35 protein-coding genes, 2 tRNA genes, 1 rRNA gene and 1 riboswitch (1 of these 39 running past the window's edge) are annotated in these 42,448 nt (G+C 72.1%); of the genes, 20 read left to right on the top strand and 18 right to left on the bottom strand.

Annotated elements, in window-relative coordinates:
• Together ABTX60_RS15675 and ABTX60_RS15670 are read right to left on the bottom strand one after the other, a co-directional pair.
• A 16S ribosomal RNA gene (locus ABTX60_RS15675) occupies positions 1-92 on the bottom strand; the annotation flags it as partial.
• Positions 93-756: 664 nt separating this feature from the next.
• Positions 757-1,305, bottom strand: coding sequence for a MarR family winged helix-turn-helix transcriptional regulator (locus tag ABTX60_RS15670; protein WP_104778914.1), 549 nt, complete (start codon positions 1,303-1,305; stop codon positions 757-759).
• 122 nt (positions 1,306-1,427) lie between these two features.
• On the opposite strand from ABTX60_RS15670, the gene ABTX60_RS15665 reads away from it, so the two are divergent.
• Positions 1,428-2,693: an MFS transporter gene (locus tag ABTX60_RS15665; protein WP_352097591.1), complete on the top strand. Its 1,266-nt coding sequence runs from the start codon at positions 1,428-1,430 to the stop codon at positions 2,691-2,693.
• 13 nt (positions 2,694-2,706) lie between these two features.
• Here the strand turns inward: ABTX60_RS15665 and ABTX60_RS15660 are convergent, their stop codons facing one another.
• Complete coding sequence (locus ABTX60_RS15660) at positions 2,707-4,374, bottom strand: ATP-binding SpoIIE family protein phosphatase (protein ID WP_352097571.1); 1,668 nt, start codon at positions 4,372-4,374, stop codon at positions 2,707-2,709.
• Positions 4,375-4,548: 174 nt separating this feature from the next.
• The gene (locus tag ABTX60_RS15655) at positions 4,549-5,928 is read right to left on the bottom strand and encodes an NAD(P)/FAD-dependent oxidoreductase (RefSeq protein ID WP_352097570.1); all 1,380 of its coding nucleotides are present in this window, start codon (positions 5,926-5,928) and stop codon (positions 4,549-4,551) included.
• A gap of 373 nt (positions 5,929-6,301) precedes the next feature.
• Here ABTX60_RS15655 and ABTX60_RS15650 point away from each other — a divergent pair, with 373 nt between their 5' ends.
• Together ABTX60_RS15650 and ABTX60_RS15645 are read left to right on the top strand one after the other, a co-directional pair.
• Complete coding sequence (locus ABTX60_RS15650) at positions 6,302-7,066, top strand: TetR/AcrR family transcriptional regulator (protein WP_352097569.1); 765 nt, start codon at positions 6,302-6,304, stop codon at positions 7,064-7,066.
• A 261-nt stretch (positions 7,067-7,327) separates the two neighbouring features.
• Positions 7,328-9,307 carry a sigma-70 family RNA polymerase sigma factor gene (locus tag ABTX60_RS15645; protein ID WP_352097568.1) on the top strand — a complete coding sequence of 660 codons (1,980 nt, stop codon included), beginning with the start codon at positions 7,328-7,330 and terminating at the stop codon, positions 9,305-9,307.
• Positions 9,308-9,340: 33 nt separating this feature from the next.
• On the opposite strand, the gene ABTX60_RS15640 is transcribed toward ABTX60_RS15645, so the two are convergent.
• Both ABTX60_RS15640 and ABTX60_RS15635 read right to left on the bottom strand, forming a co-directional pair.
• Complete coding sequence (locus ABTX60_RS15640) at positions 9,341-12,631, bottom strand: AfsR/SARP family transcriptional regulator (RefSeq protein ID WP_352097567.1); 3,291 nt, start codon at positions 12,629-12,631, stop codon at positions 9,341-9,343.
• Between the two features lie 130 nt (positions 12,632-12,761).
• Positions 12,762-14,879, bottom strand: a complete 2,118-nt coding sequence (locus ABTX60_RS15635) for an asparagine synthase-related protein (protein WP_352097566.1) — start codon at positions 14,877-14,879, stop codon at positions 12,762-12,764.
• 846 nt (positions 14,880-15,725) lie between these two features.
• Here ABTX60_RS15635 and ABTX60_RS15630 point away from each other — a divergent pair.
• From ABTX60_RS15630 to ABTX60_RS15615, 4 genes are all read left to right on the top strand, one after another.
• On the top strand, positions 15,726-17,150 hold the full coding sequence (locus ABTX60_RS15630) for an NsdA family TPR-like regulatory protein (protein WP_352097565.1): 1,425 nt from the start codon (positions 15,726-15,728) through the stop codon (positions 17,148-17,150).
• Between the two features lie 148 nt (positions 17,151-17,298).
• Positions 17,299-18,495, top strand: a complete 1,197-nt coding sequence (gene lhgD / locus ABTX60_RS15625; protein ID WP_352097564.1) for an L-2-hydroxyglutarate dehydrogenase — start codon at positions 17,299-17,301, stop codon at positions 18,493-18,495.
• A 314-nt stretch (positions 18,496-18,809) separates the two neighbouring features.
• Positions 18,810-19,649, top strand: a complete 840-nt coding sequence (trmB, locus tag ABTX60_RS15620; RefSeq protein ID WP_352097563.1) for a tRNA (guanosine(46)-N7)-methyltransferase TrmB — start codon at positions 18,810-18,812, stop codon at positions 19,647-19,649.
• 61 nt (positions 19,650-19,710) lie between these two features.
• Positions 19,711-21,057, top strand: a complete 1,347-nt coding sequence (locus ABTX60_RS15615) for a PrsW family intramembrane metalloprotease (RefSeq protein WP_352097562.1) — start codon at positions 19,711-19,713, stop codon at positions 21,055-21,057.
• 57 nt (positions 21,058-21,114) lie between these two features.
• Here the strand turns inward: ABTX60_RS15615 and ABTX60_RS15610 are convergent, their stop codons facing one another.
• The 4 genes from ABTX60_RS15610 to ABTX60_RS15595 form a co-directional block, all read right to left on the bottom strand.
• Complete coding sequence (locus ABTX60_RS15610) at positions 21,115-22,059, bottom strand: aldo/keto reductase (RefSeq protein ID WP_352097561.1); 945 nt, start codon at positions 22,057-22,059, stop codon at positions 21,115-21,117.
• 141 nt (positions 22,060-22,200) lie between these two features.
• Positions 22,201-23,241 carry a M23 family metallopeptidase gene (locus tag ABTX60_RS15605; protein ID WP_352097560.1) on the bottom strand — a complete coding sequence of 347 codons (1,041 nt, stop codon included), beginning with the start codon at positions 23,239-23,241 and terminating at the stop codon, positions 22,201-22,203.
• A gap of 11 nt (positions 23,242-23,252) precedes the next feature.
• Positions 23,253-23,409, bottom strand: a riboswitch (cyclic di-AMP (ydaO/yuaA leader).
• 288 nt (positions 23,410-23,697) lie between these two features.
• A tRNA-Met gene (locus ABTX60_RS15600) sits at positions 23,698-23,771 on the bottom strand.
• Positions 23,772-23,837: 66 nt separating this feature from the next.
• Complete coding sequence (locus tag ABTX60_RS15595) at positions 23,838-24,968, bottom strand: dihydrofolate reductase family protein (protein ID WP_352097559.1); 1,131 nt, start codon at positions 24,966-24,968, stop codon at positions 23,838-23,840.
• Positions 24,969-25,045: 77 nt separating this feature from the next.
• Here ABTX60_RS15595 and ABTX60_RS15590 point away from each other — a divergent pair, with 77 nt between their 5' ends.
• From ABTX60_RS15590 to ABTX60_RS15580, 3 genes are all read left to right on the top strand, one after another.
• Positions 25,046-25,561 carry a MarR family winged helix-turn-helix transcriptional regulator gene (locus ABTX60_RS15590; RefSeq protein ID WP_352097558.1) on the top strand — a complete coding sequence of 172 codons (516 nt, stop codon included), beginning with the start codon at positions 25,046-25,048 and terminating at the stop codon, positions 25,559-25,561.
• A 132-nt stretch (positions 25,562-25,693) separates the two neighbouring features.
• Positions 25,694-26,335 carry a GTP cyclohydrolase II gene (locus tag ABTX60_RS15585; RefSeq protein ID WP_352097557.1) on the top strand — a complete coding sequence of 214 codons (642 nt, stop codon included), beginning with the start codon at positions 25,694-25,696 and terminating at the stop codon, positions 26,333-26,335.
• Between the two features lie 117 nt (positions 26,336-26,452).
• Entirely contained in the window at positions 26,453-26,956 is a 504-nt protein-coding gene (locus ABTX60_RS15580; protein ID WP_352097556.1) for a MarR family winged helix-turn-helix transcriptional regulator, read from the top strand.
• A 181-nt stretch (positions 26,957-27,137) separates the two neighbouring features.
• Here ABTX60_RS15580 and ABTX60_RS15575 read toward each other — a convergent pair whose 3' ends face one another.
• The 5 genes from ABTX60_RS15575 to ABTX60_RS15555 form a co-directional block, all read right to left on the bottom strand.
• Complete coding sequence (locus ABTX60_RS15575) at positions 27,138-28,211, bottom strand: SpoIIE family protein phosphatase (RefSeq protein ID WP_352097555.1); 1,074 nt, start codon at positions 28,209-28,211, stop codon at positions 27,138-27,140.
• Positions 28,211-28,654: an anti-sigma regulatory factor gene (locus tag ABTX60_RS15570; RefSeq protein ID WP_352097590.1), complete on the bottom strand. Its 444-nt coding sequence runs from the start codon at positions 28,652-28,654 to the stop codon at positions 28,211-28,213. The genes ABTX60_RS15575 and ABTX60_RS15570 overlap by 1 nt, the downstream gene beginning before the upstream one ends.
• A complete protein-coding gene (locus ABTX60_RS15565) occupies positions 28,654-29,067 on the bottom strand; it encodes an STAS domain-containing protein (RefSeq protein ID WP_352097554.1) in 414 nt (137 codons plus the stop codon). Before ABTX60_RS15565 ends, ABTX60_RS15570 begins: the two co-directional genes overlap by 1 nt.
• Positions 29,064-29,975, bottom strand: a complete 912-nt coding sequence (locus tag ABTX60_RS15560; protein WP_502992322.1) for an STAS domain-containing protein — start codon at positions 29,973-29,975, stop codon at positions 29,064-29,066. Before ABTX60_RS15560 ends, ABTX60_RS15565 begins: the two co-directional genes overlap by 4 nt.
• Before the next feature lie 145 nt (positions 29,976-30,120).
• Positions 30,121-31,308, bottom strand: coding sequence for a PP2C family protein-serine/threonine phosphatase (locus ABTX60_RS15555; RefSeq protein ID WP_502992321.1), 1,188 nt, complete (start codon positions 31,306-31,308; stop codon positions 30,121-30,123).
• Between the two features lie 178 nt (positions 31,309-31,486).
• On the opposite strand from ABTX60_RS15555, the gene ABTX60_RS15550 reads away from it, so the two are divergent.
• From ABTX60_RS15550 to ABTX60_RS15505, 10 genes are all read left to right on the top strand, one after another.
• Complete coding sequence (locus ABTX60_RS15550) at positions 31,487-31,981, top strand: MarR family transcriptional regulator (RefSeq protein WP_352097551.1); 495 nt, start codon at positions 31,487-31,489, stop codon at positions 31,979-31,981.
• 343 nt (positions 31,982-32,324) lie between these two features.
• Positions 32,325-33,173 carry an RNA polymerase sigma factor SigF gene (locus ABTX60_RS15545; protein WP_352097589.1) on the top strand — a complete coding sequence of 283 codons (849 nt, stop codon included), beginning with the start codon at positions 32,325-32,327 and terminating at the stop codon, positions 33,171-33,173.
• Positions 33,174-33,427: 254 nt separating this feature from the next.
• Complete coding sequence (locus tag ABTX60_RS15540) at positions 33,428-33,688, top strand: hypothetical protein (protein ID WP_352097550.1); 261 nt, start codon at positions 33,428-33,430, stop codon at positions 33,686-33,688.
• 37 nt (positions 33,689-33,725) lie between these two features.
• On the top strand, positions 33,726-34,046 hold the full coding sequence (locus ABTX60_RS15535) for a hypothetical protein (protein ID WP_352097549.1): 321 nt from the start codon (positions 33,726-33,728) through the stop codon (positions 34,044-34,046).
• Positions 34,043-34,708, top strand: a complete 666-nt coding sequence (locus ABTX60_RS15530; protein ID WP_352097548.1) for a DUF5819 family protein — start codon at positions 34,043-34,045, stop codon at positions 34,706-34,708. The genes ABTX60_RS15535 and ABTX60_RS15530 overlap by 4 nt, the downstream gene beginning before the upstream one ends.
• Positions 34,705-35,748: an HTTM domain-containing protein gene (locus ABTX60_RS15525; RefSeq protein ID WP_352097547.1), complete on the top strand. Its 1,044-nt coding sequence runs from the start codon at positions 34,705-34,707 to the stop codon at positions 35,746-35,748. The genes ABTX60_RS15530 and ABTX60_RS15525 overlap by 4 nt, the downstream gene beginning before the upstream one ends.
• Before the next feature lie 72 nt (positions 35,749-35,820).
• On the top strand, positions 35,821-36,315 hold the full coding sequence (locus tag ABTX60_RS15520) for a hypothetical protein (protein WP_352097546.1): 495 nt from the start codon (positions 35,821-35,823) through the stop codon (positions 36,313-36,315).
• A complete protein-coding gene (locus tag ABTX60_RS15515; RefSeq protein WP_352097545.1) occupies positions 36,312-37,205 on the top strand; it encodes a serine hydrolase domain-containing protein in 894 nt (297 codons plus the stop codon). The genes ABTX60_RS15520 and ABTX60_RS15515 overlap by 4 nt, the downstream gene beginning before the upstream one ends.
• The gene (locus tag ABTX60_RS15510) at positions 37,202-38,653 is read left to right on the top strand and encodes a phytoene desaturase family protein (protein ID WP_352097544.1); all 1,452 of its coding nucleotides are present in this window, start codon (positions 37,202-37,204) and stop codon (positions 38,651-38,653) included. The genes ABTX60_RS15515 and ABTX60_RS15510 overlap by 4 nt, the downstream gene beginning before the upstream one ends.
• Positions 38,650-38,910 (top strand): hypothetical protein, encoded by a 261-nt coding sequence (locus ABTX60_RS15505; RefSeq protein ID WP_352097543.1) that lies wholly within the window; start codon positions 38,650-38,652, stop codon positions 38,908-38,910. The genes ABTX60_RS15510 and ABTX60_RS15505 overlap by 4 nt, the downstream gene beginning before the upstream one ends.
• A gap of 76 nt (positions 38,911-38,986) precedes the next feature.
• On the opposite strand, the gene ABTX60_RS15500 is transcribed toward ABTX60_RS15505, so the two are convergent.
• The 3 genes from ABTX60_RS15500 to ABTX60_RS15490 all read right to left on the bottom strand — a co-directional run.
• Positions 38,987-39,961: a helix-turn-helix transcriptional regulator gene (locus tag ABTX60_RS15500; RefSeq protein ID WP_502992326.1), complete on the bottom strand. Its 975-nt coding sequence runs from the start codon at positions 39,959-39,961 to the stop codon at positions 38,987-38,989.
• Between the two features lie 518 nt (positions 39,962-40,479).
• Positions 40,480-40,552: transfer RNA gene (locus ABTX60_RS15495), tRNA-Lys, on the bottom strand.
• A gap of 219 nt (positions 40,553-40,771) precedes the next feature.
• A protein-coding gene (locus ABTX60_RS15490; protein WP_352097541.1) for a DEAD/DEAH box helicase crosses the window boundary here: on the bottom strand, positions 40,772-42,448 show its 3' portion. The gene runs 456 nt beyond the window's last position; the window shows 1,677 of its 2,133 coding nt (coding positions 457-2,133); its start codon lies off the right edge, out of view — the gene reads right to left on this strand; it ends in the stop codon at positions 40,772-40,774.

Here is a 42,448-nt window from a genome sequence, read left to right as displayed (position 1 = left end):
CTAATCCCCACCGAAGTGGTTCATCGTTCGACTTGCATGTGTTAAGCACGCCGCCAGCGTTCGTCCTGAGCCAGGATCAAACTCTCCGTGAATGTTTACCCGTAATCGGGTGCACACATCACGAGAGCGGAACAACCACCGGAATAAGGCGGTCGTTCACAGCGTCCTCGCTGTGTTTTTTTCAAAGGAACCTCGCCACCGGACAAGTCCGATGGACGGGGTATCAACATATCTGGCGTTGATTTTTGGCACGCTGTTGAGTTCTCAAGGAACGGTCGCTTCCTTTGTACTCACCCTCTTGGGCTTTCCTCCGGGCGCTTCCCTTCGGTCTTGCGTTTCCGACTCTATCAGATCTTTCCGATCCGATTTCCTCGGTGCTTTCCAGGTTCCCGCTTCCGCGTTTCCCTTTCCGGCGGTTCCGACTCTATCAGATCCTTTCGGGCCTGATCCCCGGTCAGCGGGGTTTGTCTTCGCGGCTGTTGGGCCGTTCCGACGTTCCTAACCTTAGCGCGCCCTCTCGGCGATTCCCAAATCGAAGCCGTTCGGAGTCGATCAGGTCGTCGAGTCCCAATTCGAATTGAATTCGGGCGTGCCGAAATCAACCCCGTCGGGAGGTCGAGCTAGTGGTTGGGATGCCGCTGCTGCGGCGGAAGTGCTGCCGAAGAACCGTTCCGGCTCCGTGGCAACCCGAAGAACTCTACGGATCCGCCAGGGTGGTGTCAAGCGGCCCCTGTCAAGATCTTTTCGGCCCCGGCGTCAGTCCAGGTCGGTGAGGCGTCCGCCGGCGTCCGGCTGTGCGTGCTCGACCCGGCGCAGCAGGCGCGTGAGCACTTCGCCCAGCGCCGTGCGCTCGTCCGGTGACAGGTCCTGGAGCAGGTCCTCCTCGAAGACCGTCGCCAGGCGCATTGCCTCCAGCCACTTCTCTCGCCCCTCGGATGTCAGCTCCACGATGACTCGTACGCGGTTCGACTCGTCTCGCTCACGGGTCACCAGAGATTCGGCAACCATGCGGTCGATCCTGTGGGTCATCGCGGCCGGGGTGAGACCGAGGCGCTTGGCGAGGTCGCTGGGGCCCAGGCGGTAGGGAGCGCCGGAGAGAACGAGGGCCTTGAGGACCTCCCACTCCGTGTTGCTGATGCCGAGGGTCGAGGTCTGGCGGCCGTAGGCGACGTTCATGCGGCGGTTCAGGCGGGACAAGGCCGAGACGATCTGCTCGACCTGGGGGTCGAGGTCCTGGAACTCGCGCTGGTACGCGGCGATCTGCTCTTCGAGGGTCGGCTCGCTGGGGCCGGGGGTGTCGCCCATGAGCGCAGTATCGCACGATCGTTCTTTGCGTTGAAGTCCTTGGGTATGTACTCTTTAGCTTCGAACTTTAGCTTCAAAGTCTTCACTCCTAACTTGTGAGAGAGGTGAACGTGACCAGGGCGATGGGCGCGGCGATGCGCCGGATTCACGTGGGTAACGCACTCAGCGCGTTCGGGCTCGGCTTCACGGTCCCGTACCTGTACGTCTATGTGGCGCAGGTGCGAGGCCTTGGAGCCATGACGGCGGGTCTCGTACTCGCCGTCTTCGCTGTGGCCGCGCTGGTCGTGCTGCCGTTCGCAGGGCGGGCCATCGTCCGGCGCGGCCCGCTGCCGGTCCTGCTCGTCGCCCTGGTCACCGCCGCCCTGGGCGCCCTCAGTCTGGGGATCGCGAGCAGCGCGGCGGCCGTGCTGGTGTCCGCCTCCCTGCTGGGAGCCGGGCAGGCCGTGATGCAGCCGGCGCTCGCCACGATGATCGTCGACTGCTCCTCGGCGGAGACGCGGTCGCGAGCCTTCGCCATGCAGTTCTTCCTGCAGAACCTCGGGCTCGGTGTCGGCGGCCTCATCGGCGGGCACCTCGTCGACACCACGAGCGCGGCCTCCTTCACGCTGCTCTTCGCGATCGAGGCGGCGATGTTCCTGCTGCTGGTCGTGGTGATGACGACGGTGCGGATGCCGCACGCGCCGCGGATCGGGGACGCGCCCACGGCCGCGGGACGGAGCAGCTGGAAGCAGTTGATGGGCAACCGGGCCATGGTGCAGCTGTGTGTGCTGGGCTTCGTGCTGTTCTTCGCCTGCTACGGGCAGTTCGAGTCGGGGCTGAGCGCATACGGGGTCGAGGCGGCCGGGATATCGACGTCCGCGCTCGGGACCGCGCTCGCCGCCAACACGCTGATGATCGTCGTCGCGCAGTTCGCCGTGCTGCGGTTCGTGGAGCGGCGCCGGCGGTCGCGGGTGATCGCCGCTGTCGGGCTGATCTGGGCCGTTGCGTGGGTCGTCGCCGGGTACGCGGGGCTCGGGCACGGGAGCCAGGAGATGGCGACGGCGGCGTTCGTCTCGACGTACGCGCTGTTCGGGCTGGGTGAGGCGATGTTGTCGCCGACCGTGGCCCCGCTGGTCGCGGATCTCGCGCCGGAGGGGATGGCCGGGCAGTACAACTCGGCGTTCGCCCTGGTCAAGCAGTTGGCGCTGGCCGTCGGGCCGGCGGTCGGCGGGCCGCTCGGGGCCTCGCTGCACGCGCCGTACATCGTGGCGTTCCTGGTGTTCTCGCTCGGGATCACCGTCCTGGCCGTGCGGTTGGGGCGGCAGCTGACCGATGTGCAGGATCAGCCGTGGCTCGGGAAGAGCCGGGTCGTGGCGCGGGGCGGGGCGCCCGTCTCCGCGGACGTCTGATCCCCGTTCCCCTCTATGTGACCGGTGTGCGCGGCAGGGCGAATTCGCACCAGACCGCCTTGCCGCCGCCGGGGGTGCGGCGGCAGCCCCAGTTCGACGCGATCGTGGCCACGATGGCGATGCCGCGGCCCGATTCGTCGCCGGGTTCCGCGCGGCGGCGTCTGGGGAGGTGGTCGTCGCCGTCGGTGACCTCGATGATCAGGCGTCTGTCCGTGCGGCGCAGGCGCAGCCGCATCGGCGGGGTGCCGTGCTGGAGGGAGTTGGCGACCAGTTCGCTGGTGGCCAGAACCCCCAGGTCGTGCAGGTCCGCGGGGAAGCGCCAGCTGGTCAGGACGCCGGAGGCGAAGGCACGCGCGCGGGGGGCCGCTTCCACGCCGCCCAGGAGTTCCAGGGCTGCGTTGCGGAAGAGCTCGCCGTCCGCTCCCGTGCGGGCGGGGTGCTGGAGGACCAGGACTGCCACGTCGTCGTCGTGGTCGGGTGTCACTCCCGCGGAGCGGACCAGGCGGTCGCAGACGACCTGGGGCGTGCCCGTGGCGCCGGCCAGGGCGCGTTCCAGCGCGGCGATGCCCTCGTCCAGGTCCGCGTCGCGCCGCTCGACCAGGCCGTCCGTGTAGAGGACGGCCGTGGAGCCGGGGGCGAGGGGGATCGAGCCCGAGGCGTGCATCCAGCCGCCGGTGCCGAGCGGGGGGCCGGTGGGTTCCTCGGCGCGCAGGACCGTGCCGTTCTCGTCGCGGACGAGGATCGGGAGGTGGCCCGCCGAGGAGTAGATCAGCTTGCCCTCGTTCGGGTCGTGGATGGCGTACGCGCACGTGGCGATCTGGTTGGCGTCGATCTCGGCCGCCAGGCCGTCCAGGAGCTGGAGGATCTCGTGCGGGGGGAGGTCGAGGCGGGCGTAGGCGCGGACCGCCGTGCGGAGCTGGCCCATGACGGCGGCCGCCCGGACGCCTCTGCCCATCACGTCGCCGATGACCAGGGCCGTGCGGCCGCCGCCCAGGGTGATGACGTCGTACCAGTCGCCGCCGACCGCGGCTTCCGTGCCGCCGGGGTGGTAGGTGGCGGCGATGCGCAGGTCGTCCGGCTGTTCGAGTTCCTGCGGGAGCAGTGAGCGCTGGAGAGTGACCGCCGTTTCGCGCTGGCGGCGTTCGCTGGCGCGCAGGCGCTCCGCGGCTTCGGCGTGGTCGGTGACGTCGGTGGCGAAGACGAGGACTCCGCGGCCCTCGCTGCCGCCCTTGCCGTCGCCCTGGGCGACCGGGGTGCACGTGAAGCTGTAGGAGCGGCCGTCGGGGGCCTTGCGGGACTTGACCGTGCGCGGTTTTCCGCTGCGCTGGACCTGGTCCAGGAGGGGGAACAAGCCGAGGGCGTCCAGCTCGGGGAGGGCCTCTCGGGCGCGTTCGCCCAGGGGGCGGATGCCGAAGGCGGTGGTGTAGGCGTCGTTGACGTAGGCGATGCGGTGCTCGGGGCCGTGGACCAGGGCGACGAGGGACGGGACGCGGTCGAGGACCTCACGCACCCGCAGTTCGTCGACGGCGGGAACGGACGGTGTCTCGTCGGTCGGTTGTTCGGCGCGGGCGGCGGGTACGGAGCCTTCCCCCCGCCGGTCCGGGGAGGCCGTCTGCTCGGTCCGCGCTGCGGCGCGGCGCTGCGTTCCGGGGAGCCGGGCGCTCCAGCGCGTGAAGTTCACGAATCCTTGCCTCGTGTAGTGGTCGGCGGCCGGCACCGGAACCGGCCGGGGCCCCGGAGGGCCCGCACCGGGGCGAGTGAGGGCGTGCCCGCGGTGGTGGACCAGTCTGGCAGGGCGCGGACCGGACCAACATCCGTCAGACGCCGGGCCGGCCGCAGGAGTTCCTGGGTCCGGTCAGGACGACCCCTTCGGGTTGTGCGGGGGGTCTTGAGAAGGCTTTCCACCGGCCGCAAGTTCGAACTCCGCCCGGGGGTGTTCGAGTGAACCCAGGGAGACGATCTCCCGTTTGAACAGGCCGGCCAGGGTCCATTCGGCCAGCACGCGTGCCTTGCGGTTGAAGGTGGGCACACGGCTGAGGTGGTAGGCGCGGTGCATGAACCAGGCGGGATAGCCCTTGAGCTTGCGTCCGTAGACGTGGGCGACGCCCTTGTGCAGTCCCAGTGAGGCGACCGAACCGGCGTAGGCGTGCTCGTACGTCTGCAGTGGTTCGCCGCGCAGGGAGTGCACGATGTTGTCGGCGAGGACCTTGGCCTGGCGGACCGCGTGCTGGGCGTTGGGTGCGCACTCGCGGCCCGGTTCTCCGGCGGTGACGTCGGGGACGGCGGCGGCGTCTCCCGCGGCCCACGCGTGCGTGGAGCCGTCGACCGAGAGTTCCGGCGTGCACTTCAGGCGTCCGCGGCCGTTGCGGGGCAGGTCGGAGGCGGCGAGCACCGGGTGGGGCTTCACGCCGGCCGTCCAGACGACGGTACGGGTGGGGAAGCGGGCACCGTCGCTGAGGACGGCCACCCGGTCGGCGCAGGACTCGAGGCGGGTGTGGAGGCGGACGTCGATGTTGCGGCGGCGCAGCTCGGTGACGGCGTAGCGGCCCATCTCCTCGCCGACCTCGGGCAGGATGCGGTCCGAGGCCTCGACGAGGATCCACTTCATGTCCTCGGGCTGGACGTTGTGGTAGTAGCGGGCGGCGTAGCGGGCCATGTCCTCCAGTTCGCCGAGCGCCTCCACGCCCGCGAAGCCGCCGCCGACGAAGACGAAGGTGAGGGCCGCGTCGCGGATCGCGGGGTCGCGGGTGGAGGAGGCGATGTCCATCTGCTCGATGACGTGGTTGCGCAGGCCGATGGCCTCCTCGACCGTCTTGAAGCCGATGCCGTGGTCGGCGAGGCCGGGGATCGGCAGGGTGCGCGAGACGGAGCCGGGGGCGAGGACGAGCTCGTCGTAGGACAGTCGTTGTCCGCCCGTGCCCTCCTCCTCGGTGGCGAGGGTGGTGACGGTGGCGGTGCGTTTCGCGTGGTCGACGGCGGTGGCCTCGCCGATCAGGACCCGGCACCGGTCGAGGACGCGGCGCAGCGGTACGACCACGTGGCGGGGGGAGATGGCGCCCGCCGCCGCCTCGGGGAGGAACGGCTGGTAGGTCATGTACGGGTCGGGCGTGACGACCGTGATCTCCACCTCGCCCCGGTCCAGCTCCCGTTTCAGTCTGCGCTGCAGGCGCAGGGCCGTGTACATCCCGACGTAGCCGCCACCGACAACGAGAATGCGCGCACGTTCCTTCACCATCCCATGACGCACCCGTCGCTTGCGTTTGTCCACAGCCTCGACGAATTGTGTGACCGGAGCGGGAGAGCGCGCGGAGTTGGCCGGATTAGCGACCTGCGGCGCATTAACGCAGGTCAGGAGGGGTGGTGCGGGGGGCGCGCGGGGGCACATTCGGGACGTATGCGGCCCGTACTCCGATCGGTGGGCGCTCTGTGCGGAACGTGCCCCTTCTGAATTGACTCCCTCTCAACTATGTTCGTGTGTCGACGGGGTGTAGGGGGATGCGCTCACCGGGGTCCGCGACGGGCGGGCCGCGGAACGGGCCGGTTCCCGCGTCCCGGCATCGTATTGCGGGGAGTCTCCGGGGGGAGACGTCATTACCGGGGGAATACTTATGCATGTTCAGGACTCTCATTGGTCGCCCGCGTCCGCAGTGACGGCGGGCGGTATGACGATGAGCGCGCCGGGCAGCGGACGCGACGCGTCGCGGACGACGCCGCTGCGTGTGGACGCACAGCGCAATCTGGAGCACGTACTGCGGGCGGCGCGCGAGGTCTTCGGCGAGCTGGGCTACGGCGCGCCGATGGAGGACGTGGCGCGACGCGCGCGGGTCGGCGTGGGCACGGTGTACCGGCGGTTCCCGAGCAAGGACGTCCTGGTGCGCCGGATAGCCGAGGAGGAGACCTCCCGGCTGACCGACCAGGCGCGTGCGGCGCTCGGGCAGGAGGACGAGCCGTGGTCGGCGCTGTCGCGCTTCCTGCGGACGTCGGTGGCCTCCGGCGCCGGGCGGCTGCTGCCGCCGCAGGTGCTGCGGGTCTCCGTCGAGGACGGTGCCGGTGGCCCGCGGGTGCCGCAGCAGCGGACCCAGCCGGGCACGACGGAGCTGCGACTGGTGCCGGACCAGCCCGTCGCGGTCGCGTCGGTACCGGCGGTGGCGGCCGAGGACGACGCCGGGACGGCGGCGCTGCTCGAGGTCGTGGGCCGGCTCGTGGACCGGGCGCGTGCGGCCGGTGAGCTGCGTGCGGACGTGTCGGTGTCGGACGTGCTGCTGGTGATCGCCACGGCCGCGCCCTCACTGCCGGACGCCGCTCAGCAGGCGGCCGCCTCGGCCCGGCTGCTGGACATCCTGCTGGAGGGCCTGCGCTCGCGACCGGCGTGAGCCACCGGGGCCCGGGCCGAACAGGCCCGGGCCGGGTGGGGCTTCCGGGCTCGGGCGGCACGTCCGGGCCCGGAGCGAACCGGAGAGAAGACCGGAGAGAAGAGGAAGAGCCTTCCCCGAACGAGTGACGGCCAGCACTGCCGTGCGATAAATCCCCACGGATGAGTGATGGTCCGAACTTCGGGCTTCTGACCATAAGCCCATATGGCACGCTGACCCGGTGGTATGGACGGATTGGGCGGCTGCCGGGGGCTTTCCGCGATGAGCGTTGACGGGCGGGACGAGTCGAGCGGCAGCGGGCACGGCGACGCGACGGCCGGTGGTCCGGTCCCGCCGAAGGTGCCGAGTCAGGGTGGACGCGCGAGCGTGCCGCCCGCCGGGCACCCGGCCGACGGTTCGGTCCCGGCCCAGCGCGACAGGCGCGAGGACGGCGCCCTGCCGCCGCGCGAGATGCCGCCGTCCGACTCCGGCCTCATCGACCGGATGCGCGCGGGCGACGACACGGCGTACGAGGAGCTGTACCGGCGCCATGCGCAAGCCGTGCGCCGGTACGCCCGCACCTGCTGCCGCGACGGTCACACCGCGGAGGACCTGACCGCCGAGGTCTTCGCCCGCATGCTCCAGGCGGTACGCGGCGGCGCGGGCCCCACCCACGCCGTACGGGCCTACCTGCTCACCTCCGTCCGGCGAGTCGCCGCCTCCTGGACGAGGTCGGCGCGGCGCGAGCAGCTCGTCGACGACTTCGCGGTGTTCGCCGCCCAGTCCGCGCACGGGCCCGACGTGTCCGGCGACGACACGCTCGAACTGGGTGCGGACGTCCGGGCGATGCACGAGGCCGAGCAGTCCATGGCCATGCGGGCTTTCCGGTCGCTGCCGGAGCGCTGGCAGGCCGTGCTGTGGCACACCGAGATCGAGGACGAGTCCCCCAGTGAGGTCGCCACGCTGTTCGGGCTGGACGCCAACGGCACCCGAGTACTCGCCAGCCGGGCCCGCGAGGGTCTCAAGCAGGCCTACCTCCAGGCTCACGTGAGCGCCACGCTCACCGGCGACGAGGAGTGCGCACGCTACGCCGACCAGCTCGGCACCTACGCCCGCGGGCGGTTGCGCATCCGCGCCGAGCGGGGACTGCGCAAGCACCTGGACGCATGCGCGAAGTGCCGGCTGGCCGCGCTGCAGATCGAGGAAGTGGCCGGCGGTATCCCGGCGGTCGTGCCGGTCGCCGTCATCGGCTGGTTCGGGGCCGCCGGGTACGCGAAGGCCGCCGGGCTCATCGCCGGGGGCGCGGGAGCGGCCGGTGCGGCGGGGGCCGCCGCGGCGGCGGGTGGCTCGGCCGGTGGGGCAGCCGCGGCGGGGGGCGGTTCGGCCGGTGGTGGGGGTGGTGCGGCGGTCTCCGAGGGGGTCGGCGCGCCGGTGAAGGCCGGTATCGCGGCCGGTGTGGTCGCCGTGGGTGTGGTGGCGGCGGTGGTGATGGCGCTGGCCGGAAACGAGCAACCGAAGGAAGAGGCCAAGGCCGACCCCTCGCCCCCTCCGCCGTCGTCGGTGGTGCGCCCGGGTGAGCCCACGCCCTCGCCCCCGCCCTCCTCCTCACAGCCCGGACCGGAGCCGCGGCCACCGGGGATCATGCCCGCGCGTGCCGAGACGCCCGCACCGGCACCGAGCCTCAGGACCAGCACGCGTCCCGTCCCGGAAGTTGCTCCCACGCCGACCCGGACGCCCGCTCCACCGCCCGCGCCCCCGAAGCCGACTCCGCCCCCTGCCCCCACACCGACCCCCACTCCCCCGCAGCCCCCGCCGCCCCCGCCCGCCCCGGTCGTCTACCGGTGGAGCGAACTGTCGTACGACATCAGCGGCGACGGCGCGAAGCCCGAGATGCGGATCGGTTCGAGCAGCTGGGTCTGGCAGCGGTCCGGCCTGTCGGTCGGCGGCCGGAGTCATGCCCACGGCGTCACCGTGCACGGCCGCTCGTCCGTCACCATCGACCTCAACCTCGCCTGCTCGTCGTACGACGCGCTCGTGGGAGTGGACGACATGACGTTGCGGCTCGGCAAGGTGCGCTTCTCCGTCTACGCCGACGGGGTCCGGCTGTGGCGGTCCCCGCTGATCGAGGGCGGTGATCCGGCCGTGCCCGTGCATGTGAACCTCACCGGCCGCAGCACGGTCCGGCTGGTGGTGGAACCGCGCAGCGCTCTCGACCATCTGATGCCGGTGGACTGGGCGGAGTCCAGGTTCACCTGCGACTGACACGGTTGCCGCTGCGGCCGACGTCAGGACGGCTCACGGCACCCGGTCGGGGGCATGCGTGCGGCACGCCTCCCCCAGCTCGCGCAGGACGTCGTCCGCGGTGAGGGCCGTGCCCCGGGCGCACTCCGCCTCCCACCGGGCACTGCCCAGAGCCGCACGCGCGGCGGCCTCGGCGCGTTCCGCCGGGGCTCGCTCCGGGACGGAGCGCGGGCGGCCCGACCGCCAGTGGTCGCCGGCACCGAGCAACCGGGCCGCGCGCGGGAAGTCGCCGAGATCGGCCAGCAGTTTCGCCGCGCCGTCCACGACCGTGGCCCGAACCACCTCCGAGCACCGCTTGTCCACGGCTTCGCGCAAGGCGGCGGTGGCCTTGGACAGGGCAGACCGCGGGCCGGACTCCTGCGCGGTGATCACGGCGTCGAGCAGGAACAGCATCACCATGAACTGGGGTGGCGGGGTGCCGGGGGCGGTGTTGGCGCGGGCCTCCTCGCACCACGCGCGCGCCCGGTCGGTGTGCCCGTCCTCGAGGGCCATCTGGGTGCGCATCAGCAGGACGTACGCCTTGGAATCCCTCACTCCGTACCGTTCGGCGGCGGCGGTGGCCTCGTCCAGCAAGGACCGTGCGGACCCCCGGTCGCCCGCACGGTAGGCGATCTCGGCGAGCCGGGCGATGAGGAACGGCGACTCGGCGTAGGCACCCACCTCGTAGGCGAGCCGCAGCGCCTCCTCGTACTCCCCCTCGGCCTCCTCGAAACGGCTGCGCACCATGGCGGCCTCGCCCGCCGCGCTGCACACCTGGGCGCGCAGCCAGCGGTCGCCCGAGCGGCGGCTGAGGACCCGCAGTTCCGCGAGGTCGTCGTCGAGGCCCTCCAGGCCGCCGGGCCCGTCGACGACCGTGTGCGCGCGGAACATCAGGGCGACGGAGATCTCCCAGTCACCTCCGTACGCACGGCAGTTGGCGACGGCGGCGTCCAGGACGGGCCGGACCTCGCTCGGGTCGCCCAGGAAGGAGGAGAGGATCGGGCAGATCAGCCCCGGGATACGGGCCGCGTGCGGGCCGCCTCCCCGGTAGTGGGCCCACACCCACTCCATGTAGGGCAGCCGCTCGGCGGCGAACGTATCCACGGGCGCGACTTCGGTCATGAAGAACAGATGCAGCAGGCGCACGTCCATCCGCAGGGCGTGCAGCGGGTGCCCCGCCTCCCCGTCCGACGCAGTGAGGACGTGGTCGAGATGGCCGGGCTCCGGCTCGCCGCCGGGCGGCACACGGCCCGCCGCGTCGGCGGTCGCACCGAGGCGCAGCGTCCGCTCGAGCCACTCCATGCCCTCGTGCCGGTAGTTGCGCAGCCACCAGAACCAGCCCATGGCCAGGGCGAGGCCGGCGGCCTCCGCTTCTTCCCCTTCGGCGAGGGCCCGGTCGAGGGCCACGCGGATGTTGTCCAGCTCGGTCTCCAGGCGGGAGATCCACGGCAGTTGCCCGGCGGAGCGCAGCTGCGGATCGGCCCGCTCGGCGAGCGCACGCGCCCAGGCGCGGTGCCGGAGCTCGGCGGTGGTGCGCAACCCGGGGATCTCGGCGGCGCGCTCGACGGCGTACTCGTGGATGGTCTCCAGCATCCGGTACCGCATGCCGGAGGAGCCGTCGTCCGCGGCTGGCGCCGCCACGACGAGGGACTTGTCGACGAGGGCCCCCACCAGCTCGGCGGCGGGCCCGGAGCACACGGCCTCGACCGCCGCGAGGTCCCAGCCGCCCGCGAACACGGACACCTCGCGCAGCATCGTCCGCTCGGTGTCGTCGAGCAGGTCCCACGACCAGTCGACGACGGCACGCAGGGTCTGCTGGCGGGGCAGGACCGTACGGCTCCCGGAGGTGAGGAGGCGGAAGCGGTCGTCGAGGCGGTCGGCGATCTGCCGGGGCGTGAGCAGCCGGAGCCGGGCCGCCGCCAGTTCGATGGCGAGCGGCAGCCCGTCCAGCCGCCGGCAGATCTCCGCCACCGCCTGCTGGTCACGGAGCACGGCCTCCGCGTCGGGACGGACGGCGGTGGCTCGCTCCGCGAACAGCCGGCGGGCGTGGTCGGGGCGCAGGGGCTCGACGGGACGGACCAACTCACCCGGGACGCCCAGGGGTTCCCGGCTGGTGGCCAGGATCGTGAGCCCCGGGCAGCGGGTCAGGAGGGTCTCCGCGAGGTGGGCGGCCGCGCCGATGACGTGTTCGCAGTTGTCGAGGATCAGCAGGAGGCTGCGCGGCGCGCAGAACTCCACGAGCAGCCCGACCGGGTCGTCCTGCACGGCGGTGAGCTCGCTGGTCAGCAGCATGGTCTCGCGCAGACCGAGCGCGCTGACCACCGCTCCCGGCACCGCCTCCGGCCGGTCGAGCGGGGCGAGCTCGGCCAGCCATGCCTGTGGGAGCCCGGCGGCGGCTTCCTCGGCGAGACGGGTCTTGCCGGAGCCGCCCGGTCCGGTGAGGGTGACGAGTCGGGCCCTGTGCATGTCGGAACGGATGGCGTCGATCTCGGGTTCCCGGCCGACGAAAGAGGTCAGGCGGGGGCGGATGGTTCCCGGTCGGGCGCGCTCTCGCTCCGGCGGCGCGGGCGGGCGTATCTCGTCTTTCGGGGCGGACTCGAGCAGGCCTGCGTGGAGGGCGCGCAGCCGCGGGCCGGGGTCGGTGCCGAGGCCTTCGGCCAGGGCGCGGCGGGCGGTCTCGTACGCGGCGAGGGCGTCGGCGGCCCGTCCCGTGTCGCGCAGGGCGCGGATGAGGAGGGCGTGCAGCGGCTCGTCGTAGGGGTGCAGGGCGGTCAGTTCGCGCAGTTCGGGTACGACGTCCAGCCCGCGGCCCAGCCGTATCCGGGCCTCCGCCCTGGCCCGGGTCGCCTCCAGGCGCCTGGCCTCCGGGCGGGTGGAGGCGGTGCGGTCGGGGAGGTCGGCGAGGGCGGGGCCGTGCCAGAGGGCGAGGGCGGCGTCGAGGTGCCGTTCCGCGAGGGCGGGGTCGTCGCCGTGGAGGGCGTCGGTGCCCTGCTGGACGAGCCGTTCGAAGACGAAGAGATCGATGTCGTCCTTGCCGGCCGCGAGTCGGTAGCCGCCCGGCTCGGAGGTGACGGCGTCCTTGCCGAGGGCCCGGCGGAGACGGCCGATGAGGGCCTGGAGGGCGGCGGGAGCGTCCTGGGGCGGGTCCTCCACCCAGACCTCGTCGATCAGCGCCTGCGGAGTGACGACGCGGGAGGGGCGCAGGGCGAGGGCGGTGAGCAGGGCGCGGAGGCGGGGGCCGCCGATGGGTACGACCGAGCCGTGCTCGTCCTCTGCCGTGGTGACGCCCAGGATTCTGTACCGCACGGGGTCATTGTCGCCGGGGTGGGGATGAGGGGCGGGGGGTTTTCGCCGCGGGTGTTTTCACTGCGGAGTGTTTTCGCTGCGGGGTGTTGCTCGGGGGGCGGTGTGCGGGTGCTCGGCATCCGCACCGGCACTACACCCGCCGTCCCCCACCGGCCCCCGCCCCCAACGCCCCCCGCTGCGGTGCGATTCCCGCCGGTACGGCCCGCTGCCGCGCCGGTGTGCCCGTCCAGCAGGTGCCGCGGCGGGAGAGGAGGCGGCGGAGCCAGAGCTCCAAGGAGACCAGGTCGGCGAGGCCGTCCAGCGGGAGGGGCTCGCCCGCCGCCGCGCCGCGCAGCGCCTTGCGGACCACGCGGGCCTCGACCAGACCCGCCTCCGCCAGCAGTGGGGTGTCGAACAGGGCGACCAGGGTGTCCGCCGCCACGCGCAGTCCCGTGCGCTCCGCGGCCGCCGCCGTCGCCTGGGTCGGGGCGCCCCAGCCGGGCGGCAGTTCGCGGACTCCGGCCCCTTCCAGCACCGTGCGAAGGATCGCCGCCCGCGCCCCCGGCCGCACCCGCAGCGCCTCGGGAAGGGCCCTGGCCGAGCGGACGACCTGGTTGTCGAGGAACGGCGCGTGCAGCCGCTGGAAGCGGACCTCCGCCGCCTGCTCCAGCACCCGCAGGTCCGCCGCATGCCGTGCCAGCGCCGCACGCGCGCGGAAGTCTCCCGGCCGCTGTCCCGGCCCGACCAGCTCCGACCGGTGGGTGGACGCCTGAAGACGAACCGATACTTCAGCGAGCGCCTCACCGGTCAGCCAGCGCGCCGCCGGCCCGGGTCTGCCCCAGGTCAACGCGGCGAGCGAGGCGTCCAGCGCACCGCCGGGCGCGTCGAGGCCGTCGTCGGAACGAGGGTCCAGCAGGCGCTCGGCGAGGGCCTCGAGACCCGACCGGTACGGCATGCGGGACAACCGCCGCGCCGCCGCGTACACACGCGCGGGCACCAGCACCGACCCGTCGGCCTTGGCCAGCGCTGCGACCGGCCGCACGAGATGCCGCCGCCTGCGGTCCATCAACAGGTCGGCCAGACGGGCGGGATGGGCGTCCAGGACCTGACGTGCGCCGTAGCCCGTGAAGTGGTCGGCGCTGCCGGCCGCCAGCCGGGCCCGATGGCGCGCCGCCGACACCAGGCACGGCCCGGGTTCGTCCGTGAGGGGCCCGTCCAGGTCGGCGTAGGGGAGGGTCCCCTCGTCGCCCGCCACGACGACGTGGTGCAGCCGCGGATTGGCGGCCAGCGCGCCCGCCCGCTCCAGTTCGGCCTCCCGGCCTCCGACGGCGAGGTCGTTGAACGTGACGGCCAGCAGCCGCTCCCCCGCACCCGTGCCGTGCCCCAGTACCGTGCCCGGCATCCCGGGCAGGCCCGCGGCGAGCAGCGCCAGCGCTCCGGAGGCCGGCCCGCCGGACAGGTCCGCGCCTATTCCCGGCACCGGCATCCCGCGCGCGGCACGCCGCTCCGCGGGCCCCATGCCGGGCACGGGGCCGGGGTCGATGTCGGCGCCGGGGACGTGCCGCGGCGCGGACAGCCGCGTCCGCACGGCCTCCACGAGCGCGTCGCGCACCGCGTCGACCGCGCTGTCGGGATCGGCCGGTGGCGCCGCCACGGCCAGCGAGGCGACCGGCTCGTACCCGGCGATCTCGCGCGCCCCGGCGCGCAGGATGAGGGCGTGCCCGGGCGGAATGCGCTTCACGCCGTCGTACGGCGTGGAGTCGTGCAGCGCGGCGGGTACGTCAGGAGCCGCCAGCAAGGCGGCGAGGTGCCCGAAGTCGAGGTTGGCCTCGATGAGGTCGGCCAGCGGCAGCGCGGCGGTCGCGTACGCCGTACCGCCGGCCCAGGGCGTGTGGAACACCGGCCGCGCGCCCGCGAGATCACCGCAGACGGTGATCCGCCTGCCGACCTGGACGATCGCGGTGTAGCTGCCCGGCCAGGCGGTCAGGTGCCGAAGTGCGCCGCCGCGCGCGGCGAACAGCGCGACGCGCAGCTGCTCGTCGGTGGCGCCGCAGATGCCGAGGACGGCGATCCTGGTCCGGTCGTCGGCCTTCACGACCCGCACCTCGTCGGGGCGCCAGTCACCGACCGCCCACAGCGGATCGGGGTCTCCCCACAGGAGTTGGGATCCCACCGGGTGCAGTGTCTCCCCCTCGGAGCCGGTGGCCCCCGCCGAACCGGCAGCGACGGCTCCCGCGGCGGTGCTGCTCCATCCCACCAACCACCGCATCGCCGCCTCCACAGGCTGTGGACAACCAGTGCACCGTACGAACCGGTTCACCATGCTGCCATGAAGGAAGCGTTCCAGAGGGTGCCGACGCCGCTTGCGCTCCGCCGAATGCGCCCCGGCGGAGCCACCCGCACGGTCGCCGACACCCCGAACACCCGCACCCCACAAGAAGATCCGGGCGGAATGCCCGTCGGAGAACACGGCCGACGAGCCACCGGAAGAAGACGAACGCGGCACCCGCACAAGACGAACGCGGCACCGGAAGAAGCGAAGCAGAACGAAGGGGCGGCGAAGAATCAAGGCACGCCAGCGACATGTCTGCGGTAGTACTGCGACGCGAATGCGCCCCCGAAACGCGCCCTAATCACGCCCGACGCGCCCTCAAGTGCCATGGTCGGAGCCCTGATAGCCCACGACCGGCGGGGGCGATTTTCGGCCAAATCGCTGCCACGCCGACAGTCTCGAACACTCTCCGTACAGGCGCGGCACCCTGCCACCCGGTCGCGCAGTCCGGGAGACGGAGCACGCCTCCCGGACCGTTCCGCCGCCCGCGGGGATGTAGGCGGCGGTGTCCCCCAGCCCACTGGATCCAGTACAGCGGGCCGACCCACGCAATGACCATGGAACCGCCCCCGTGATGGCCGGAGAAGAGCGCACGGGCGGGCGCACGGCCACACAGTGGGAGCACGTCGCAACAGCCCGTATCTGAACCGTACTTCAGTACGGACCACAATCCCGCCAACCGGAACAATGCCCCTTAACGCTTGGGATGCGGCGAACTACGCTGGGTTTACGAATGCCGCGTGGTTATGCCAGTGCGGCAGCCGTCTGTGTCGAGGGGTGGCCATGTCCAGGGAGCAACGCGGGCCGAACGAAAAACTCGGCACCGTTCTCGCCCTCGCGGGAATCTCCAACGCGGGCCTCGCGCGGCGCGTCAACGATCTTGGCGCCCAGCGCGGCCTGACGCTTCGCTATGACAAGACGTCGGTGGCGCGCTGGGTGTCGAAGGGCATGGTGCCGCAGGGTGCCGCCCCGCACCTCATCGCCGCCGCCATCGGCCAGAAACTCGGCCGCCCCGTGCCCCTGCACGAGATCGGCCTGGCGGACGCGGACCCCGCACCCGAGGTCGGCCTCGCCTTCCCGCGGGACGTCGGACAGGCGGTGCGCTCCGCGACCGACCTGTACCGCCTCGACCTCGCCGGCCGCCGGGCCGGCTCCGGCGGCATCTGGCAGTCGCTGGCGGGATCGTTCGCGGTGAGCGCATACGCAACGCCCGCCTCACGATGGCTGATAACCCCGGCCGACAGTTCGGTCGCGCGTGACGTGAGCCCCGGCGAGGGTTCCGGCGCACCGCTCAAAGTCGGCCACAGCGATGTGCAGAAGCTGCGCGAGGCCGCCGAGGACGCCCGGCGCTGGGACTCCAAGTACGGCGGTGGTGACTGGCGTTCGTCGATGGTCCCCGAGTGCTTAAGGGTGGAGGCGGCCCCCCTGCTGCTCGGCTCGTACTCCGACGAGGTCGGCCGAGCCCTCTTCGGCGCCTCCGCCGAACTCACCCGCCTGGCGGGCTGGATGGCCTTCGACACGGGCCAGCAGGAAGCGGCCCAGCGCTACTACATCCAGGCCCTGCGCCTGGCCCGGGCGGCGGCGGACGTCCCCCTCGGGGGCTACGTGCTGGCCACCATGTCCCTCCAGGCCACCTACCGCGGCTTCGGCGACGAGGGCGTGGACCTCGCCCAGGCCGCCCTGGAGCGCAACCGCGGGCTGGCGACGGCCCGCACCATGAGCTTCTTCCGCCTCGTCGAGGCACGCGCGCACGCCCGCGCGAACGACGCCCAGGCGGCCGGCGGCGCCCTGAAGGCGGCCGAGAGCTGGCTGGAGCGCGCCCGCCCCGGCGACAACGACCCCAGCTGGCTCGGCTTCTACTCCTACGACCGTTTCGCCGCCGACGCGGCCGAGTGCTACCGCGACCTCAAGGCCCCCCGCCAGGTCCGCCGCTTCACCGAGCAGGCCCTGTCGAAGCCCACGGAGGAGTTCGTCCGCTCGCACGGCCTGCGCCTGGTCGTCTCCGCGGTCGCCGAACTGGAGTCGGGGAACCTCGACGCGGCGTGCGAGCAGGGCGTGCGGGCGGTGGAGGTCGCCGGGCGGATCTCCTCGGCCCGCACCACCGAGTACGTGAAGGACCTCCTGCACCGGCTGGAGCCGTACGGCGACGAGCCGCGGGTGGTGGAGCTCCGTGAGCGTGCCCGACCGCTGCTGGTGGCTCCCGCCTGACCGGGTGCCGGGGTGCTGTGATCTTGTGCCTGCGGGTCGGCCTTGGCTGATCGCGCAGTTCCCCGCGCCCCTGGAGGCGATGGCGCTCGGGGCGTTTGAAGCCGCTGTCAGTGGCGCAGTGCACTATCGGTAGCGGGAGGTGGTGCAGATGCGGACGGCGTACGACTGTGACGTGCTGGTGATCGGCGGCGGCATCGTCGGTCTGTCGACGGCGTACGCGATCACCCGCGCCGCACCGGGCACACGTGTCACCGTCCTGGAGAAGGAACCGGGCCCCGCCCGCCACCAGACCGGCCGCAACAGCGGCGTCATCCACAGCGGCGTCTACTACCGCCCCGGCTCCCTCAAGGCCCGCTACGCGGTGCGGGGCGCGGCGGAGATGGTGAAGTTCTGCGCCGAGTACGGCATCCCGCACGCGGTCACCGGCAAGCTGATCGTCGCCACCGACCGCTCGGAGCTCCCCCGCCTGCACGCGCTCGTGCAGCGCGGCCGGAACAACGGGATCCCGGTGCGGGAGCTGGGCGCGGCCCAGATCGAGGAGTACGAGCCCGAGGTGCGCGGGCTCGCAGCGATACACGTCGGCACGACCGGCATCTGCGACTTCGTCGCGGTCGCCCGCCAGCTGGCCCACGGCTCGGGCGCGGAGATCCGCTACGGCACCCGGGTCGTACGCGTCGACCGGCGCCCCGAGCGGGGAGTCGCCGTGCTCACGGCCGCGGGGGACGTCGTACGCGGGCGGGTCCTGGTGAACTGCGCGGGGCTGCGGTGCGACGAGATCGCCCGGCTCACCGGGGACGACCCGGAGATGCGGATCGTGCCGTTCCGGGGCGAGTACTACGAGCTGGCCCGGCCCGAGCTGGTGCGCGGCCTGGTCTACCCCGTGCCCGATCCGGCGTTCCCGTTCCTCGGGGTGCATCTCACCCGGGGCATCGACGGAGGAGTGCACGTCGGGCCTAACGCGGTCCCGGCCCTGGCCCGCGAGGGATACGGCTGGGGCACCGTGAGCCTGCGCGAACTGGGCTCGACCCTGAGCTGGCCCGGCTCCTGGCAGATCGCCCGCCGGCACTGGCGTTACGGGGCGGGTGAACTGCGGCGGTCCCTGTCCAAGAGGGCGTTCACACAGGCGGTGGGCAGGCTGCTGCCCGGGGTGACCGAGGACGACCTGGTGCCGACGGCGGCGGGCGTGCGCGCACAGGCGGTCCTCCGCGACGGAACCTTGGTGGACGACTTCCTGATCCGCGAGGGCCCTCGCACGGTGCACGTCCTGAACGCACCGTCTCCCGCAGCCACCGCGTCCTTGCCGATCGGCCGGGAGGTGGCCCGGAGGGCATTGAGCGCACTGTGAGCTTCACGGGTGCTCGGGGTTGTGGCTGAGGCCGGGTGGGTGCGCACCTCGGCGCCACGAGGTGCCGCCTGCGCCCACCCGTGCCGCCCCAGCGGCACGACTGCCCGCAGGCTGAGCGGAGACGCGCCCGCACCCGCGTACAGCGAGAAGGGGCCGTGTCGGCGGTGTCGCCCGCAGCGGTTGTCGCGTCAACGAAGAGTCAGTCGGCGTCCGAGCCCATCGCGACGTTCCGAGGACGGACACCCCCCGTTCGCGGCCCCGACCCACCACCCAGCGACAGGCGAAGCCCCCGCAGCCGTAAAATCAGAGGCACTGTGTCTGACTCCGCGAACACCCCCGAAGCCCCGAACCCGCACCCGCACACCCCCGGCGTCTCCGTCCGCCGCACCCGGGCCAAGGGAGAGCCGCGCTTCCCCGACGGACCGAAGGCCGACCCCGCCGGTTCGCACTTCGAGCGGCGCATCCGGAGTTTCCAGCCCCGCCGCAGCCGTGTCACCGCCGGTCAGGCGGACGCGCTGCAGCGCCTGTGGCCCAAGTGGGGCCTCGACATCGACGGCAGCCGGACCCTCGACCTGCCCGAGCTGTTCGGCAACGACAATCCCGTCGTCCTGGAGATCGGCTTCGGCATGGGCGAGGCCACCGCCCGGATGGCCGCCGCCGACCCCGCCACGAACATCCTCGCCGTCGACGTCCACACCCCCGGCCAGGGCAACCTGCTCAGCCTCTCCGACCGCAGCGGCCTGTCCAACATCCGGGTCGGCAACGGCGACGCGATCATCCTCCTGCGCGAGATGCTCGCCCCCGACTCCCTCGGCGGTCTCCGCGTCTACTTCCCCGACCCCTGGCCCAAGAAGCGGCACCACAAGCGCAGGATCATCCAGCCCGACTTCCTCACCCTCGCCGCCACCCGGCTCCGCCCCGGCGCACTCGTCCACTGCGCCACCGACTGGGAGCCGTACGCCGAGCAGATGCTCGACGTCCTCACGGCGCACCCCGCCTTCGAGAACACTCAGGCGGGCGGTGGTTTCGCGCCGCGTCCCGACTTCCGTCCGCTGACCCGTTTCGAGGGCCAGGGACTGGACAAGGGACATGTCGTGAACGACCTCCTGTTCCGCCGCGTACAGCACGTGGAGCAGCCCCCCGCCGGCGCCTGACCACCCCTGGCATCTTTCCCGCGCCTGCGGACAGCGCCCATCCGTCGTTAGGGTCAATTCCGTGGCCACCAGCCCCCCTCATCCGTCGTACCCGAGCGGTCCCACCGACGGCGTCCCCTTCACCGGCCCAGGCATGGCCGGCTCCCTGCGGCACGCCCACTGGTGGCAGCGCGCCTGGGTGCGCTACGGCGCCCTGAGCACGCTCCTCGCGATATCCGGCCTGGTCATCCTCGCCCTGGTCCGCGAGGAGACCGGCACGGAGGGGTTCCTGGTCGGGCTGGGGCTGGCCGTCCTGCCGGTGCCCCTGCTGATCGCCGCGTTCCGCTGGCTGGACCGGGTCGAACCCGGCCCCTGGCGGAACCTGGTGTTCTGCTTCGCCTGGGGCGCCTGCGCGGCGGCACTGATAGCGATCGTCGCCAACAGTTTCGCGACGAGATGGATAGCGACGGCCACGGCGGACCCGTCCAGTGCGGACACCCTCGGCGCGACCGTGATAGCGCCGGTGGTCGAGGAGTCGGCCAAGGCGGCGGCCGTCCTCCTGGTCTTCCTCTTCCGGCGCCGCGACTTCACCGGCATCGTCGACGGAGTCGTCATCGCCGGTGTGACCGCAACCGGCTTCGCCTTCACGGAGAACATCCTCTATCTGGGCACCGCGTTCGGCACCGACCAGCTCACCGGCGGCACCGGCATCGCCTCCGTCACGGCGGCGACCTTCTTCGTGCGGATCATCATGTCGCCGTTCGCACATCCGCTGTTCACGGTCCTCACCGGCATCGGCTTCGGCATCGCCGCGCTCTCGGCGGACCGCCGGCACCTGCGCCGCTTCGCCTTCCCGCTGGGCGGGCTGCTGCTCGCGATGGGCATGCACGCGATGTGGAACGGCTCCTCGGCGTTCGGCGAGTACGGGTTCTTCGCCGTGTACGCGGCCTTCATGGTGCCGATCTTCGGGCTGCTGACGTGGCTGGTGATCTGGACGCGACAGCGGGAGCTGAAGACCGTACGGGCGGAGCTGCCCGCCTACGCCGTGGCCGGCTGGCTGACCCCGGCCGAGCCGTACGCGCTCGGCTCGATGCGGGCCCGGCGGATCGCCCGCCAGTACGCCCGGCGGCACGCGGGCAGGGCGGCGGCCCGGGAGGTGGCGCGGTACGAGGCGTACGCGACGTCCCTGGCGTTCCTGCGGCACCGGGCCCGGCGGGGCAACGCCCGGGCGGACTTCGCCGTGCGGGAGCGGGAACTGCTCGGCGAACTGTGGCGGCGCCGGGAGGTGTCCCGCCCGGCACTGGACCACGCGGCGCGGATCACTGCCCCACCGGTCCCGGTGGTGGCCCCGCCCTGGCCGGTGTACGGGGTGTACGGGTACGGCCACCAGCCGGCGCCGTACCCCGCGTACAACCCGTACCGCTCCTAGGGCCCGCTCAGGCCGAGGCCCCAGCGAGCCACTCGAACCTCGGCCCCTGGAGCACGCTCAGGCCGATGCCCGGGTGAGCCGCTCGACCTCGGTGTCCGAGAGCGTCAGCTGCCCCACGCCGACCAGAGCCGGCAGCTGCTCCACCGTCCGTGCGGAGGCGATCGGCGCCGCGACGGTCGGCTGGGCGGCGAGCCAGGCGAGGGCCACGGTGGCGACGGGAACGTCGTGGACCCCGGCGATCTCGTCGAGGGCGTCGAGAACCCGCCGCCCCCGCTCGGTCTCCAGATGCTTGGCGGCACCGCCCGCCCGGGCGCTCTCGACCGTCGTACCGGGCCGGTACTTGCCCGTGAGGAAGCCGGACGCGAGCGCGTAGTACGGAACGGCCGCGAGGCCGCTGCGCTCGGCGAGGTCCTGGAGCTCGCCCTCGTAGGTCTCGCGGGAGACCAGGTTGTAGTGCGGCTGGAGGGCCACGTACCGGGCGAGCCCCTCGCGGTCGGAGAACTCCAGGGACGCCCGCAGCCGTTCGGCGGAGATGTTGGAGGCGGCGATGTGCCGCACCTTGCCGGCCCTCACGAGCTCGTCCAGCGCGCCGATGATCTCCTCGACGGGCACGTCGGGCTGATCGAAGTGCGTGTAGTAGAGGTCGATGTAATCAGTGCGCAGACGGCGCAGGGAGGCGTCGGCGGCGGCCTTGATGTTGGCGGCGGACAGCCCCTGGAAGTCGGGGTGCTGGCTGACCTTCGTGGCGACGACGACATCGGAGCGGTTGCCGCGCGCGTCGAGCCACTTGCCGAGGATGGTCTCGGACTCCCCGCCCCGGTTGCCGTCCACCCACGCCGAGTAGACGTCGGCGGTGTCGACGAAGTTGCCGCCGGCGGCGGTGTAGGCGTCGAGGACGGCGAACGACTGGTCCTCGTCGGCCGTCCAGCCGAAGACGTTGCCGCCGAGGGCGAGGGGGAAGACCTCGAGGTCGGATGAGCCGAGCTTGCGAAGAGAAGTCATGTCGGGTTTCAACGACCGTACAGGAACACCTCATTCCGCAACGGACGCAAAACTCCCGTAAACACCGCACCGGAAAGCCGGCGGCCCTGACGTCGAGGGGTCGTCGTCAGGGCCGCCGGTGTGTCAACGCGTGCGTACCGCTTACGGGTTCAGTCCCTTGCCCCGCAGCCACGCCATCGGGTCGATGCCGCTCGCGGATCCGCCGGAGTGGACTTCGAGGTGCAGGTGCGCCCCGGTGACGTTGCCGGTGGCGCCCACGCGGCCGATCACGTCGCCGGTGCCGACCTTCTGGCCGACGCTGACGCCGATGGAGGACTGGTGCGCGTACCAGATCTCGGTGCCGTCATCGAGGGTGAGGACGGTCTTGTAGCCGTACGAGCCGTTCCACCCCGCTTCGGTGATGGTGCCGCTGTGCACGGCCTTGATCGGCGTGCCGGTCGGAGCGGCGAAGTCGAGGCCGGTGTGGTAGCCGGAGGACCAGTAGGCACCGGCCTGGCCGAAGCTGGAGGTGATGGTGTACGAGGAGGTCGGCAGCGTGAACTGCTTGGCGAGGGCGGCCAGGCGCTCGGCCTCGGCCTTCTTCTCGGCCTCCTCCTCCGCCTTCTTCTTGGCTTCGGCGGCCTTGGCCTTGGCTTCCTGCTCCGCCTTGGCGACCGCGTCCTTGGCCGCCTTCTCGGCGGCGGCAGCGGCGTCCTCGGCGGCCTTGGTCTCGATCTGTTCCTGCTGGTGCTCGACCTGCGCCATGATCCGGGCACGCAGCGCGTCACCGGCGCCGGCGCGGGCGCCGGACGTGCCCTTCGCGGTGTCCGCGGTGGCGGTGCCGAGGCTGCTGAGCGGGGTGGCGGAACCTTCGGGGGTGTCGTCGTCCGAGATGAGGGAACCCACAGAGGGCAGGTCCGGCACGGAGATGGACACCGGGGGCTTGCCGGTCTGGGCACTGGCCATGCCGCCGGCACCCACGGCGGCTATGACGCCGACGCCCAGGACGGTGGAGCTGCGGGCGAGGCCTCCGCCGCGCTGCTTGGTGACGCGATGCCGGCCGCGGACGGGACGGATGGACTCCTCGGTGGGGTTCCACTCCTGGAACGGGCCCTCGTCGGTGCGCTGACCGCCGTAGCCGAAGGTGTCGGTGTCGCGCTTCGGCGCGTACGGGGCCGTGGGGGCAGGCCGGTTGGACGCCACGTGGGCGTACTCCTTTCCTTCCTTCTCGCCTACCGGGTTAGCTGACGGGTTCGGAGCAGGAAGGTCTCCTACGCGCGTATACCGGCCGTGCTCGCACGGTGGTGTACGCCCGATTCACCCCAAGTGGTGGTTCCCCGGTTCCCTTTCGGGATTCGGCGCGTGCGCACGGAGCCGCCTTCTGTGACGGCTGGGACGACCGCGCTGCGTTATCGAACGTTAATGGAGGCGCGAGGGGTATTCCAGCGATTCCACTTGATCATTAACCTTTTTCGCGCGGACTTACCTGCCATGACCGGCTTAAAACGGGCGAGTTGACCGCCCCGCAAGTGACTGACGAGTATTGACGATGTGTCAGTTGTTATGCGGAACGGGGTGGTTCGCTCACCGACCGTAATGACGTACCGGCACATGCACCGAGGGCCGGAATCCTTTCGGATTCCGGCCCTCGGCCTTCAGTAGCGGGGACAGGATTTGAACCTGCGACCTCTGGGTTATGAGCCCAGCGAGCTACCGAGCTGCTCCACCCCGCGTCGTTGTGTCACCAGTGTACGCCATCCGCGGGACCGCTCGCACACACCCGCCGGTCCGGCCCGCGCTCAGCGCAGCAGGTGGCGGTTCGGGGCCTTGGCCTGCTCCTCGTACTCCGGGAGGACGAGGACCTCCACCCCCTGAGCCGCCAGGAGGCCGCTGCCGTCGGCGTCCGTCACGAAGGTGTCCGGCTCGCGCCAGGCCGTGACGACCCGCCGGACCCCCGCGTCGAGGATCAGCCGGGCGCAGGGTGCGGGGCGGGAGGCACGGCGGGCGCACGGCTCCAGGCTGCTGTACACCGTCGCGCCGGGCAGGCGCGGATCGGCCGGATCGAGCTTCGCGAGGGCCGCCTCCTCCGCGTGCACCACCGGGTCGCCTCCCTCGCGGGAGTGGCCGCGGGCCAGTTCCGTGCCGTCGGCGGCCACCACGACCGCACCCACGCTGAACGCCGTGTCCGACGGCGGACAGCGCTCGGCCAGTTCACAGGCGCGGGCCAGCCAGTGGTGGTCGGCGGCGGCGGGCAGGGAGCCGGCGCCCGGGGCGGTCGGCTCGTAGCGCATCAGGACGACGTCCTCGATCCGCCGTGACTCCAGCAGCCGGAGCCGGCCGCCCTGGTAGCCGCCGGGGCCGAAGAGGCGGGGCGCCCGGGGGTCGCCCACGAAGAGCGGGGCGAGGACCAGCTGGAGTTCGTCGGCGAGACCCTGGGTGAGGAGCTGGGTGTGGATCAGGCCGCCACCCTCGACCATGAGCCGTTCCACGCCCCGGACGTCGTGCAGGTGTGTCAGCAGCCGACGCCAGTCCAGCTCGGTGCCGAGCGGGACCACGTCGGTGGCGAGACCCAGGGCACGGGCGCGTTCGGCTCCCCGGTCGGTCGTGTAGAGGACCTTGTCGCCGCCGGTGTGCCAGAAACGGGCGTCCGGGTCGAGGTCGCCGGATCCACTGACGGTGACCTTGAGGGGGTACTCGGGCTTGCCCGCGGCCGTGCGGGCGGACCGGCGCTGTTCCGAGTTCACCAGCAGGCGCGGGTTGTCGGCACGGATGGTGCCGGCGCCGATCAGGATCGCGTCGACGGAGGCCCGCACCTCGTCGACCCGGACGAAGTCGGCCGGGCTGGACAGGAGCAGGCGGTCGGGCCCGGTGTCGTCCAAGTAGCCGTCGAGGGAGACGGCGGCGGACAGCAGGACGTACGGGTGAGGCATCGACGCTCCGCGGCTGGTCGGGACGGCTGGACGGGACAGGGCTTGGTTCAAGTTTGAAACAAACCTACACTGGCGGCATGACGACTCGCTGGCTCACCCCCGAGGAGCAGCGCGCCTGGCGCGCCTACATGGCCGCCTCGCTGCTCCTGGAGGACGCGATCGACCGGCAGCTCCAGCAGGACGCCGGCATGCCGCACCTTTATTACTCCATCCTGTCCGTCCTGTCGGAGTCCCCCGAGCGGCGACTGCGCATGACCGATCTCGCGGAGCGGCTGAAGATCACGCGCAGCCGGCTGACGTACGCGGTCACACGGCTGGAGAAGGACGGCATGCTGCGGCGCGAGGCCTGCAGGTACGACAAGCGGGGCAGCATCGCGGCGCTGACCGACGAGGGTTTCGCCGTGCTGGAGCGCGCGGCGCCCGGGCATGTCGCGACCGTGCGGAGCTCTCTGTTCGACCGGCTCAGCGAGGAGCAGGTGGGCCAGCTGGAGGAGATCTCCGCGGCGATCGCACAGGGCCTCCAGGAGGACGGGGCGCGGGCGGCGGCGGACGAGGTGCCGTGGCGGCGGAGGTCGTCGACGGCCTGTTCGTGACGAGCGTCACACAAGGCCGGATTGCCGTTGCTTCAAATTTAAAGCACGAGTAGGGTTCCGATCGTGGATCTGCTTCAAATCTGAAGCAGACGGCTGTGCAGCCGAACAGGAAACGGAACCCGGAGGCCCCGCATGCCCGACACCCCCGCCGTCATCGCCACCCCGCGCTCCCGCGTCCGGGTCCCGCTGCGTTTCCACGACGGCTACGAGGCGGACGCCGAGCTCGTCACCTTCCACGGGCTGGCCGACGGCCAGGAGCACGTGGCCGTGGTCCTCGGCGAGCCCGGCCCGGTCCCGCTGGTGCGGCTGCACTCCGAGTGCCTGACCGGGGACGTGTTCGGTTCCGCCCGCTGCGACTGCGGCCCGCAGCTGCGGGAGGCTGTCGAGAGCATCGCCGAGCGCGGCGGAGTGCTGCTCTACCTCCGCCAGGAGGGCCGCGGCATCGGCCTCTACAACAAGCTCGACGCGTACGCCCTGCAGGACCAGGGGCTCGACACGTACGAGGCGAACGCGGCGCTGGGGCTGCCGGAGGACGCCCGTGACTACACGGCGGCGGCCCAGATGCTCCGGGCCCTGGGCATCGGCGAACTGGACCTGCTCTCCAACAACCCCGACAAGGCGGCCCAGTTGCGAGGCCTGGGGGTCGCCGTCCGCGAGCGGATTCCCACGGGCGTCTTCACCACCGCCCACAACGTCCGCTACCTGCGGGCGAAAGTCCTCCAGACCCAGCACACACTGCCGCTCGCCGCGCTGGCGGAGCTCAACGCCGGCTGAACGGTCACCGGTCCGGCCGGGCACGGAACCGGACTGCTTGTCCCTCGCTTCCTCGGGTACAGCCTTTGCAAGAGGGTGACCTCATCAATACCCGGAGCTTTTTGGAAGTGACCGTTCGTGACCGATCTCGGCGGCCCCGGCAATAACCACCGGGGGAAGGGACCGGGCGAGGGCCCGGAGGCCGTCGCAGCGCGGATCGCCGATGCCGTGGAGAGTCTGGCGGAGCTGTGGTCGATCGCCGCCCAGGAGGCGTCCCTACGCCTGTCACCGCACCAGTTGCGGGCACTGCGCACCGTGCAGGCGGCGCCCGGCCTGAACCTGACGGCCCTCGCGGACGGCCTGGACATCGGCCTCCCCACGACCAGCCGCCTCTGCGACCGCCTGGCGGCAGCGGGCCTCCTGGAGCGGGCCCCGCACCCCGACTCCCGCCGCGAAGTACAACTGTGGCTCACATCACACGGGCAGCACGTCCTGTGCGATGTCGCCGACCGCCGCACCCAAGCCCTGGCCACAGCCCTGGCGGCGATGGAACCGGCCGAACGGTCGGCGCTGAGCAGGGGGTTGCGAGGGTTCCTGGCAGCGCGGGACACGGTGGTACCGGGCGTCGACGGGGCAGAGTGAGTGCCGGGAAGCGTCGGACGGCGAGCTTCACAGGCCACCGGTGAGCCCTGGCAGTGCAGCCGCACCGCTCGCCGACACCGGAACACCGGCGGGCCCCCGAACTGTCCCGGCACATGCAACCGGCGGTTCGCCGCAACCCGTTCAGACCTCTGAGCCGTGCCGGCGCTTCACCGCAACGCCCTCAGGCCCCCGAGCCGTGGCGGCTCACGCCGCCTGCGGTGAGGACCGCCACGCAGGTGTCGTCCCGGACCGGGCGGGCCGCGCTTCCCGCGTCCCGGAGCACCACCGCGGCCGCCACCGCCGGGTCGCAGCCGGGCAGTACGCCGTCGTCGGGCGGCGTCCAGCGGCTGGGCAGGCCGTCGCTGTGCAGCACCAGCAGACTGTCCGCGTGCCAGGGCACCTCCTGCACGGGCACGGACGCCGGGGCCTGTGCGCCCACGATGCCGGGGTGGGACAGCAGCGGCTTCCACGCGCCGTCGGTCCGCAGCCGGGCACCGACGTTGCCGATCCCGGCGAAGCTCAACCGCGCCTCCCGTACATCCAGTTGGGCCACGGCGACAGCCGCGCCCCGGGTGGGGCGCAAGGTCCGGCCCAGCCGGCGCAGGATCTCGGCCGGCGGCAGCTCCGCCAGACCGCGCAGTTCCCTCACCGCCGCGGTGGAGGCCTCGGCGGCCTTCGCCCCGTGACCGAGCCCGTCGGCGAGCAGCAGGGTCAGACGGTCACCGGAGCGCACCCGGCCCCAGGCGTCCCCGGACTGCTCGGCCCGGCCCAGGGGGACGTTGACACCCCCGGCGCGCGGACCCGGCGGGGGCGGCCCCTGGTTGCGGACGGCCGGCTCGTGGCCGATCCGGGCCATCACGACCGTGCCTCGGCCCGGCGCGCTGTGCAGGTCGAAGTCGTTCGCTATGCGCCGGCACGTCCCGAGCCCGGCTCCGAGCGAGGCGGCGACGGTCGTGGTGTAGCCGTCGCGCATCGCCGCCGCGACGTCCGGGATACCGGGTCCGTGGTCGAGCGAGACGAGCTGCACGGCCGTCCGGGGGCCGTCGTCGTGCGCCCGCTCGACGAGGTTGATCAGCACCCGCCCGCCCTCCGCGTGCCGCAGCAGGTTGGTCGCCAGCTCCGTCGCCACGAGCGCGGCGGTCGCGGTGCGGTTCGGGGGCAGGCCGGCGCAGGCACTGGCCTCCTCGGCCGCCACCCGCACGTCCCGGACCCGCGTCGAGTCGTCCTCGACCGGCATGTCCCAGACCCTGCTCATCACGGCACCGTCCGGGCGGGCGCCACGACGGTGGCCCAGGCGGTGACGGTGACGGTCGTCCCCTCACCGGGCCGGCTGTCCACCTCGAACTCCTGCACCAGCCGCTTGGCCCCGCTCAGCCCGAGCCCGAGCCCGCCGCCGCTGGTGTAGCCGTCGGTGAGCGCTTGGTCCAGGTCGCGGATGCCGGGCCCGGTGTCGACGAAGGCAAGCCGCAGCCCCCGCGACGAACCGGCGTCCAGCGGGGTGAGCTCCACATGGCCGCCACCGCCGTGCACGAGGGTGTTGCGGGCCAGCTCGCTCGCCGCGGTGACGAGCTTGGTCTGCTGCACGAGCCCGAAGCCGAGCTCGGCGGCGGCCTGCCGGACCTGCTGGCGAACCCACGCCAGATCGGCGTCCGAGCCGATCGGCAGGCTGGCCGGACCGGCATGGCGGGAAGCCTGCATCATGGACTCCCCTCGCCCCGGCGCGTGGACACGCCGAGTATCTCCATCGCGCGTTCGACGTCCAGGGCCGTCCGCAGGCCGGGCAGCGTGAGCCCCAGCTCGACCAGGGTGATCGCGACCGCCGGGCGCATCCCGGCCAGTACCGTACGGGCCGCCAGCAGCTTGGCTCCGGCGGCGATCTCGGCAAGGACCCGGCCCAGGAAGGAGTCGACGATCTCCACACCGGAGATGTCGATCACCACCCCGGTCACCCGGCTGTCCGAGATCCGGGCCGTGATGTCCTGCTGGAGTTGCTCGGCCATCCCGTCGTGCAACTCCCCCTGGAGGGTGACCAGCAGGACATCGCCCAGCTGGAGGACCGGCACGGTGAAGCCGTGCCCGCCCACCGGCCCGTGTCCCGCGAAGCCGGTCACCGCGTGCCCGCGTCCGCCGCCGCGCCGGCCGCCCTCAGCGGTGCGATCTCGACCCCCTGCTGGCTGAGCGCGTAGGCGAGCGCGTCCTCCAGGCTGGAACGGGTGAGCACCGTGCCGAGGTCGATGCCCAGGTGGACGATGGTCTGCGCGATCGCGGGCCGGATGCCGGAGACGATGCACTCGGCGCCCATCAGCCGCGCCGCCGCCACGGTCTTCATCAGGTGCTGGGCGACCAGCGAGTCGACCGTGGGCACGCCGGTGATGTCGAGGATGGCGTACCGGGCGCGCTCGGCGACGATCGCGTCCAGCAGACTCTCCATGACCACCTGGCTGCGCGCGCTGTCCAGGGTGCCGATCAGCGGTACGGCGACGGTGCTCTCCCAGAGCTTGATCACCGGGGTGGCCACCTCGTGCAGCTGCTCGCGCTGCCGGGCGATCAGTTCCTCGCCCGCGCTGACCGTCGTCTCCAGCACGACCAGGCGCAGCGTGCCCATGAGCACCGTCAGCGCCACCACGGCTTCCTGCGCCTCGGGGGCGTAGGGCTCCGGGAACTCGGCGCGCAGCAGCTCGGTCACCGGTTCGCGCAGCGCGGCCACCTCGTTGGCGACCCCGTCCGGGTCGATGCCCGTACGGGCGCGGGAGGCGGCCATCCGCCCCAGCTGGTCGCGCACGGCCTCGAAACCGGACGCCCGGATGTCGTCCACCCGCCCGGAGGCGGCCACCGCCGCCAGCGCCGCGGTCACGGCCCTGCCCGCCTCCACCGCCTCGTCCCGGGACACGGTGAAGACCGTGCGGAACAGCGCGGCGTCAGCCCACCGTTGGGCGATCTGCTCCCGACGCCGCTCCAGGAAGGCACTCACCTGGTATACGGTCGGCTCAGTTTCCGCGTTCTCTTCCGACACCGACACTTGCATCGCTCCCTTGCACGGGCCGGACCGAGGTCGCGCGACGGCGCCTCAGCCATTACTTGCCGTATGACAAACATTAGTGCCGGCGTGCGGCACCACCAAACAACTGCTCACTGCCGCCCCCGACCTGCGCCTGCCCCGTCCCTTATCGCCCACGCCAGTCCAGACACACCACGAGGGCGTCGTCGGCGGGGGTGGACGCGCCGCGGTGGCCCGGCAGTTCGCGCAGCAGGGCCCGGGGCACCTCGGTGGCCGGCAGCAGCCGGGTGGCCTGGATCGCCCGGGCCAGGGCGGCGTCCCCGTAGGTCTCACCGCCCGGGGAGGCGACGTCGTAGACCCCGTCGCTGACGAAGACCAGCCGGTCGCCCGGCTCGACCCGGAACTCCTGGATCACGTAGTCGGTCTCCTCGAACATGCCGAGCGGCAGCTGGGCGTCGAAGGGCACCCGCTCCACCGCGCCCCGGCGCAGCCGCAGCATCTGCGGCGACCCGGCGTCCACCGCCCGGACCCGGCCGGTGGCCAGGTCGAAGTCGAGCATCAGCACCGAGAGGTAGCAGCGGCCCCGGTAGTGCGCGTACACCGCCTGGTCGGCCAGGGCCGCCTGGTCGTCGATGGACAGCCCGGCCCGGCGCGCGTTGCGCAGGGCGTTGATCGCCAGGGCCGTCAGCAGGGAGGCCTCTATGCCCTCGCCCATGCCGTTGGTGACGTAGAGGCTGAGCCGGTCGGCGGAGGCGGACCAGTCGAAGTTGTCGCCGAAGATCGCGTACGCCGGCTCCAGCTGTGCGCCCAGTTCGTACTCGGGACGGGCGCAGGAGCGGCCCGGCAGCAGCTGCCACTGCATCTCGGCGGCCAGCGTCAGCCGGTCCCGGCGACGCGCCTGCAGATACAGGTCGGTGTCCCGCTCGGCCACGACGACCTCGTGCCCGAGCACTTGGGCGATCTCGGCCAGCTCGTCCAAGCGGCCCTCGCCGTGCTCCGCGCCCGGCAGGGTCACGGTCAGCACCCCGAGGCGGTCGCCGCGCACGGTGACCGGCAGATGTGCCCGGACGAGGCCGTCCGCGAGGGTTTCCACGTACGGCTCCTGCGCGCCGAAGGCCCGGCCCGCCGGGCTGTTGTGCACGGACACCGGCTGGAGGGTGTGCGGCAGCACGGACACCGGCTGAAGCACCGTCAGTCCGTAGTCGGCCAGGAAAAGCTCGACGGAGTCCGCCGTGTACTGATCGGTCAGTACACGACGGACCGCGTCCAGCAGTTGATGGGGTGCCGCCGTGCGCAGGGCGCGCTCGGCGGCCACGAATCTGCTCGTGATCGTGTTCACGGGGTTGTTCACCATCCTCGGGAGGACGCCGACGCGTCCTCGGAAAATCGGTCCTTGTCCACGGGCCGGGGGTGCGGGTCCCGGGCGGTTCACTTCACGCCCGATGCCGCGACGGGCACCGTTCGTCCCTCCGGGCAGAAGCCGTCTGCCGCGGCACTAGTACGCTGACGGCCATCCCGGTGCCTGCGAGAGTGTGACTGTGACTTCCCTCCGACCCCGCCCTGAGCCGACAGAGGTCGCCCGTGTGACCTCGACGGCCGCGGAGTTGCTGGAAGTCCTCTGGGGCCGGGCCTCGACCGCGCCGGCCTCCGCGTCCCAGCTGCGGGTGCTGCTCATCCTCGAACACCACGAGGGCATCAACCTGCGCACGCTCGCCGACTCCCTCGCTTCCACACCGCCCTCGACCAGCCGGCTGTGCGACCGGCTGCAGGCGGCCGGGTTCGTCGAGCGCGAGGTGAGTCCGGCCGACCGGCGCGAGGTCCGCCTGCACCTCAGCGGCCGGGGCCGGGCTTTCCTGGCCGACCTGCGGGTGCGCCGGGAGCAGGCGCTGGGCGCGGTGCTCGATCAGATGCCCGCGGCGATGCGGGTCGCGCTGCTGCGGGGGCTGGAGGCGTTCTGCGACGCGGCGGCGGCCCAGATACACGACGACTCCGAGGACTCCAGCTCGTCCGGTGCCCAAACTGCCTGACGTACGCGCCGCCGCACGGAGTCTTCCCTTCCGGTCTCTTCCCCGCGCACGTTCGGCATGCCTAGGCTGTTGCTCTCCACCTATAGTTGTCAAACGGCAACTGTCCGCTCCGCGAACCCCTTGGTCTTCTCTCGCGCACCCCACCGCCCACCCTCCCTGCCCGTACCGTCGCAGCACAGGTCCGGGTACCCCGCCACCGCCTCGACCTGCGCCGACTGTGGTCAACGTCTCGCCGGGGCATATGCCGGGCATGACCGCGGCGAGGGCGGGTAGCGGCGCTGGAGGTGGCCTGTCGGGGGATCGGAGCGGGCCGGACTGACAGGGAGGGCCCGTGACGGCGACCATGCGCATCGGCACGACGACGGATTCCGCCACCTACACCGGTGACGAGCTGCCGCAGATCGCCGAGCCCCAGAAGCTCGCCCCGCAGGACGCGCGCGAGCTGACCGGACAGTTCCTCGGCCGGCTCGCCGTGCTCGAAGAGGGCACGTCCGAATACCAGTACGCCCGCAACACGCTCATTGAGATGAACATGTCGCTGGTGCGCTTCGCCGCCCGGCGGTTCCGCAGCAGCGGCCAGTCGATGGAGGACGTCGTCCAGGTCGGCGTCATCGGGCTGATCAAGGCCATCGACCGGTTCGAGGTCTCCCGCGAGGTGCAGTTCACCAGCTTCGCGGTGCCGTACATCATCGGCGAGATCAAGCGGTTCTTCCGTGACACGTCCTGGGCCGTCCATGTGCCGCGCCGCCTGCAGGAAGCCCGTACGGAGCTCGCCAAGGCCACCGAGGAACTGGCCTCCCGCCTCGGCCGCGCCCCGAAGGTGGCCGAACTGGCCGCCCTGATGAACCTGTCGGAGGAGCAGGTCGTCGAGGCCCAGATCGCGGCCAACGGCTACCTGTCCTCCTCCCTCGACGCGACGGTCACCGGCGACCCGGACGAGAGCGAGACGACGCTGTCGGAGTTCATCGGCGAGGAGGACCCGGCCCTCGAACTCGTCGAGGACTTCCACGCCCTGGCCCCCCTGGTCGCCGAACTCGACGAACGCCAGCGCCTCATCCTCCACCTGCGCTTCGTGGAGGAGCTGACCCAGGCGGAGATCGGCGCCCGGCTCGGCATCTCGCAGATGCACGTCTCCCGGCTGATCTCCCGCACGGTGGCACGGCTGCGGTCGGGGATGCTGACCACCGGCTGAGCCGGCCCCGCAACGACAAGAGCCCCGGTCCGGAGACGATCCGAACCGGGGCTTCGTCGTACGCCCAGTTCGGTTCGGACCCACCGTCGACGCTCTGGGCAGGGTGCGCCGAAAGTGCCGGGGCCAGGGCAGCGGCGCGACAGGAAAGTGCCGACCCCGGTGCAGGAAGCTGACATGGGCAACAGGCCCGACGCTGCTGTTGCGATGGCATCGTTTCCTCGTCAGAACGACCCGTCAGGTCAAGGGGGAAGCAAGTGAACGCGCAGTCCAGGCGTCATTCGGTTCGTGTCAGGTCGATCGTCGTCCTGGCCGTGTCCGCGGCCGTGGGCTGGGGGTCGACGGGCACAGCCGGTGCCACCGCGGAGCAGCGGCCCGTGCTGTCGGCGTCAACGCAAACAAACGCTTCGCACGACCCGGTGGGGCGGGCGCTCGAGAGGTTCTGCAAGAAGCACACGGGCGACCACGTACTGCCGCCCGTCAACCGGCTGTGCAAGCCGGTCAACGGCTGGCAGTGAACTGACGCACCAGAAGAAGAACAAACGGGAGAAAACAGTGAAGAAGGCAATTGCCGGTGCCGGTGTGGTTCTCGGCGGCGTCGCCGCTCTGCTCGCCATGCAGGCTCCTGCCCAGGCCGCGGCGCCGTCGGTGACCGACTCCGCCGCCCAGGCGGCCGAGTCGAAGACCGACGTGAAGCAGCCGATGTGGCTGGGCTCCGTGGCCAAGGCCGCGGTCGTCCACGGCAGGGCGCTGGCCGGCACGCAGGCCATCCGCAGCCAGGTCGGCAACGTGGTCCGGATCGCGAGCCTCGGTTCCGCCCCGGCGGACACCACCAGCAAGGGCGCGCCGTCCGTCGAAGAGGTTTTCGACAAGTGACGAGTCCTCTCGTGATCAGGAGGGTGGTGCTGCTCGGCGGCGCCGCCCTCCTGGGCCTTCACTTCGCTCTCGCCGCCTTCTCCCAAGCCCCCGCCACCCCGTTGAAGGTCCAGCACTTCGACAAGGTGAAGGGTTACCTGAACCCCTACTTCGTGCAGAACTGGATGCTCTTCGCGCCGGATCCGCTCGCCGACGACCGTGGCGTGCTGGCCCGGGCCCGGTGCCGGGACGGGAGCGTCACCGACTACCACGACGTCACCACCACCTATGTGCGCAAGGCACAGGAGAGCAGGTTCTTCCCCTCCCGCATGTCGCGGCTGGTCTCCGCGCCGATGCAGTCCATCAACGCGACCGACCCGCTGCTCGACCGGCTGCGGGAGAAGCACAAGGACGACATCGCGAAGGACCAGAAGGACGGCAAGGGCAAGGTCCGCCTGATGCCGGAGGAGCAGAAGGCGCAGGACAACGCGGTCCGCTTCCTCTCCCGTTACTCACTGACCCAGATGCCCGACGCCTGCGGCGGTGACCCGCAGCGGATCCAGGTGCGCATGTACGTGCGCGAACTGCCGCCCTGGTCGAAGCGCAACGCCCCGGCCCAGGCAGGCAAGGACACGACGCAGGTGCAGGACTTCGACTGGCTGAAGGTGGGCGAACTGCGGTGACAACCTCACTTCACGCGCGGCTGCGCGCCCGGGCGAGCCGCTCCCTGACCTCGCTCGACCGGCTCGGCTCCACGCCGTTCGCCGTCCTGGGAGTCTCCGGCACGCGAGTCCTGCTCGGCTTCGTCGGCTTCATGTTCTACGCCTCGCAGTACGCCGACCGGCACTATCTCTTCGGTCCCTCGGGCGTCGAGTCCTGGAGCCGTTTCCTCACCGTTCTGGACGAGACGGACACCTTCAGCCTCTACGCGGTCAGCACCTCGGCCGCCTGGTTCGAGCTGGTCTTCCACCTCGGCATGCTGCTGGCGCTCGCGGTCACACTGGGCGTGGGAGGACGGCCGGTGCTCGCCCTGCACTGGGTGTTCCTGTGGTCGGTGTACCAGCGGGACCCGTTCCTGCTCGACGGCGGCGACAACCTGGCGTATCTCGTCATCCCCATGCTGATGCTCACCCGCTGCTACGACCGGCTCTCGCTGACGAGCGGCCTCGCCGGGCGGGTCAAGGACCGGCTGCCCGCCGGTGTGCGCGCCGCGCAGACTCCGCTGCACAACCTGGGCGTGCTCGCCATCGCGGCGCAGATCTGCCTCGTCTACGTCACCAGCGGCCTCTACAAGGTGCAGGGCAAACTGTGGCAGGACGGCACGGCGCTCTTCTACATCATGCGCATCCCCGAGTTCGAACTCCCGGGATTCTCACGGCTGGTGTACGAGAACGACCTGCTGGTGATCGGCGGCACGTACGCCACCACCCTGTTCCTGGTCTACTTCCCGCTGGGCGTGCTCGTGCGGAGGCTACGCCCCTGGGCGGCCGTGGCGTCGATCGGCTTCCACCTGTCGATCGCCTTCTTCATGGGGCTCACCGGGTTCGCCCTCACCATGGTGGCCTGCGACCTGATCTTCCTGAGCCGGCCGCTCGCCGCGGGGATCCGACTGGCGGGCCGTGTCCGCGACCGCGTCACGGCGTCCGTACGGGAACGGGCCGGATGGCCGGAACAGTCCGCCGTCACGGCGACACGAACGGCCTCCGCCGAGAATGCAGGCTGATCGTCCGGGGCCGGGCGCGCCCGACCGGGCCGCCCGTCCGGACGGGACGTACGACACGAACGGGAGTCAACTGTGGCGATGGTCGGACTGTTCTGGATCACCGCGGACGCGGTGTACGTGGGTGCCCCGCCGGGCACCGAGGGCCGCGGAGTCCGGCTGACCGAGAAGGGCGTGGAGGCCGGCGCGGCCGGTGACCACCGGGTGTGGACGTGGGAGGAACTGCGCTCCGCGACCGTCGAGGGCGCCCCGGTGCGCAGCGCTTCCCGCCGACGGCTGGCGCTGGCCGTGGAGGTCGTCCTCACGGCGGCACTGGGCGGCACCGGCGAACCGCCGGAGATGCTGCTGCGACTCGAAACCGCCTCCGACGCGCAGGAGTTGGCCGTCCACTCGGCCGCCGCCGGTGCGTACGACAAGGAGGAGGTCGCCCTCTCCCAGGATCTGCTCGCCCGGTTCGTCGACGGCGACGCGTCTCCCCGGACGCTCATGGCGTGGTGCCGGGACACCGGCGATACGACCCCGAAGTCACCCGAGCGTCAGGCGCTGCTGCGGAACTGGACCGGCGGATGAGGCGGTTCCCGCGCCCCGCTCCACTATGCGCGATCTCCGGCACCGGCCCCGTACGGGCCGAACACGGCCACGCCCCGGACGCGTACGTGGAGATCGGCTCCGTCACCAAGGCGCTCACCGGAACCCTGCTGGCACGGCTGGCCGACGCCGGGCGACTCGACCCCGACGACCGGCTGACCGAATGGCTTCCGGCCGTTCCCACCGGGTCGGAGATCACGCTCCGGCAGTTGGCGGACCACACATCGGGCCTGCCCCGCTTGCACCCGCAGCCGTCGTCGACCGACCCCCGCGACCCGTACGCGACCCTCGACTCCGAGGAGTTCGACAGGATCCTGCGGCATCTCGACACCATCGCCGCGCGGAAGCCGGGCTCGGGCGAGGAGTACTCCAACCTCGGCTACGCCGTCCTCGGCGCCGCCCTGGAGGCGGCCGGCAGTGGCACGTACGAAGAACTGCTGCGCACGTACGTACTCATGCCGCTCGGCGTCGACGAGGTCACCGCCCGCCCGCCCGCCGACCGGACGCTGACGGCCCGCGGCCTGTTCGGGCGGCCCCGCGCCCCCTGGACCATGACCGGACCGATCCTGCCCGCGGGCGGCCTGTATGCCACCCCCCGGGCCGTGGCGGAGCTCGTGAAGGGCATGCTGGTGGACCGTGCACTGGGCGAACCGGCGGTGTCCTGGCAGAGCGCGGGCGAGCTGCGCTGGCACAACGGAGCGACGCGGGACGCGTCCGTCTTCGCCGGGGCCTTCCCCGGCACCACCACCTGGGCAGTCGTACACCGGCTCGGCGGCCGGCCCGACCGGACGGACCGGGTCGGGCTGAAACTGCTCGCCGAGGCCAAGCAAGCCACGCAGGGCCGAGGACCCGAGAGGCCGGCAGCCGGATGACGGACTTCGACGTCGCTGTCGTCGGCAGCGGCCCCAACGGACTCGCCGCCGCGGTCACCATGGCCCGCGCCGGTCTGCGCGTCGAAATCCGCGAACGTGCCGACGACATCGGCGGCGGGCTGCGCACCGCCCCACTGTTCGACAGCGAGGTCGCGCACGACATCTGTGCCGCGGTGCACCCCATGGCCCCCGCCTCGCCGTTCTTCCGCGAGTTCGGCCTCGCCGCCCGCGGGGTGGAACTCCTCCACCCCCCGATCGCCTACGCCCAACTCATCGACGAGCGAACCGTCGCACTGGCGCACCGCGACCTCGCAGCCACCTGCGCCGGACTCGGCGCCGACGGTGTCCGGTGGCGCAGGCTCATGGAGCCCCTGGTCGCGCACACCACAGGCGTCGTCGACTTCATACTGTCCGGGCAGCGGTCCTGGCCCGACGACCTCGCCGCCCCGGCACTGCTGGCGTCGCGCGTCCTGCGCCACGGCAGCCCCTTCCACGGGTTCGCGACCGAGGAGGCGGCCGCGCTGCTCACCGGCGTGGCCGCGCACGCGGTCGGGCGGCTGCCCAGCCTCGCCTCCGGCGCCACAGCTCTGCTGCTCGGGCACCTCGGCCACAGCACGGGGTGGCCGCTGCCGAAGGGCGGCAGCGGCGCCATCGCCCGCGCACTCGCCGACGACCTGGTGGCGCACGGCGGCCGCATCCGCACCGGAGCGCCTGTCGCCGACGTGCGGGAGCTCCAGGGCGCACGGGCCGTCCTGCTGGACGTGGCGCCGAAGGGGTTCCTCGCCCTCGCCGGGGACAGGCTGCCGGCCCGCTACGCAAAGGCCCTGGCGCGCTTCCGGTACGGCCCCGGCGCGGCGAAGGCGGACTTCCTGGTCTCCGCGCCGATCCCCTGGCGCAACCCCGAGGTCGGCCGCGCGGGCACGGTTCACCTCGGTGGCAGCCGCGCCACGATGCTGCGACAGGAGACCCTCGCAGCACGCGGTGTCCCGACCACCGAACCGTTCGTCATGCTCGTCGATCCCGCCGTCACCGACCCCCGGCGGGAAGTACGGGGAAGGCGGCCGGTCTGGGCGTACGCGCACGTGCCCAACGGCGACACGCGTGATCCACTGCCGATGATCCGGGCCGCGATCGAGCGGCACGCACCCGGCTTCACGGACACGGTCCTGGCCGAACGGGCCGTCACCGCCGCGGGCTTCGAGGCGTACAACCCGAACTACGTGGGCGGCGACATCCTGGCGGGGGCCATCACGCTCACCCAGTCGCTGCTGCGCCCCGTGCCCCGGTTCGACCCCTACCGGACCCCGCTGCGCGGGGTGTACCTGTGCTCGGCATCCACACCGCCCGGCCCCGGCGTGCACGGCATGTCCGGCTACTGGGCCGCGCGTTCCGCCCTTCGGCGCGAGTTCGGCATCCGTACGACTCCGGTCCTCGGCCCCGCCTCATGAGCCGCGGGAACGCCGGCACCGAGGCGGAGATCCATGTCGTGCGCGTGGCCGCGGACTCGCCCGCCGCTCCCCTGGTGGTGATCCGCCTGCTGGCCCTGCTGCCACCGGAATGGCCCTGCTCCACGCATGTGTCGGCGGACCGGATCACACTGCGGGTCGGGGCCGGTCCGGATACGGCGCACGCGGCCGTGGCCGGGGCGCTGCGGGACCGCGCGCTGCGTGGCTGGTCCCTGCCCGACGCTCAGCTTGTCCTTTAACCTCTGTCCGCCCGGGTCTGCGGGTGCCTCTCCGCTGGGGCGTGGCGATTCTCCGCAGGCTCGCACGGGTGAGGCGTCAGATCCAGCCGCGCTCACGAGCCAGGAGAGCGGCCTGCGGCCGCCCCGCCGCGCCGAGCAGCTGCATCAGGTCGGCCACGTGGCGGCGGTAGGTGCGGACGGAGATGCCGAGTTCGCGGGCCCCGATCTCGTCCTTGCTGACCCGGCACATCGATTCCAGGACGCGCTGTTCCAGCTCGGTCGGCTGGTCGCGGCCGTCACCGTCCTCGTCGTACGGCGGAAGAGGCTCCGCCTCGCTCCAGATCTTCTCGAACAGGGCGAGCACATTGGCGACGAGACCGTCCTCACGGACGAGCAGTGCGCCACGAGCGGTGTCGTCGGGGTCCACAGGCACCAGGGCGATACTGCGGTCGTAGACGAGGATGCGCTCGGTGACGGTCTGCGCGACCCGGATCTGCGCGCCCTGCGAGGCGAGTTCGCGCAGGTAGCCGACGGTGGGCGGATGGTCGAGCGCCGTGCGCGGCAGGACACTGCGGATCCGCACACCGCGCCGCAGGCAACGCTGGTCGAGGGGACGGGCGTGGGCGATGTTCTCAGGCGTCAGCTCGACGTACGGCTCGACCGAGAGGATCTCCTCGCGCGCGAAGAAGGCCAAGTCGTCGATCCGGGCGCGGATCCGCTCCACGTCCGCCAGCCGCTCGATACGCGGAGCGGAAACGGCCTCCCGGGGCTGCTCCTGGCGCAGCTCGGCGACCAGGTGCCGGGCTTGCGTGACCCGGGCGAGCTCCCTGTGGAGCTCCCGCAGACACAGGTCGGTGAGGCGCTCCACGGTGGTCTCCGGGTCCACGGCTGCGAGCGCGCCCGGCCCGGTGCGGTTCAGCACCCCCAGCGCGCACAGGCGGCGCACGCTCTCGCCCACCTCACGCCGGTCCAGTCCCAGCAGTGTGTGGATCTCATCGTCGGAGGTGTCCGGATTCCTCAGGAAGTGCCGGTACACGGCCTCTTCAGGGGCGGAGAGCCCGAGCCCGGACATGTCCAGTCCCATTGCGTCGCCCCCATTCATACGCAGCCCCGACCGACTCTGCGCACGGCGGACAGGATGGTCGGTCCCGCCCCGGCGTGCGGCCGCTGCGCGATCGGGAGTCTAACCCGCCCGGACATCAGGCGAGTTCGGCGTCGGGTGGGCCGGTCGCATGTCGTCGTCCTGCGCGGGCGAGGCGACGCCGCCCGGTGCGCGACGTCGTGCGCCGCACGGCCGGCGGGGAAGCCCTGGGCTACTGGTCGATGACCAAGGTCATGAGCCACCGCCCGGCCGGGCCACCCCGACAGCACCGGCCAGAGCAGCCCCTCACGCCACACGGGCGGCCGTCGTCGAGGCGGCGGGGAACTCACGACGTCATGGCACGTGAGTGACGCGCACCACGGTGGCGTCACCGCCATACCCGCACCCCGCGCCCAGCCACCACAAAAACGCAGCGGCGCCCCAGCCAGCCGAAGCAGGCCCGAGCGCCGCATCGCAGGTCAGAGGGGATTCTCCCCTCCCCGCGTCCGTAGGCCCTGTGGGACTCGAACCCACAACCAATGGATTAAAAGTCCACTGCTCTGCCAATTGAGCTAAGGGCCCAGGCGATGTTGCCCCCACGAGCATAGCCGGAGGACGCCGAGTCTCCGATCGGGTATCCGGGTCCCGGTCGTGGCGAAGGGACGAACAAGGCCGATGAAGGCCGCCAAACGACCGGTTCGGGCGCATCCGCACGACCCCCCGGACAGCCCGCGCCCGGACGACGAAGCGCCGTGGCCCACCCGTTGGGAAGGGGGCCACGGCGCTCCTCAGGCGCTGATGTCAGCCGTTGCGCTTCCAGCGCGGCTTGTCCTCGCGGCGCTGGAACGAGCCGCCACCGCGGTGGTCGTCACGACGGCCGTACGGGCGGTCGTGGCCGGGGCGGTCGTGGCCAGGGCGGTCGTGCCCGCCGGAGCGGAAACCCGGACGGTCGTCACGGCGGTCCCGGTTGAAGGGACGGTCGCTGCCCCGGTGCCCGCCGCGCTCGTCACGGCGGAAGCCACCCCGGTCACCGCCGCGGTCGCGGTTGAACCCGCCACGGTCGTCACGACGCTCGAACGAACGGCCACCCCGGTCACCGCCGCGGTCACCACGGTCGTCCCGGCGGAAACCACCGCGCTCGCCCCGGTCACCACGGTCGGCCCGGTCGTCACGACGGAAACCACCGCGGTCACGGTCACGGTCGAAGGAACGGCCACCACGGTCGTCACGACGCTCGAACGAACGGCCACCCCGGTCACCGCCGCGGTCGCGGTTGAACCCGCCACGGTCGTCACGACGCTCGAAGGAACGGCCACCCCGGTCGTCACGACGCTCGAACGAACGGCCACCCCGGTCCCCGCCGCGGTCACCACGGTCGTCCCGGCGGAAACCACCACGGTTGTCGTCACGACGCTCGAAGCCACGGCCACCACGGTCGTCGCGGTCCGCCCGGTCGACGTCCTGCGCCGCCGGCTGCTCGGGCACGGACACCTCGGCCGCCGCGGCCACCACCGCCGCCTGGGCCTCGGCCACCGCGGCCTCGGGGTCCTCACCCTGCTCGCGGGCGATCCGGGCGACCAGGCGGTCTGCCTCCTCGCGCAGCTCGTTCGCACGCCGCTGCGCCCGCTCCAGCTCCTTGGTGAGCTGGGCGACCTCACGCTCGGCCTGCTGCGCCGCGTTGCCCACGGACTCGGCCTGGACCTCGGTCATCGACCGGGCGCCGGTGATCTCGGCGACCTCCGGGTCGAAGGCGCCGGCGCCCTGGATGATGTGGCGCGAGGCGTCGACGCCCGCGTCCTCCATCAGCCGGAAGATCTGACGGCGCTGGTGCGGCAGGGACAGCGACACGACGGTGCCGGAGCGGCCCGCACGCGCGGTCCGGCCGGACCGGTGCAGGTAGTCCTTGTGGTCACCGGCCGGGTCCACGTTCAGTACCAGGTCGATGCCGTCGACGTGGATACCGCGGGCGGCGACGTCGGTCGCGACGAGCGCGTTGACGTAGCCCTTCTTGAAGTCCTCCAGCACGCGGGTGCGCGCGCCCTGCGTCATGCCGCCGTGCAGCGCGTCGGCCTTCACACCGGAGTCGCACAGCTGCTCGGCGATGCGGTCGGCGCCCAGCTGGGTGCGGACGAAGATGATCGTGCGGCCCTTGCGGGAGGCGATAGCGGCGGTGACCGGCGCCTTGTCCTTGGGCTTCACGATGAGGATGTGGTGCGACATGGTCGTGACGTTGCCCTGGGCGCTGTCGACCTCGTGCGAGACCGGGTCGACCAGGTAGCGCTTGACCAGCGTGGAGATCTCGTTCTCCATCGTGGCCGAGAACAGCATGCGCTGGCCGCCGGCCGGGACCTGGTCGAGCAGCTCGGTGACCTCGGGCAGGAAGCCCAGGTCGGACATCTGATCGGCCTCGTCGAGGACGGCGACCTCGACGTTCTCCAGGGAGCAGGCGCCACGGTTGATGATGTCGCGCAGCCGGCC

Source organism: Streptomyces sp. NPDC126510 (assembly GCF_040302345.1).
Lineage (GTDB): Bacteria > Actinomycetota > Actinomycetes > Streptomycetales > Streptomycetaceae > Streptomyces.
This window is presented reverse-complemented; position numbering and strand designations above follow the sequence as displayed.

Excerpts from the sequence above, each read along its gene's own strand:
- ABTX60_RS15670 (WP_104778914.1), bottom strand. The coding sequence starts at position 1,305 with ATGGGCGACACCCCCGGCCCCAGCGAGCCGACCCTCGAAGAGCAGATC.
- ABTX60_RS15665 (WP_352097591.1), top strand. The coding sequence starts at position 1,428 with ATGGGCGCGGCGATGCGCCGGATTCACGTGGGTAACGCACTCAGCGCG.
- ABTX60_RS15655 (WP_352097570.1), bottom strand. The coding sequence starts at position 5,928 with ATGGTGAAGGAACGTGCGCGCATTCTCGTTGTCGGTGGCGGCTACGTC.
- ABTX60_RS15650 (WP_352097569.1), top strand. The coding sequence starts at position 6,302 with ATGCATGTTCAGGACTCTCATTGGTCGCCCGCGTCCGCAGTGACGGCG.
- ABTX60_RS15645 (WP_352097568.1), top strand. The coding sequence starts at position 7,328 with ATGAGCGTTGACGGGCGGGACGAGTCGAGCGGCAGCGGGCACGGCGAC.
- ABTX60_RS15635 (WP_352097566.1), bottom strand. The coding sequence starts at position 14,879 with ATGCGGTGGTTGGTGGGATGGAGCAGCACCGCCGCGGGAGCCGTCGCT.
- ABTX60_RS15630 (WP_352097565.1), top strand. The coding sequence starts at position 15,726 with ATGTCCAGGGAGCAACGCGGGCCGAACGAAAAACTCGGCACCGTTCTC.
- lhgD (WP_352097564.1), top strand. The coding sequence starts at position 17,299 with ATGCGGACGGCGTACGACTGTGACGTGCTGGTGATCGGCGGCGGCATC.
- ABTX60_RS15610 (WP_352097561.1), bottom strand. The coding sequence starts at position 22,059 with ATGACTTCTCTTCGCAAGCTCGGCTCATCCGACCTCGAGGTCTTCCCC.
- ABTX60_RS15595 (WP_352097559.1), bottom strand. The coding sequence starts at position 24,968 with ATGCCTCACCCGTACGTCCTGCTGTCCGCCGCCGTCTCCCTCGACGGC.
- ABTX60_RS15590 (WP_352097558.1), top strand. The coding sequence starts at position 25,046 with ATGACGACTCGCTGGCTCACCCCCGAGGAGCAGCGCGCCTGGCGCGCC.
- ABTX60_RS15585 (WP_352097557.1), top strand. The coding sequence starts at position 25,694 with ATGCCCGACACCCCCGCCGTCATCGCCACCCCGCGCTCCCGCGTCCGG.
- ABTX60_RS15575 (WP_352097555.1), bottom strand. The coding sequence starts at position 28,211 with ATGAGCAGGGTCTGGGACATGCCGGTCGAGGACGACTCGACGCGGGTC.
- ABTX60_RS15570 (WP_352097590.1), bottom strand. The coding sequence starts at position 28,654 with ATGCAGGCTTCCCGCCATGCCGGTCCGGCCAGCCTGCCGATCGGCTCG.
- ABTX60_RS15555 (WP_502992321.1), bottom strand. The coding sequence starts at position 31,308 with ATGGTGAACAACCCCGTGAACACGATCACGAGCAGATTCGTGGCCGCC.
- ABTX60_RS15545 (WP_352097589.1), top strand. The coding sequence starts at position 32,325 with ATGCGCATCGGCACGACGACGGATTCCGCCACCTACACCGGTGACGAG.
- ABTX60_RS15515 (WP_352097545.1), top strand. The coding sequence starts at position 36,312 with ATGAGGCGGTTCCCGCGCCCCGCTCCACTATGCGCGATCTCCGGCACC.
- ABTX60_RS15510 (WP_352097544.1), top strand. The coding sequence starts at position 37,202 with ATGACGGACTTCGACGTCGCTGTCGTCGGCAGCGGCCCCAACGGACTC.
- ABTX60_RS15505 (WP_352097543.1), top strand. The coding sequence starts at position 38,650 with ATGAGCCGCGGGAACGCCGGCACCGAGGCGGAGATCCATGTCGTGCGC.
- ABTX60_RS15500 (WP_502992326.1), bottom strand. The coding sequence starts at position 39,961 with ATGTCCGGGCTCGGGCTCTCCGCCCCTGAAGAGGCCGTGTACCGGCAC.